Origin of the sequence: Paenibacillus curdlanolyticus YK9, from assembly GCF_000179615.1 — a bacterium.
Lineage (GTDB): Bacteria > Bacillota > Bacilli > Paenibacillales > Paenibacillaceae > Paenibacillus_T > Paenibacillus_T curdlanolyticus.
The window spans coordinates 1-57671 of sequence record NZ_AEDD01000016.1; the positions used below are offsets into that span (position 1 = coordinate 1).

Genomic DNA, 57671 nt, shown 5'->3' on the forward strand with positions numbered 1-57671 from the left:
CGTTCAATGCGTTGATTTGCAGCATCGTTTCGAGTAAACTTCATGTTAAGCGCCTCCTGATGGGTTTCTGGGTATCCGACCCCGTAACACCCCCATCATACGAGGCGCTCCTTTGTTTTGTCCAAGCTCAAATCTTAGACTCTACAGGAATGTTTACATTTGCAATCGACGCATTTAGAACGATTTAACGGCTCTGGAGTCCGTTAAAACGCACGAGTGTTTTTTGCCAACGGACGGGACGCTAGCCATTCGGTTGTGAGCATAGATGGTTAGTGCATATGCCGAGGGCCGGAGCGCGAATAGGGCAGGAAAACCTGCCCTAAACGGCCGGAAGAGGGGCCGGAGCGCGAATAGGGCAGAAAAATCTGCCCTAAACGGCCGGAAGAGGGGCCGGAGCGCGAATAGGGCAGGAAAACCTGCCTTAAACGGCCGGAAGAGGGGCCGGAGCGCGAATAGGGCAGGAAAACCTGCCCTAAACGACCGGCAGAGGGGCCGGAGCGCGAATAGGGCAGAAAAATCTGCCCTGAAGCCTAAAGCTGCGAGCTGTCCCGGTAGTCCTGCGGCGTAGCCTCATAGTACTTCTTGAATACGCGAATAAAGTAGGCGGTATTGTTATAGCCGACGGCCTCGGCGATTTCAAGCACTTTGGCAGCGGTCGTGCGAAGCAGGAAAGCCGCCTTCTCCATGCGCAGCCGATATACATATTCGGTCAACGCCTCGCCGGTCTCGACTTTGTATATTTTGGACAGATAAACCGGATGAAGATGGACATGATCCGCAATAGCGGGCAATGAGACATCCTTCGCCAGATTGAGGTCAACGAAGCTGCGCACTAAGCGAACGATGGAGCTATGATTGTCGCTCTGCTCTTGGGCAGCGTCGCTGCGAATGCTGCTTAAGATGCGGATGGACCAATCAAGCAGCTGTGCTGCAGTGGAGTAGGCTGGCGACCGGAAATATTTGAGATCCTCAGCTGACAACACGACCGACAATTGTTTGCCATTCTTATGAATGATATAGGCGAACGCTCCGGCAAGTACATGGTAAGCTTCGATTAGCTGCTCGGATAAGTCAAAGTCCTGCTCATCGCCTGCCTGCAGCATCCCTTGGAAAATTTGCCGGATCTTCTTCTCCACATCCTCGAATCGTCCCGCATCCAACAAGCTGAGCAGGGTAGGGGGCTCATACAGCGGCCAAACGGTGTTGATCGAACCCGTCTCCGCTTGTTCGGGCAGCGTAAGGAACAAGCCTTGCCCGTGCCCCATTCTTCTTCGCATGGACGTGACCGCATGGTCATAGATCTCTTTGGCCTGAGCGGGGAATTGCCCCCAGCCTCCTACTAGAATCGAGACTTCGCCCTTCAGGTAATTGTGAACGTTCGTTTGGATTTGCGCCGCATAACGCGCGAGCAGCGCTTTGGGATCGTCCTTGTCCGGCGTCGAGGCTGAACTGCCTGTAGTCCGAGGTTTGACGACCAGCACGATATAATCATGCGAATCCCTTGCGTGCCAAACGACATAGTCGCTGTCCATCAGCTCGCCGACGATGTTGCATATGGCATACTCCATAAGCGCCCAATCCTGCCCAGGCAGCTCGGTGAACCGCGCTTCCATTCGAATGAGCAGCATGCACATCTGATCCCCCGCAACGAAAGGGAGATTCAGCTGCTTCATTTTGTCCGCCAAATCCGATTCCGTATAGCGTTTGCCACGCAGCAGCTCATTCAACGTGTTCGAGCGGAGCAAAGGCAAGTGCTCGTTGAAGGCATAGAGCGCCTTGCGGAATGAAGCGACCTCCTCCCACTTCTCGCGGATTTGATTGCCGACGCGGGTAACGGAATCGATCAGATCTTCATCGCTTACAGGCTTCAGCAAATAATCGAAGGATTGCTGCGCGATTGCCTGCTTAGCATATGCGAAGTCGGCATAGCCGGATAGCAGGATTGATTTGATGTGAGGCCATCGGCTATGGATGATTGTGATCAGCTCAATGCCCGACATGCCGGGCATCCGGATATCGGTGATGACGATATCAATCGGGTTGGTTTCAAGAATGTCGAGCGCCTGTGCACCGGATAATGCCTCATGTACGACGCCGACTCCACACGATTCCCATGGAATCGTTTCGGCTAGCGTTTCGACAACGGATCGTTCATCATCTACCAGTAAGAGCTGTAGCATCGTGTCCACCTGCGCTTTCATTGTTGGGTTGCCATGCAATCGTAATTCGAACGCCGCCGAGCTCGGAACGGGCATAGGTTAGCCCAGCCTGCTCACCGAACAGATAAGTCAACCGCTGATGCACGTTCCACGTGCCGCAGCCCATATTCCCGTCGAGCGGCTTGGCGAGATTTTGCTGAAGCTGGCTTAATCCCTCATCTGCCATGCCTACGCCGCTGTCCTCCACAGTAATCGTGCAGCATCCATCCTCATACGAACCGCGAATTCGAATTTCGCCATCCTCAGCCTGAGGCTCCAGACCATGAATAATCGCGTTCTCAATGATGGGCTGCAGCGTCAAGCGCGATACCGGCTGGTTCAGCAGCTCATCTGGCATTTCAATCGTATAGGTCATCCGCTCAAGCCGCAGGGATTGGATTTTCAAATAATTGCTCACCATATTTATTTCTTCTCTGACGGTTGCTAGGTCGTTCTCCGACCTCGTGATGTAACGGAAGTATTCGCCTAGATTTAAGGACATGGCAACGACGGCCTCTTCGTTTTTCATGCGAGCCATATTTTTAATGTAAAACAGGCAGTTATATAGAAAATGCGGGTCAATCTGCGATTGGAGCTGCTTTAAGGTCGCTTCGCGCCGGCGCAGCTTCTCTTCGTACACGTTCTCGATAAGCTCTTGAATGCGCTGGGCCATAATGTTGAATCGGCCGAGCACAAGGCTGAACTCATTATTTCCAGACGGCTGCAGTCGAACCGAGAAGTCGCCAGACGATAATCGCCTTGTGCCCCGTACGAGCTGCAAGAGCGGAAGCTGCACGCTGCGATAAATAATGAAGACAACCGCGAGGCTCATCACGAGCAAAACGGCGATTGACGTATAGAACAGGTTGCGGCTGTTCGTGATCGGGCTGAGAATTCGCTGCATCGGCACGTAGTCAACGTAATACCAGCCCAAGCTTTTGGAATGGATATAAGAAACGTAATATTCGGTGCCGTCAAGCTCTGTCCGAAACCCGCCGCTGCTGTTCAGCGTGGAAGCCTTGAGTTGCTGCCCAAGCTGCGCGATGAGCTTTTCATTCGCGCTGCCATTGCGGATCGTGCCCATGTCGGCGTTGAACAAGAACGGGTCGCCGCTATTATTGGCTTTGTTCTGATCGAGAAGCCCAGTCAGATGGGTGGCGGGAAAGCTGATCTTCGTAATTAAACGAGACTTGCGAGGATCAGACATCGCCGTGAGCGGCTCGGTCGTATACCACGTGAAGCTGCCGTCGGCATAATGCCAGGTTCGCGGGAGCGGGTTGGCAAAATCATTCGCTTCATAGGTATAGGTAGCGTAGTAGTCGGTAGAAAGCGCATCTTGCGTACGAGGAAAATAGAGCGTGACGATGGAGTGCCACTTGCTCGCCGCATTATAGAGATTCATTTTCTCAAGTATGGCCACGCTCAGCTTCACGCGTTCATATGGATTTTTGATGTAATCGGGACGCTGAAAATCTTGAATGCTGGAGTCTTGCCCAATTGATACCCCATAGAGGGAAAGCTGATAAATATTAGACTCTACCTGCGACGCGAAGGTCGACAGTCGATTCGTCGTATTGTTCTGAATCTCGTTTTCGATAACGCTTACACTTTCCCTGTTGGAGTAGGTATATAGCGAGATGACCGGGATCAGGAGCAATAGCACGAGGAGTGAGATTTTGGTGAAAACATTAAAGCGTAGTCGCATGGGAGAGTGCCTCCATATAGTTAAAATATCAATACTGTTGTTGCAATATTAGGATATAGATTAACTTTTTGCGTTGCTATAATTATATTACAAGGTTTGGAGAGCTATGAAAAGCAAAAATTAATGTAAGAACATGGAGGAAAGTGAATGAAAGAAGTTGCTTATTCGCATTCGGATACGCCTGTTTCGTTGCGTCTGAATAGGAAAAAATGGAATATGAAAAGAAATTGGCCGTTGCACATGATGCTTGTTCCAGCAATATTGCTTACTATTGTTTTCCAATACGTTCCGATGGCCGGCATCGTCATCGCATTCCAGGACTTTAAGCCATGGCTCGGCTTTACCGGATCCAAATGGGTGGGGTTGGACAATTTTCGATTTCTGTTTCGTTATCCGGACATCAATCAGGTGATCTGGAACACGCTAGTCATTGCATTCTTCAAAATCATTGCTGGATTGATCGCGCCATTCCTATTCGCAGTGCTGCTGAATGAATTGCGGTCGATGGCTTTCAAACGGGTGACGCAGACGCTGGTCTATTTGCCTCACTTCCTCTCCTGGGTCATCCTCGGCGGCATATTGCTAGATATTTTGGCGCCGGAAGGCGGAATGGTGAACAGGCTCGTCGTCGCGTTTGGCGGCCAGCCGATCTTCTTTCTCGGCGACGGCGATTGGTTCAGGGTAACCTTGATCGTCAGCGATGTATGGAAGGAATTCGGGTTTGGCACGATCGTATTCCTAGCTTCGCTTGCGGGCATAAACCCGGCGCTCTACGAGGCGGCGGAAGTGGACGGGGCAAGCCGACTCAAACAAACGATTCATATCACGTTCCCGGCAATCGTACCGATGGCGGTCGTGCTCATGACGTTATCGATCGGCAATATTTTGAATGCGGGATTTGATCAAGTGTTCAACCTGTACAACCCGCTCGTTTATGAGAAAGGCGACATTATTGATACGTTCGTATACCGGCTAGGCATTTTGAATGGCAAAATGAGCTTCGCTACTACAGTCGGCTTGTTCAAATCCGTTGTCGGCACGGTATTAATCGTTATTTCGTATCGGCTGGCTTACAAGCTGGCGAATTATCGGGTGTTCTAGGCATAGGCTTGCGTTCACATCGAAGGAGGGCTTTACTTGTATCACAAAACATTAGGCTACAAGCTTTTCAGCGTCTTTAATTATTTGTTTCTGGGCATGATCTCGCTGCTGTGCGTGCTCCCGATCGTTCATATTCTCGCCGTCTCGTTCAGCAGCATGGCGCCGGCATCGGCCAATCTGGTCGGCTTATGGCCGATGGGCTTTACGACGGATGCGTACGAGAAAACGTTCGGCAACTCGAATTTCTTGCAATCGCTGTGGATATCCGCCCAGCGAACCGTGCTGGCAACCGTCATAGGGATGGCGCTTGTTTTGCTAACAGCGTTTCCGCTGGCTAAGGAGGATCAAAGCTTCAGAGGCAGAACGATGTACATTTGGTTTTTCGTCTTCACGATTTTGTTCAGCGGGGGCTTGATTCCAAGCTATATTCTGATTCAAAAAATCGGCCTGATGAATTCGATCTGGGCATTGATTTTGCCGGGAGCCGTTTCTGTCTGGAACATTATCTTAATGTTGAATTTCTTCCGAGGGCTGCCCAAGGAGCTCGAAGAGGCTGCTTTTCTGGATGGAGCCGGCCAATTTAAAACGCTTGTGCTCGTTTATGTGCCATTATCGATGCCAGCGATCGCCACGCTTTCGTTGTTCACGATGGTTTTCCAGTGGAACTCTTGGTTCGACGGGATGATCTATATGTCGGATGTTAAGCATTATCCGCTCGCTTCGCTGCTTCAGACGATTATCGTGCAGCAGGATTTTTCCAAAATAAACGTCGATCCGAAGCTGCTGGAAAACATCTCGCAGCGTACAGTGCGGGCTGCGCAAATTTTTATCGGAGCTTTGCCGATTCTGCTCGTTTATCCGTTTCTTCAACGGTTTTTCGTCAAAGGGATGGTCATTGGGGCAGTGAAAGAATAGGCATGCTGGAAAGTCATCGGCCGGGAGCTGTACGAGCGGCGCTCGGTCGGATGGCGCCTTAGAATGAATGCTCAAGGTTATGAAAATTAGGAGGGTACAAGGATGAACAAATGGATTTCTATACTCATCACTTGCTGTTTGCTGCTTACATTAATAAGCCCAGTCGCTTACGGCAGCGAAGCGCCTAAGCAGTCGGCGACATTATTTCCAGACCTGAAGGGGCATTGGGCACAACAGGCTGCGCAGCGCTTGGAAGCGTTCGGCTTGCTGGGCGGATATGAGGACGGCTTGTTTAAGCCTGGCCAAACGATGAGCAGGGCTGAGCTGATCACGGTATTGGATCGTGTTTTTGGATTTAGCGGACAATCTAGTAAGCGTTTTCAAGATGTATTGCCTGCGGGGTGGTATTACGATTCGATCATGAGCGCATACGGCTCAGGCATCACGGATGGCATGGATGCGGAGCATTTTGCCCCAAACGCTAGCGTCACAAGACAAGATGCGGCAGTTATGCTCGACCGTGCATTTCGGTTATCGACGGGGCAAGAGCCGACTTCCCAGTTAAATGGGTTTCAAGATCAGGCGGATATTGCTGGCTATTCCGAGAAAGCGCTTACTTATCTGGTGGGCGAGAAAAAAGTAAAGGGCTATAATGATTTGCTGCTCCCAAGGGCGCCGATTACGCGTGCGGAATTAGCCGTCTTATTATCCAGCATGGTAGAGGACATCGTTACGGAATCCTCTGTTTATAGCAAGTCAACGATAGAAGGCAATGTGGTCATTCGAGCAGGCGGCGTTACGATAGCCAATACAGTCATTCATGGCAATCTAATTTTGGCAGAAGGTGTCGGAGAAGGCAGCATCACACTTGAAGGCGTTACCGTAACGGGAAAAATCATCGTGCAAGGCGGCGGGCGGGTTGCTTTCACGGATGGGACGCATGCGGGGACGGTCATTCTGCTGCAGCCATCACGAATGGAAGTGTCGAGCGATAGCGTAATTAGCATGCTAGCCGTTGATGCTAAAGCAGCGGCAGCGCAGATTACTAGTAAGGGGACGATAGCCGAGCTGACCGTTGCGGCAAGCGGCGTCAAGGTCAATGGGGAGGAAGTGAAGGCTGGATCGCAAATCTCCTTAAAGCCGGAAGGGGCGGCGCCAACGCCTTCGATTCCAACCAATCCGACCAACCCAACCAACCCGACTGGCCCAGCAGCCGATAAGCCTGTGTCCCCAACAACGATTCCAGACAACCAATGGCAGCTGGTTTGGAACGATGAATTTAACGAGCCGACGATTGATGCTTCCAAATGGACGCCCATTGATACGGGAGTTGTCTATAATAACGAGCTTGAAGCTTACAACCGGAACAATGCGACAATTGCCAAGGACGGCGATCGAAGCGTCCTATCCATTGAGGCGAAGAAGGAAAGCTATAGCGGCAAAAACTATACGTCGGCGAAGCTGATCTCGCAAAACAAGGGAGACTGGACGTATGGCAAAATGGTCGTACGCGCCAAGCTTCCTGTAGAGCAAGGCATGTGGCCTGCGATCTGGCTGATGCCAACGGACGAGTCTCACTATGGCGGGTGGCCTGCTTCAGGCGAGATCGACATGATGGAGCTTATCGGCGGAGCGGCGAATAAAAACCGCGTATACGGAACGCTGCATTTTGACAGCATTCAGCCCGATGGATCGCATGGCTCGGATCAAAATACGTTCGAACTGCCGAGCGGGCAATCGTTCAATGACGATTATCATGATTTTCAACTAGAATGGCTGCCGGGCGTCATTCGCATGTATGTAGATGGTCAATTGTATCACGAGGTGACGGATTGGAAGACAAGAGGGCCAGGGCAGCCGGAGGATTATACGTATCCTGCGCCATTCGATCGACCCTTCTATATGATTTTGAATTTGGCCGTAGGCGGCGACTGGCCGGGCGCGCCGAACGCAGATTTTGAATCGGGCCAAATGAAAGTCGATTTCGTCCGCGTGTATGCATATAAAGACCTAAGCAGCTGGCCGGATGTAACGGGACAGCCTCCCGTGCCAACGCCGCAGCGAGCGCCGCAAGCCGATGGCAATCAATTGTACAATGCGCAGTTTACAGAGGGTGCAGATCAGAATGGGGTGCCCCAAAGCTGGCAGTTTCTATTGAATGCGAATGGCGCTGGGAGCGTCGCAGTCGTAGACGACGCTTTGAAAGGGAAGGCGGCGAAAGTGTCGATCGCGCAGCCGGGCGATGAGTTGTATTCGATCCAGCTTACCCAAATGCCGATGTACGTGCAGAAAGGCAAAAAGTATAAAGTAACGTTCGATGCGAGGGCGGATGCGAGCCGTTCGATTATGACGAAGGTTAACCAGTTCCAGAAGAGCTGGAAAAACTATTCAGGCGAGCAGAGCTTCGCGCTTTCTACGAGCTGGCATTCGTATGACTATACGTTTGATATGCAAGAAAGCACAGATAACAATGCGAGATTTGAGTTTAACCTTGGGCGAAATGCGGAAACGGTATATGTGGCCAATGTGAAGCTCGTAGAAATTGGCGATGCGACGCCGGCGCCGACTGTGCCGGGCAGCCGTGTGGCGCTCCCTGACGGAAATCTCGTGTATAACGGGACGTTCGACCAAGGGAAGGATCGACTTGCTTTCTGGTCTTCCGCTATAAAGCCTGATGCGCAAGCGCAGATCGGCGTGAACAATTTCTTGGCATTTCCGATCATGGAGCGGCAATTGAGTGTCGACGTGGCTAACGGCGGGTTGGCAGCTGAATCCGTCGCTCTCCGTCAGTCGGGCATTCCGCTTGAGAAGAATACGACGTATGGCATCTCCTTCGAAGCAAGGGCAGAAACGCCGAGAAGCGTTGATATTAACCTCGCCAGCGCCAGCAGCAACAGCATTCAGATCGTAGGCGGACCTTCCGTGCAGCTGGGCACAGAGCTCAAATCGTATTCGAAGGATGTCAACATCGGCGACGGCGCAGCTGAATTAGAAGCCGAGCTTTCCTTATTGTTCGGCGGTTTCGCGGGCAAGGTGTACGTCGATAATGTTCGAATGGTCAAGCGCGGCAAGCCAGCTCATGTGAATGGCTACGCGCATATCGCGGCTTCAGACGCTTGGGAGATGCACGGCTTGCAGCTGGAGAATGCGAGCGAAGGCGGCAAAAACGTCGGCTACATGGACGAAGGAGACTTGCTGCAATACAAGATCAGCGTGGAGCAGGATGCCGATTATCGCATATCGGCAAGGGTTGCGAGCGGCCAGGCTTCTTCGCAAATCCGGCTGAGCGTGAAGGATGAAGCGGGCAGCGTGATTTCACAATCGGTTTATCCGCTTGGCGACACAGGCGGTTGGCAAACCTATAAGACGATTTATTTCAACCCGGTGTCGCTGAGGTCGGGACAAGGCTACTACGTGACGTTCGAAGGGGCAGATTTTAATACGGTATGGGTCGATCTGGCAGCGAATCAAGTTCAAAATGGCAAGCTGGATGCCGATTTGCAAGGCTGGAATCTTGCAACGGCAACGCAATCGTCTGCCAGCCGCTCCAATGATGGCGAGCTTGTCGTTCAAGTATCGGACACGGGGACGAATTGGTGGGATGATCAGATCCAGCAGTACGGCTTGAACATCGAGAAGGGCAAAGCCTATCGCCTTGAATTCGATGCTTACGCTTCGATTCCTCGAACGATGCACGTATTCGTGGCGGAGAGCGGCGGCGCGTATGCGAAATATATGGAGCAGCAGGCTGCTCTAAGCGCAACCTCTACGCATTACAGCTATACGTTTACGATGGCTCATGATACAGACGCTGCTGCTTCGCTGGTGCTCGGACTTGGAGAGCCAGTCAACGGCGGTACGGCGCACACGGTTTCTATCGATAATATAGTGCTGCATGAAGTAAATCCGTCAGCGGACAGCGGCGGCCAGCCGATGCACGTCAATTTGCTGAAAAATGGCAGCTTCGCGAATGGAACCGACGGATGGTTCTCTTATGCAGCAGTTGATTCGAACCAACTCACGATAGCGGCGCTGAACGGGAAGCTGCAAGCATCGATTGGTACCGTCGGGGACAACCCTTGGGATCGCCAAGTGATTCAAGAAGGCTTCAACATTCAGCAAGGCTCCAAGTACACCCTCTCCTTCCGAGCAAAAGCGGATACGCCAAGAAAGCTGGGTCTTGGCATTGGATGGGTCGATGTTCCAGCCAATTATGCGTGGCATGGCTATTTTGGGGATCAAATCGATTTGACGACTACCGAGCAGACCTTTACGTTCACCTTCAATGCAACTACGGAGAGTTATCCGAATTCGCGGATATCGTTCGATATGGGCAATATCCCCGGCGGCAACGCCGGCCAGACCGCGATTACGATCTCGGATGTCAGTCTCGTGAACGTTGGTCCTGCTAGTTAGAGCTTGCACGAATTGCATAGCTGAAGTTGCAAAAGCCGCGGAGCTCCGCGGCTTTTGCTGTTTAGACGCAGGGAGATGTCGCGCTGCTGTCCCGCAAGCTCCCCCAACTCTCCTAACGGACCGAGCGGGCGCTATTGCGCTCAAAAAGCAGAGTTTCAGAATCTAACGGACACAGGGGGCGTTATTTGGCCGACAACAGCTAGATTGCAGCGGGAACAAAAGGAATAACGGCGCTGGAGTCCGTTATACTTGCAGCTTGCCGTTTTTTTGCCAATTAGCGTCATTGCGGTCCGTTAGGATCTGGAAGCGATTTGAACCCGATTGCTGCTCGCGAAGTGCAGATGCCTATCCCCCTTCGATTATGCTAAACTCGCAATAGAATTAGCGAATTCATCCATATGAGGATAGGAGAGTTAAAGATGAGAACCATCATGGTTGTGGAGGATGAGCCGGCCATTTCGCGGGTTCTGGCAGCCTATATCAAGAAAGCGGGATATGAATGCGCCGTGTTTACGCAAGGCGAGCTGGCGGTCGAGCAATTAACGACGGTACAGCCTGCACTCATTTTGCTAGATGTGATGCTTCCAGGACTGGATGGGTGGGAGGTGCTTCGCGAGGTGCGAAACAGGAGCACGTGTCCGGTTATCATGCTAACGGCAAAGGGGGAAATTGGCGATCGGTTATTAGGCCTGAACAGCGGCGCGGATGATTATATCATCAAGCCATTCGAGCCGGTTGAGGTCATTGCCCGCATACAAGCGATCCTGCGAAGGCCTTCCCATGCTTTAATTACTGATCATCAGAAGCAATATGGCAGCCTTAGGATTGATTTCAAATCGAGATCCGTCAGCTTGAACGGGGAAACCCTCTCCTTGACGCCCAAAGATTTAGCGCTGCTGCTGTTTCTAGCCGAGCATCCGAACCAGATTTTCCATCGCGAGCAATTAATCGAACGCGTATGGGGAATCGACTATGATGGAAGCGATCGCGCGGTGGATCACGCCATTAAGCGGCTGCGCCAATCGCTGCATCCGATGCCGCCGGAGGACGGAGGCATTCGAACCTTGCGAGGAACGGGGTATCAGTTTTATGCGAATGGCGCCGACTGATCGAACCCGAAAGACGCTGCTACGCTATTGGACGCTGCGGTATGTCATTACGCTGACGCTCGGCTTAGTCGTCATCGGCATAGCCTCCGTGCTGTGGCTGCAGTATCAAGCATTGCATAATCGTTTGCAGCAAATTCGGAACTTCTCCGCGGAGGTTGCCGATTATGTCGTATCCGAGCGTGGAACGATCATCATACCGGATGAGTTCTATATTTGGATCGATAATCACCAGCGAAAATATCGGCTTCCTGCGCAATTCGGGCTGACGGTATTTGATGCGAATGGCCGACAGCTATATTTTAAAGGGGCGCCGAAGCGTCCGGGAGATCCGAAGCCTCATGCAGATGCTGCATTTCCTGCTCCGCCGCCTCTCGAAGACCGCGTTGTCGTAAATCAAATGGACAAGCAGTATACGACGACCACACCGATTATCGATCGCAATACCGTCATTGGGACGATCGCGATTTCGTATGTGAAGAAAGAATTAACGAACATCAATCAGCAGTACGGGCTAATCGTTTCCCTGCTGCTGTTATCCGGCTTGCTCGGGTGGCTTATCCTCTATTGGCTGCTTCGCAAGCTGTCAAAGCCGCTGCAACGTGTCGTCCAAGCGTTCAAGCAGATCGAGGCGGGCGACTATAAGCTAGCGCTGGAGGAAAATGCGAGGGAGCTGGAGCTCCACGAGCTGCTTGTCTATTTTAATACGATGGCCGTACGGCTTGAGCAGCTGGAGCAATTGCGCACCGAGCTGCTGGCAGGGGTAACCCATGAATTGCGCACGCCGATTACTTCGATTCGGGGCCTAACGCGCGCGGTTCGGGATCGGGTGGTCGAATCGGATGAAGCGGAGGAGTTTTTGGAGCTGTCATTAAAGGAAACGAAGCGGCTCGAACATATGGTGTCGGATCTGCTGGATTTTAACGCTTATGCGTCCGGGAGCATTCGTCTGCAAATGGAAGCTCTAGATCTAGGCAAGCAATTGAACAGGATGATCGACCAGTGGCGCTTAGTGCACCAGAAGGAAAGGATCGTCATTCAGGTTATCTTGCCGGATTCCTCAATAAAGGTGCGAGGCGATGCCGACCGGCTGCAGCAAATCATCGTGAACCTGCTGAACAACAGCAGGCAGGCGATGCGTGACGGAGGCAGCATCACAGTCATCGCCCAGCATTATTCGAACGCGCACTATGCCGTGCTGGTGAAGGACAACGGCTCGGGCATTCCGGCAGACGAGCAGGTCAATATATTCGAGCGCTATTACCGAGGCGCGAATAAGCGGCAGCAAGTGCGCGGGCTAGGCCTTGGCTTGACCCTGTGCCGGATGATGGCAAGCGCGATGAACGGAGAGCTGAGTTTGAAGGAAAGCTCGCCTGAAGGGACGACATTCCAGCTCCTGCTTTCTATCGCTTCTGAATAATGGAAATATCCGTATTTTTGCCATATGGCTGCCACATTCCCATCTTAATCTATTGCCAACGGAATAGTTCGCGCCACCCTTCGCCGCGATTATTCTAGTAGGTCCTATATGAAAGGTGGAACATAACAATGGCAAATGCAGCTGTGTATCATGTTATCATTTCTAAAGGGAAGCTGGGCAACAAATCGTTAGCGATTACCGCGTCAGACAAGGATGATTCCGTATTTATTTCATCGCATGAGTATGGCAACGAATATCAATTGTGGGAAAAACGATCGGTTCGCAGCGGTGATAGCAGCGCTTATGCGCTAGTGAACAAGAAGACGGGCAAGTGCATCGGCAGAAGGTCAGTAGCGAACGGCTCGGAGCTTTATCTGGAAGCTGCCTCCCAAGCAGATACAAGCGACATTATGGTGTGGAAAGATGATAGCGTGGCGGGTACCTATAACGCGATCAAAAACTATGCCGATTGGGAGCAAAAAATCAATGTCCCGCACAGTAGATTTCATGAGGGCCAGAAGCTTGTTACCTGGGAGTGGTCGAATGCGGCGGACAACGAGCTCTGGTTATTTTTGGCCGAGAAGAAAAACATCAAGATCAAGCATATGGACTTCCAGCTGGAGGGTGTCTCCCCTCAGGTGGATCAACCGCTTGTAACCGATAAACAAATCGTCAAAAATACGACGGGGATCGATCAGACCCAAGTTTTGACGCTTTCTTATTCCAAAGGAGTGTCGTATAGCTTCAATACGGAACGCTCGTTGAAGATTTCCGAAACGCTCGAGTTCAAAGCAGGCCTGCCATTACTGGGAGAGACCAAGGTGAAAATCGGCGTAGAAGGCACGCGCAAATATTCGGAGACGAATGCGACGGATGACACCGAAGAGCTTACGCTGGAGGTTCCCGTTACCGTGCCTTCCGGCAAAACGATCGAAGTATCCGCAATCGTGATGCAAGGGAAGCTCGATGTGCCTTATACCGCGGTATTCGAGATTTCATACCCGGATGTTACGGTGGAAGAAACGGTTTCAGGCATTTTCTCCAGCGTGAACTCGTATTCGGTGTATACGGAGTTTAAGCTGCTGTAAGCTGGAATATGAGCTCGTTCGCCATCCGTTTGTTTAGTCGATAGGTCTGGAATTTGCCCGCCTTGGCGGATAACGTTTTGATCAACCGAATTTGGCTTTCCGTCGGAGGCTGCTGCTCAATTAACCGTTCATAGTTCTGATGAGCGACCTTGAGTGCAGTCTCTGGCGTTAGCAAGTCGATAATTTCGTAGAGCGCATTCGCCGCTTCCTCTGCCGTGATCCCATAGCCTGAATCGGTTGAGAGCATGAATTTGTCCGGATACTTCTCAATGAGCGGCGCGTAGTCTGCTAATGCGTAGGTGCTCTCGCTGTTGTAGGCGGTAAATCCGGCGAAGAAATCGATATAAAGATTCGCGTGTTTGGTTAGAAGCGATTCGATATTGGCTGGAGCATTGTAAGCATTGGCGTGTCCCAAAATGATAGCGGTGTTCGGATGTTGATCCAGTGCTTCCTCCAGATGCATAATCGGTTCTCCGCTAAGCGGATCGATATGGAGGAGGATCGGCACCTGATATTGGGCTGCCAGGTCATAAATTTTCGGCAAATTACCATCGTTCGGATGCTCGGCTTTCCAAGCCACCTTGGATACGACCGGGGAATTGGTCGATGCAGCGACAACCTCTCCGATGTTCAAATACCCCTGCTCCAGGTTTTCCTTCACAATGGTTAAGCCCTCCTTCTCATACATCGGAAATCCGGCAAAGGAAGGATAGATGCGAGCAGGCGAACGGCGATATTGCTCCCAAGCTAATTGGTCTGTCGTCTGGGCGCTAGGCTCCGAAATGTCGCCAAACAGTACGGTACGATCAATCCCGAATTGTCCCCACTTGTCGATAGCGTTAGGATCGGCTGCATCATGATTATGAATATCGATGACCGTAAGGTCGCGATATACCTCGTAAAGCGCTTCGCCCGAATCCGCATTCTGTCTCATGTGCTCGATAGCTGCAGCATCCTGCCTAGGGGCATAGCTTGTCCATGGCTCAACTGTAACCTTGTCTGCTGATGAAGCGATCGCAGCGGCGGGAGCATGAGCGGGGGCTTTTTTTGCATGCTCAGAGAGCGACTCAGATGATGAGCAGCCGGAAATTGCAGCGATGCCAAGCAATATTGAAATTTTCAATAGTTTCAATCGTATCCCTCCATTAGTGGGAGTATTCCAATCCATTATATCGCGATTTGCTGCTTGTTAATTAAAAGTTCCAAAATAGATATTCGATAACCAGAAAAATCGCCTTTTTTAACTTATTTCGTTTTCCTGCGCCTTCATCTATTCTAGATGTAAATTAGCAGAAGAGGTGAGATTTGGTTGTCGACGCAAACGGTTAATCGAACAAGGCCGAAAGCAATATCGCGGTCGAGGGTGGTAGCGATATTTCTGTTAGGCATATTCATGGGGGCGCTGGATCATGGCATCGTTGGACCAGCCTTGTCTTCTATCTTAAACAGCTTTGAGGTGGGCGCCTCGTGGGGGGTATGGAGCTTCACGATCTACACGCTCCTCTTCGCGGTAAGCATTCCTGTCATGGGGAAGCTGTCTGATCGATTCGGTCGTAAGCGAACGTTTATGTCAGGCATTACGCTGTTTGCCGTTGGGTCCGTTATTGCAGCGCTGGCGCCCAACTTCGGGATGTTCCTGCTTGGTCGTGCCATTCAGGCGATTGGCTCCGGCGGTATTTTTCCGATTACGGCTGCCCAGATTGCGGCCTCCTACCCGCCTGAAAAACGAGGGAAGGCACTCGGCTGGATAGGCGTATGCTTCGGCATCGGGACGATTATGGGACCGTTAGTCGGTGGATTGATCATTTCGTTCGCAGAGTGGCAATGGATATTTTTAATCAATGTTCCGATCGCGCTCGTGATCTTGTTGTTCATTTCGCGTTATCGTTCGGAACAGGAGACAAGCAAGAAAACGATTGACGGGTTTGGCATCGCGGCGCTGAGCTTGCTTATTGCGAGTATGATGCTGGCGATTACCGAGAAAAGCCTATGGCTTGCGCTCATCGCGATCGTGCTGCTGCCGATTCTGATTATGGTGGAGCGAAAGCAAGCCGACCCGATTGTGAAGCTTTCGTATTTTACAAAAAGCAGCACCCTTTTATTGCTGATCGCCTCTCTTGCATCTGGTTTTGTTATGGCGACGGCCATTAACATGCTTCCTTATTATGCAGAGACCTTGCTTGACATTCATAAGGGCAATAGCGGATTGACCGTCATGCCGATGGCAGTCGCATCAATGGTGGCCTCGCTGCTTGCTGGCTACATGTCTGACCGAATTGGAGCGAAACGAGTGCTGCTCGTCGGGTTTGTCATTACGCTGATCGGCGCTGCTGCTCTCGCATTAGGCACGGAGTCGTTGCCCCTATTCGTGCTAACGATTCTCATAATGGGGTTTGGAGTCGGCATCGTCATCGGGGCTCCGCTGAACGTGATGGTTTTGCAAGCGGTTGGCATGCAGGAGATGGGGGCGGCTGTCGGATATTTGAGCTTGCTGCGTTCGATTGGCTCTACGCTCGGGCCAACATTAGCAGGGCAGCTGCTGCTGTCTACCGATGATGGATTTGCGTATTTGTATGTCATTAGTGCGGCGGTATCTGTTGCGAGTCTTGTACTCGTCAGTATGTGGAGCAGCCGTGCCAAGACAGCGAGCGTTGGAGCACTACAAAAATCAACATAGGGGGAATATGAAAATGAAACAGGTAACGTTGAACGTAGAAGGCATGTCTTGCGGCCACTGCATCAACTCAATTGAAGGTGCACTGCAAGAAGCGGGGGCTGTAGGTAAGGTTGATTTAACGGAAGGTCAGGTTCATGTGTCGTTCGACGAAACAAAGCTTGAACTGCAGTCGCTTATCGCTGTCATCGAAGAGGAAGGCTACAACGTACGATAGGAAGCGGGGTGAGCGTTATATGGAAGTAAAGCATCAACAGGTTGACGTTCAAGACCAGACACAGCTGCATATTACGGGCATGACCTGCGCGACCTGCGCATTTCGTATCGAGAAAGGGCTTAAGAAGATGCCTGGCGTAGTCGATGCGAATGTCAATTTCGCGCTAGAGCGAGCATCCGTGGTCTATGATCCGTCGCGCGTCGACTCTGTTGCGCTGGAGCTTAAAGTAGAATCACTCGGCTATGGGCTGATTCGTAAGCCCATAGCGAATGCCGAGACGGAATCGGAGCCGGTGAATCCGCGCCAGCACGAAATCCGTAAGCAACGGATACGAACGGCTGCTGCTGCAGTTCTATCCTTCCCATTGCTGTGGGCGATGGTGAGCCATTTCTCATTCACTTCGTTCATATGGCTTCCGGAGCTGTTTATGAATCAGTGGTTTCAACTAGCGCTTGCTGCGCCAGTGCAATTCGTCATTGGTGCACCTTTTTATATGGGCGCGTATAAGTCGCTTCGCAATGGCAGCGCCAATATGGATGTGCTCGTGTCATTAGGCACGTCTGCTGCCTTCTTTTACAGTCTCTATGAATCGATCCGAACTTTAGGCATGAGCGGTCATATGCATTCGCCGCAGCTGTATTATGAGACGAGCAGCGTGCTTATTACGCTTATTCTGTTAGGCAAGCTGTTCGAGGCGTTGGCCAAAGGCAAATCGTCCGAAGCGATCAAGACATTAATGGGCCTTGGGGCGAAAATGGCGACCGTCATACGCGGGGAGCTGGAGTATCCCATCCGAATAGAGGAAGTTGTAACAGGCGACATCATTGTAGTGAAGCCGGGCGAAAAGATACCCGTTGACGGTGTAGTTATTGAAGGCCGCTCGTCGGTCGACGAGTCCATGCTTACTGGCGAGAGCATGCCGGTGCAGAAGCGTTCTGGCAGCGAGCTGTTCGGAGCGACGATTAACCGCAACGGCATCATGAAAATGAGAGCGACGAAGGTAGGCGCAGATACAGCATTGGCCCAGATTATTCGAGTGGTGGAAGAAGCGCAGGGATTCAAAGCGCCGATCCAGCGGGTGGCAGATCGAATCTCCGGCATTTTCGTTCCTATCGTGATTGGTATCGCACTAGCTACCTTCGCGATCTGGTTGTTCATTGACGGCACTGCTCATTTCGCTAACGCATTGGAAAAGGCGATTGCGGTGCTTGTGATTGCTTGTCCTTGTGCGCTCGGTTTGGCGACACCGACATCGATAATGGCTGGTTCGGGGCGAGCAGCCGAACTTGGCATCCTGTTCAAAGGAGGCGAGCATCTGGAAGCGACGCACCGCGTCGACACCGTTCTGCTTGATAAGACGGGCACGATAACGAATGGCAAACCGGAACTTACGGACGTGGTGCCTGATGAATATCACGCTGAGCAAGAGCTGCTGCGCTGGGTCGGAGCGGCAGAACGGAGCTCAGAGCATCCGTTGGCGGAAGCGCTTGTTCTCGGCATACGAGGAATGGGGATTGAACTGCCAGCAGCCGAACGATTCGAGGCGATTCCCGGTTACGGTATTCGTGCAAGCGTGGAAGGTCACGAGCTCCTGATTGGGACACGCAGATTGATGAAGCAGCACGAGATTGCTGCCGAACACGCATATGAGTTGATGTCCCGCTTAGAGAGTCAAGGAAAGACAGCCATGCTTATTGCAGTGGATGGGCGGTACGCTGGAATCATTGCTGTTGCAGATACGCTCAAATCGACGTCAAAGGCGGCTGTGAGCCGACTGCAAGACATGGGCATTGATGTCGTTATGATTACCGGAGACAATGCAACGACTGCAAGTGCGGTTGCGGCTGCTGCTGGCATTGAGCGTGTATTGGCCGAGGTGCTGCCGGAGGGAAAGGCATCCGAAGTAAAACGGTTGCAGGATGCTGGTCGCAAGGTAGCGATGGTAGGTGACGGCATTAATGATGCGCCGGCGCTAGCGCTGGCAGACATTGGGATGGCGATAGGGACCGGAACGGATGTCGCAATGGAAACGGCAGACGTGACGCTTATGCGGGGTGATCTGAATAGCATTCCAGATGCGATTCGGATGAGCCGCAAAACGATGGCGAACATCAAGCAGAATCTGTTCTGGGCGCTAGCCTATAATGTCATCGGCATTCCGATTGCCGCTTTTGGTTTTCTTGCGCCATGGCTAGCTGGTGCGGCGATGGCACTCAGTTCCGTATCAGTTGTATTGAATGCGTTGCGATTGCAGCGGATCCGACTATAAAAGAGAACCCCCAGAGTCGAGGGAGTCGATCTCTGGGGGCATGCAATTATTCGAATTTCGTTTCCTGTATGAGACCATGTTTTTTTGCTTCTGTGATCGCTTCGGAGCGTGAGCTGACGTTCAGCTTCTCAAAAATCTTAGAAAGATTGTATTCAATCATCCTTTGACTCATAAACATCATGGCGGCGATTTCTTTGTTGCTCTTGCCCTGTGCGATCTCTTGCAGAATCGCTTGTTCACGCTGATTGATCGAGATGTGCTCTAAAGAGTCGTTAGACCCGACTGGCACTTTAATATCGGTCCGGCGAAGTTCTTTAACGAGCATCGTAGGCAGTACGGTCTCGCCCTGAAGTGCGCAGCGGAGAATGTTAATTAATCTAGCCCAAGAGGTTGCTTTATTCACGAAACCGCTCACGCCAGCTTCAATTAAGATATTGAAGTTTGGGGCAATATCGAAGCCTGTATAGATTAGAATAATGGAATCTGGATGCGTCTCCATGATTCGTCTCGTAAGCTCAAGACCATTGATGACAGGCATATTCAAATCAAATAACATAAGATCGAAGAATTGGCCCTGTGCCAACAACTGCAGTGCCTCGGTACCGGACTCTACGACAGTGACTTGAAAATCGGACTCGCGTTCGACGCGTTGTTTCGTTCCTTCTCCTACGGAAGGGTGGTCATCGACCAGTAAAATCGTAGCGATTGGGATCACCTCTTTAGAATGGGATTAGTTTGCTGTGCGTGCATCGAATGCACGAATATGCGATGAAGACAAAGTAGGGATCGTAATGTCGACTTGAAAGCCTTGTCCAGGCTCCGAGCGGAAAATGATGGTGCCTTCCAGACTAGCGACTCGCTCCTGAATGCTCCAAAGTCCCATGTGCGAGAAAGAAGAACGAAGTTGAGTCAGATTCATCCCAATGCCATTGTCGGAATAGTGGATGCTGAAAACTTCGTCAGATCCAGAAAGCGTAAGATCGATATGCGTTGCCTTGGAATGTTTGCCTGCATTATGCAGCAGCTCCTGCACAATTCGATAGAGTGTCAGCGCCTGATGATCGTCCAATCGAATATCGGTATGAAACTCGTCAGTATTTAATTTAATGGAATAATCCGCTCGCAGCCTAACTTTGGAGAGAAGGTTGCGGATCGCTTCGACGATTCCCATTTCTTTGAGAAAAGGTGGCCGCAGCTCGTTGCAGGTTTCTCGGATCTGGTCGATAACGTCAAGCAAACCGTTACAAATTCGTTCAACGTCTTGCTTGGCTCCATGAGAGAGCACGTGTCGAGAGCTCAAGTCTTCTAAATGTTGATACCATAAGATTTGATCTTGCAGCGCTGCATCATGTAAATCTGTGCTAAGCCGCCGACGTTCGTTTTCGGAGATAGAGAAGAGCAAGCGAAGCAGCCAAGTCGGCGTTCGTTTGTCTTTGGCGATGCTCTGTTCCAGCTCTCCGATGAAGTCATCCACCAGCAGCAAGTTTTCATACACAAGCGTTCCGTAATTGAGCAGTGTTCTTAACCATGCAAGCTCGTCTTGATTAAATCGTGTACGATTATACTTATTATGAATCCAAAGCAATTGGCATGTTTCATAGCTGCTCGTAAACCAGTAGCATAAACCTTGTTCAATTGGGAGAAAGCTGCCTGCAGCTCCGCGTGCTGCTGCTAGTTTGATCTCATTGATCGTCGCTTCATCCGCTGGAGTGCCGAATGCGGATTTGATTTTGTGCGAGCTCGATTGTAAGTTTAGCTCCAGCAAAGTGATGGATTTCACGCGCAGCACGGTCTGGATTTCCTTAACGAGCAGATGTTCGAGATCAGCAGGCTTCATGATCCGGGATATTTGGTTCGCAAACCGGTCCAAGCTGGATTGGAATTGCCCGAAGCCGTCGATCCACTCGGATCGCATTCGTGCGTCAACTCGTTCCTTAAGAAATAGGAAAGAAATGATAACGGTATAAATCACGATGAACGCTTGAAACCATTTCACGCCCCAGTTAGAATCATCCTGCACGATGATGTACAAAAGTCCGGCGATGATCAAAGTCGGCAAGATCGCTAGCAACGCAAAATATCTAAACCGTTTCAGCGCATAATCGATATCGAGCAGTTGTTTTGTCGTTAGCAGGTTCAAATACATGATCGGCACAATGCTGACGCAAGCCGAAGCGAGCTCCGACGATACTAGCTGCACATTCGCGATTAAGCTGGGCAGCGCTACAAAGCCTACAAAAGGCAGGAAGGCGAATAATTGACCGAGAAGCAATATGGTATATACCGGGCGTTCGCCTGTGCTGCTGGTCTTATATTGACGAAGCGTAACGGAAAGCAGTGCGACGATCATGATAGTGAAAATGACGAGAATGATCGTTTTAAATTCATCATGAGATACCTTGATAGGCAGATCGAAATACAAACATATTGCGTCGTATGCGGTAGTTAAGCCGATGATCGAATAACCGGCATTGATGAGCCATTTCGTCTTTTTGAGTTTATGACCGTTTTTCTTGGCATGCAAATAGATAAAATGGAGCAAAAGCGTCGGGACGGACGGGAACGTAATGCCTAAAAACAACAGACCAAAATGGTCATATCGCGCTGAAGCTCCAGCGACGATATAGCTGAATGCGACAAATAGCGAGAAAGTAATCAACACGATGGTATCGCGTTCCAATACGCCTTCCGAATTGCGGTAGACGATTGCGCTGATGACAAGCGTAGCCAGCAGGACAACAATCGGCAAAATGCTGTGCATGAACCACGTATTGGATATTTGATAGGTGGAGATTTCAAATGAGAGAGTCTGATGACCATGCTGCATCTTCAGTTGGTGAATTCTTTCGACCCTCATGTCATCTCTTAAGGTATGGTTTTCCGATGGAGGACGATGATCGATCTCGATAATTTCGTCCCCAGGGGAGAGATTATGGTGGCTGGCCCAAGAGTTTTTCATGATGTCGGTAACGATCCATTGATCTTGATTTCCTTTATTATCCGCATCGATACCAATATAGGTATATTTCATACTGATCAGTACGAAATATACCATTAGGGCGATAATGATAAGTAGGCCATACATTTCTTTCTTTCGCAACAATCCTTGCAGCATGACAAGCCCCCTAGTTAGCTTACAATCTCGCATAAATTGCGATTGACCCGCAGCGCAGCAACTTTAGAAGCTTGTCTGCACAGCGGGTTCCGGCAAAGCATTATATTTGATGGGCAACTGGTTATTACCAGTAGTTTTTATTGCTAGTGGAAGCAGCTCGGCGGGAAGACATGATGTCCATCGCTGCCTTCCGCACATTATCTCTTAAGCCATCCATGCGCTGCAGCTTTTCTTCATTGCTCATTGCAGGATTACATACGATCGATTCCAAAATAGGTTGAAGCATCATTATCAATCGGCTCCTTTAAAAGGGGTTATTTGTATTTGATTCCAATGTATCATTGGAGTCGCGGCCGCGAAACGAAAACTGGATTTCGTAGGTGCCGAAATTATATTGCGGTAGTTATTTCGGTCGAATAATGAATAAAGGCATCGTTATACGTCGAATAAAATATATTCACGCGCAGCGTGCCGCCATTCCTCGCGAATCGGCAATTGTTCAAGCAGATCAAGCGCATCGAACTGATGGATCCGCATATGGATGGCTGCATAATCAAGAACGCCCGAGCTGCGAATAAGCTGTTCATATTCCTCTTTGTTCTCCAAGACTTCCTCTCTCGAAGAATGCCCCAATAAATAATTGCGAAGCGGGAAATACGCTTCTTCCTTCCGCTCAATTAAATACAGCATTAGTAAAGTGCGTTTGCGGCGAAGAAAGTCGCTTTTTTCATCCCAACGCAGAATGTCGTTGTGATCGTTTTTAATCTGGGCCGCGATACCGATATGCTGGCCGTACTGCAATACAAGGTCGGCGTGCTGATCCGTTGCGGCCAAAGTCCCGACCAGACAGGCGCATGCGACTAGAGCGCCTGACTTTTGCCGGGTCATTTCCTTATATTCCTCCTCGCTGTAGATTGCATTATTCAGATCGCTGAATTGGCCATTAACGGCTTTGAGCACTTGTGTATTGAAGCACGCGATCATTCGGTCTCGATTGCCGGCAGGGAGATCGATCTGCTCAATTAGCTTGGCGCTAAGCATTAAGAAGCCAATGGCCACGTTCATTGCTACCGCTGGCTCGCACTGGCTCCATATCGATTGGGGCTGATCCTGATCTTGCAAGTCGTCAAATATGTCTAAAGATAGGATCATAAGCTCGACTGCGGCAGCGGCTTTGTAGATTTCCGGAGAGGTTCCATTAAACATCATATAGTGAAGAAGGGTGAGCTTGCCGAACAGAAAGGAAGAATGAATCCTCTTGTATTCGATGCATGCGGCAGCAAGCTTGTTGAATTCGTGATAGCTGAAATGCTGTGCGGCCACGCTTTTCATGACATCGACCATCAAGTTCGTCTTGTCTGGTTCCATGAAACTACCTCCATAATTGTAAAATTATTATCGAATCACGACTATGATACCATGTCTCGGACTGACCGCAATACAATTTCGAAGAAGCGAAGTATAGATTTCGGTGAAAGTTAGGAGGAACTGTATTACGATTTCAGTAGGGAATAGGGGCTGGGACCACAACAAGGACCAGGCCGATCATTCACGGGTTGAGGTGGCAATAATGAAAATCAGTGAACGGATCAGACAACTGAGAGTTCATAAAAAAATGACGCAAGGCGAGCTGGTGGACGGGATATCGTCGGTCGCTTATTTAAGCAGAATCGAGAATAACCAAATTCGGCCGTCTTCGAATTTTCTGAAACAAATATCCAATAAGCTAGGGGTTGAGCTTGAATACCTCGTCACGTTAGACAGTTTCAAGTACAGAGACAAGATCAATGACATTGTTTGGCGTTACAGGAAGACGGGGGAGCTGCCTGAAGAGGATGCGATGTTTCTCAATATGCACTCGGTAGAGCTGCATGATGATGACATTCATCTGCGGATCTATGCCACATTGGTTTCCTATTGTGTCGATCGCGGAGATTCCAAGGAAGCGCGTAAGTTGTATGATATGTCGAGAACGTTCATTCCTGAAGTTTCAGGTGCGGAGCATGGCGAGGATTATTTTTTCTATTATGTGGCAAGCGGCAATTTATTTTTTTATTTGCAGGATTTTTTTCAATCTAACCATTACTATGCCAAGGCGGAAAAATATTTGTCTTGCATCGGCCATTTTGACGCGGCACGGCTCTATTACAATATAAGTCTAGTCAAGCAGCGGATTGTGGAGGATAAGAGTGTCTGTCTGCATTATTCGCAGAAAGCGCATGACTACTTCAAGACGATGAATGACAGGGACCGACTGGCGAAGGTGTTGATCACGCAGGGCATTCAGTCGCATTTGCTGCACCGTTTTGACAATTCCATGAACTACTTGAATGAAGCGCTCGCGATTGTGAATGAAACGGGTGATTTGCAGCTGCTGGCGATGATCGAATATAATTTTGGGCGCATTCATCAATGCATGCAGGAATATGGCACGGCGATCCAGCATTTTGAGAAGGCAGTGGCGCTGAACAAGAGTATTTCATTCGTTACAGAGAACGTCTATGCTTACAAGCGTCTGGTTGAAATCTATATGGAGCTTAAAGTCTGGAGCACGGCTGACAGCTATCTCGATCAAGCGCTTCATATCGCCGAAGAGCATGAGCTTCACTATGATTTCATTGATCTTTGCGCCATTAAAGCAGGGGCTTACAAGCTTCGAGCAGATGAAGCAAAGTATGAGAAGGAGATGCAGAAGGTAGTGGCGTTATGCATTGTGAATAATCAGTTTAGCCATGTCAAGCCATTGGCGAGCGAGCTGGGCGCTCACTTCTATGACAAGAGGGCCTATAAGAAAGCAGCTGATTATTACACGGTCGCTCTTGAATATGATCAAAAGGTTGCGCAATTAACCAAATCCTCCACACCGATCAATGAACGAGTCCTCCAGCGGCAGCAGGCCGTTAAGGGAGTGACCATTCCGTATCTTTAAGAGAAATCACTTCATTTTCCTAGGCAAAACCGACTTTTCGCATATAGCGAGAGTCGGTTTTTTTCTGTAATCGGTAAAGTGGGCGTGACAAAACACGGTGGAGAATAAAGGAAATAATAGTTCGTTTTTACTTCTTATTTTTGCGTTCGCGTATGCGTTATTCTAGGCGTGTAAAGAACAATATTCGAGTTTATGAAGGAGGGACTTTCTTGGTTACGCTGGGTTTATCGGTGAACGTGTCGAACGATTGCGATAACTTGTCGTTGGACCATTTCGGCAACGAGATATGCATCCATCAGGATAACGGTCTGATCTGCGTCAATACGTGCAGCACCTCAAACCCGTCATTGCCTTTTACACTTCAATCCGTTGGCATACAAATGGATGATGTTAACGTCATTGCGTTGTCGTACACGGGGCAAGCATGGATGATTACCGAATCTTTGGTGAAGAAAGTGCGCAAACGGCTCGGCTTAAAGGACAGCCAGCAGGTCGTAGTCGTGCCGTCGCAAGAGCTCAGTTACGCATATACCTCGCATTTTACGAGCGGACTCGATTCGTCGCTATTGATCGTGACAGGCAAATCAGATGAGGACAGTGCGCATCCTAAAATTTCTTATTATGCTGCTGATCGGAATGACGTTCGCCTAATCGACCAAGATTTTACGGACGCTGATTGTATCTCGTTCAATGATGTCTATCGCCAACTTGCACAGTATTTGCATCTGAAGGATGAGCTTGAAATCCAAAAGCTCGCGTTATATGGCAAAGACAAGCATAAAGCAGCCGGCAATCTATGGGCGCTTGACAACGAGTGCCGTATTATCAGCGGAAGTGGGCCAAGCAATCCGCAATCTGGATCGTTTGATCTCATGCAATTGTTAGCGAGCGCGGGAGTTGATGTTCCGAATGAACGGCAGCCTGAAGAGCCTTTGTCGGAGGAACATGCCGAGTTAGCGCAATATGTGCAAAATCAAGTCGAAACGATCTTCATGCGCAAGGTAAATTGCTTGCTAGAGAAACAAAGCGTCAGCAATGTCTGCATCACGGGCGATCTGACAGAAAACCACTTGTTGCTGAACCAGATGGGTGCAACCTTGTCGCAGAAACTATACGTGCCTCCTGTAGATTATTGTCAGAACTTGAGCATCGGCAATACGATATATGCTCTTTTGCATAATGGTGAAGAAAAAGTGCTCCTCAATGAACTGAAGCTCAACTTCCAAATGGAAAATATTTATCGAACCTACCTCTGCTGCTGCAGTTGACGGCGATGATGAGCAAATGAAATGAAGACAGGGTGGTGAGATCGGTGTCGGAGGTTGCGTATAGAAGTGGCGGTCCACAGGATCGGCCGGACGGCCAGAGCGAGGAACGCAATAGCCAAGACCAAGGAGCGTCCTATTCGAATGTCATGGCTTATACCTCGCAAGTGCTGGGGCTGATTGAGAAGGAGGAGCTGTCGAAGGAAGACTCCGAATGGATCAAGTTCGAGACCGTAAACGGCTATAAGGAGCATGTGAACCCGGGCTATCTATTCAGCCGCAAGACGGTTGATATGAATAAAGAGCTTGCCTTCGTGGAATGGAAGGATGCAAGGAACAGCTTTATTGACATTGATGGCAACGAGTATATCGATTGCATCGGTGGAAGGGGCATCTATAATGTTGGCCACCGACATCCGAAGGTGCTTCAGACGGTCATGAACCAACTGCAGAAGCAGGCTATGCATACCCATGACCTGCTGGATCCGTACCGCGCGATACTCGCAAAGACGTTAGCTGAGATTACGCCAGGCGATCTGAAGTATGTATTCTTCACGAATAGCGGCGGCGAGGCAGTCGAGTCGGCGATCAAGCTGGCGAGAAAAGCGACGAATCGTCATACGTTCATATCGACGACAGCGGGATATCATGGGGTGAGCCTGGGCTCGCTAGCTGCGACAGGCAAAGCGTTTTACCGTAAACCGTTTCTGCCTTTCGCGCAAAACTTTCGCCATGCGCTTTTCGGCGATGTCGATATGCTGTACAAGCTGCTTAAGTCGCTTGAAATCGTAGGCGAAGAAGCGGCAGGCGTAATCATTGAGCCTATCCAAGGCAATGCGGGAGTCCGAATGCCTCCTGACAATTACTTGCAGGAAGTCAGGCAGTTATGTGATGAGTTCGGTGCCTTATTGATATTGGATGAAGTGCAAACGGGTATGGGGCGGACGGGCAAAATGTTTTACGCGGAGCACGAGAACGTTACGCCTGATATTCTGTGCCTTGCCAAAGCGCTGGGAGGCGGCATTATGCCGATGGGCGCAATCGTCGCTTCCGAGAAGGTTTACGAGAGCTTTATGGAGGAGCCTTATCGCCATGAGCATACGTTCGGGGGCAATACGCTTGCTTGCGTAGCGGCGATTGCAACGATACATGTGCTGATCGAGGAGCGGCTGCCAGAAAGAGCGGCTGTTATTGGCGAGTACATGCTGAAGGAGCTGCGGGCAATTGCGGCCCGTTATCCGAAACTCGTACAGGAGATCAGAGGGAAGGGCTTATTCATCGGAGTGGAGTTCTTTGACAGCGTTGTCGGCTTTGAAGTGTCCAAGGGCTTGTTCGATAACAAAATATTAGTCGAGGGCACGGTAGGGGATGTCAAGACGTTCCGAATTGAACCTCCGCTTACGATTGAGCAAGAGCAGGTCGATCGCGTCATACAGACATTTGATCTGGTGCTGTCGCAAGTGCAGCGCAAATATAATTTTATTAAATAGCCCAAAGGAGAGTTGAACCATGTTAGCTGTAGATGCACTATCCCATTTCGCAGGCAACCAGACTCAGACGTTCTGGTCCGCGTATATGCAAGATTTTGATGTAAAATCGATTCTTCCGCTTGATCATCCCTCCAATACGGGAAGAGGAACGGCGAGCGCTGTGCATATTTTTGGACTGGGCGAGGAATTAGAGGCGGCGTATCGTCGTTTCATGTCCGAATCGTCCCCTTCGTTGGAAGCATTCCATTATGCGGTTTGGGCCATTGTGCTTCAAAAATACAATAACAGCGACGCCGCTGTTTTTGGTACGCCGAGCACCGAAGGTGCGCTGCTTCCATTCCGAACGCGGTCGGACGCAGCGCAGTCCTTCTCATCATTCCTGGCAGGTATCTCTAACAACGTAAACGAGCGTCGCCATTTCGAGGATATGACGCTTGGAGATATCGCCCGTTCCAGTGAGCTCGATCATACGCAGCCATTGTTCGATTCCGCGGTGTACGTGCAGCGTCAGCATAATCGGACAGGAACAACTGAACCTGCGCTTTTGCTTGAGGTAGTGAGCGAAGCGCCGCTAGAGCTGTCGATCCGATATCAAGCCTCCCAATTCGAGCAAGCGACGATTCTGCGCATTGCCAGCCATATTACGCGTACGATCGAGCAAGTGGTCAGCTGTTCGGAAATATCGCTGAAGAATATCGACATTTTGTCCGCTGAGGAGCGGCATCAGGTAATCAATGGGTTCAACGAATTGACTGTCGAATACGACAGATCAATGACGATCGATCAACTGTTTGAAGCGACGGTTGAGCGAATGCAAGATCAAGTTGCAGTAATATGCGGCGACCGTGAACTCACTTATCGGGAATTGAATGCAAAGGCGAATCGCCTTGCTAGAGTATTGCAGCGTCAAGGGGTGGGACCAGAGAAACTGGTAGGCCTTATCGTCGAGCGGGACATCGAGCTGATCGTCGGAATGCTAGGCGTAATGAAGGCAGGCGGCGCTTATTTGCCGGTCGATCCCGCATTCCCGCTGGAGCGTATCAACTATATGTTCCGCAACGGCAACGTGAACCTGCTGCTAACGAGCAGCGAGCTATCGATCCGTCTGGATTATGAGTGCGATTACTTGAATTTGGACGAGCTTGATCTTAGCGGCGAGGATGATTCGAATCTGCAGAAGGAGCATGATCCGAAAAATCTGATGTACGTGCTGTACACGTCAGGTTCAACCGGGCAACCGAAGGGCGTTGCTGTAGAGCATCGGAATGTAGCGGGCTATGTACACGCTTTCTGCAATGAGTTCCAGATGACAACCAGCGATCGGATGGTCCAGCAATCGACGGTTTCGTTCGATATTTCGGTCGAAGAGATTTATCCAATCCTGCTAACCGGCGGAACGCTCTTAATTGCCAAACGGCACGAGGTGGCCAACATTCCGCTGCTGGTGGATATGATGTTTGATCGCGGCGCAACAATGATTAGCGGCTTCCCGCTGCTGCTGAATGATTTGAACAAGTATCCGGTTCCGCCTTCCCTTCATACGCTGATCAGCGGCGGGGATGTCCTGCGCGAAGAGTATGTCACCAATCTGATCCAGAAAGCCAATGTTTACAATACGTATGGACCTTCTGAAACGACAGTATGTATCAATTACTTCAAGTATAAGGGCGAATGCAGCACGAGCATTCCGACAGGGCGCACGATCGCGAACTACAAGGTGTACATTCTAGATCGCCATCGCAATCCGATGCCAATCGGTCTTCCAGGCGAAGTTTGCATCGGCGGAGTAGGTGTTTCCCGTGAATATTTGAATCGTCCTGATATTACGAATGAACGCTACATTCCGGATCCATATAACAAGGAAGAGAAGATGTTCACCTGCGGCGATCTTGCTCGCTGGATGCCGGATGGCAACGTCGAGTTCCTCGGCAGGATGGACGACCAGATCAAAATCCGCGGCCGCCGGACGGAGCCAGGCGAGGTTCAGCGCATTCTTATGAAGCATGCAACCGTTAATGAAGCCCATGTCATCGCAAATACCGACAAGTACAAGCACAAGTATTTGACTGCATATGTAACGGGATCTGAGCTGCTTTCGGCTGCAGACCTCAAGGCGCATTTGGCTCAATATTTGCCGGAATTCATGGTTCCGCCTTACTTCGTTCAACTGGACAAGCTCCCTTTGACTCCGAGCGGCAAAGTCGACAAGAAGGCGCTTCCTCATGTTATCGATTAGTCATTCTAATAGAATCGGGACGGTGGATAATGACATGTTTACGGTAGAACGTCAAACGTTGTTTATGTACCAGGTGCAATTCGAAACAAGGGGCAGAGGAAAAGTAAGCCTGATGATCGTCGCTTCGGATGAAACGGAGGCGATAGCGCTTGCCCAGCAAGAGATGGAGAAGCATCCGTTCTACTCGTTCTATGACCGCCTATCGTGTAATTGCGAGAAAAGAGCGGTTCAAACGGGCGACTGCTGGATCGTTGAATCCACGAAATATGCCGGTCATCCGGATCATGCCTACGTTGACTTCGGTGCGTTTATCTAAGAAACGGTTAATAGACCGGTTCAATTTCCTACACATTGATGCATGAAATGAGGTCCGTTTTACATCTATTATTCAACCTGAAATATTCGGTATTGTTACCAATAAGCGATGGAAGGGGCAGCTTGACGTGAACGTAAGCAAAGATGCTGTAAGGCGAGGGAGAGCAGCTCTGCTGGCGTCCCATTCAGGGCCGGGACCCATGACGCTATTCCAATGACAAGTTAGGGGAGTATTCATGACGAGTGAACAAGCTGTTGTACGCATGGAGAAACGAGAGGAAATGGCGGCGAAAGGAATCGACGTTCATCCAGACCGCTGCGAAATCACGCATGAGCTTCACGAGGCAGCCATGCTCGAAGATGGGGTTAGCGACATTGCAGTAGCGGGTCGCGTGCGTTCCATCCGACATATGGGGCAAATCGTGTTTGTGACGATACAGAGCGTTCGCGGACGGCTGCAATTATTCGTGCGCAAGGACGAGCTAGGGGAAGGGAGCTTTGACGCTTTCATCCAATATGTCGATACAGGGGACTGGATCGGTGCAAGCGGAACAATGTTCACGACGAAAGCTGGCGAAAAAACGCTTAGAGTCGTCGGCTACCAGTTTTTGGGCAAGAGCTTGCATCCAATGCCGGACAAATGGAGCGGGATGACGAATACGGAGCTTCGGTACCGCTATCGTTATCTGGATATGTGGCTCTCGGATGAGACGAGCAGCCGACTGCTGCGAAGAACGTCGATGCTTCGATCGTTGCGCGCCTTTCTGGACAACAAAGGGTTCCTCGAGGTGGATACTCCGATATTGCAGCATTCCGCATCAGGAGCGCTGGCCAAACCATTCGTCACGCATCATCATGCGCTTGGACAAGATATGTATTTGCGAATTGCGCCGGAAACGTATTTAAAGAGACTCGTAGCGGGTGGATTCACCAAATTGTATGAGGTAGCAAAATGCTTCCGCAATGAGGGAATCAGTCCACAGCATTTGCAAGAGTTTACGATGGTTGAGGGCTATTCGGCATTTGAAAATTACGAGGATGCAATGGCACTTATACAGGAAATGCTGCAGTATCTATTATCTGAGACATTCGGTACGCTTTCTTTCTCGATCGGCGGCGAATGGATCGACTTCTCCGAGCCATGGCTGACCGTTACGTTTCGCGAGCTGATCCTTGAGAAAACGGGAATCGACATTGACTGTTATCCGACTGTCGAGGAGCTTCACGCAGAGACGCTTCGCAAGCATATTCGGCTGGAGCATGAAGCGATCGAAACGCTGGGAAGAGGCAATTATATCGATTTATTATATAAAAAAGCATGCAGGCCTTACCTCATGCGCCCGACGTTCCTGATCGAACATCCTATCGATTTATCGCCGCTCGCCAGGGCCAATGACGAACGGCCTGCCGTTACGGACCGGTTCCAATTGGTGCTTTGCGGGGCAGAGATTGTGAACGCATATTCCGAGCTTGTCGATCCCCTCGAACAGCGCGCAAGGCTTGAGCAGCAGGCATTATTGAAGAGCGGCGGTGATGTGGAAGCGATGGGGATGGATGAGGACTACTTGCGCGCCATGGAATACGGCATGCCGCCGATTGCAGGCTGGGGATTCGGCATTGAGCGGCTGCTGATGATTGTCACGGACAGTCCGAATATTAAAGAATGTGTTTATTTCCCGCTTGTCAGAAGCATGGAGGGAGAAGACGATGAAAGTCGTTAAATTCGGCGGCACCTCGCTTGCAGATGCGCAGCAACTGCATAAAGCGGCCTCCATTATCGCATCGGATGCGGATCGCCGCATCGTCGTCGTCTCGGCTCCTGGCAAGCGGCATCGAGCAGATGCTAAAATGACGGATTTGCTCATTGCGGGGTGGAAGCAAGTCGCGGAGGGCAAGAGCCCCGAGCGAGAGCGGGAGGCGGTCATTCAACGCTTCGCTGAGATTGGCTCCTCGCTTAAGCTGGCGGCCTCTGACATCGAGGAGGCCGTAACGCCGCTGCGTTCACTGCCACAAGCGGTGGATAGCCTTGAGGAGCCATTCCTCCTGGACCTGTGGAAAGCAGCAGGCGAGGACACATGCGCCAGGATGATGGCTTGTTACTTGCGCAGCATCGGCATAGATGCGGAATACGTAAATCCAGGAGCGGCCGGTTTATTGGTGGAGGGAGACAGCGGGAACGCTGTCGTCCTGCCGGAGTCGATGGTCTCATTGCGCAGCCTTCGAGATCGAAAGCGTGTCGTCGTGTTCCCGGGCTTTTTCGGTTACACGCCTGAAGGAAGGTTAGTCACCTTCTCGCGCGGCGGGTCCGACGTGACGGGATCGATTCTAGCGGCTGCTGTCGGTGCGGAGCTTTATGAGAATTTCACAGATGTCGATTCCGTCTTTGCTGTTAATCCGGCGCTGATTCCTAACCCCAAGCAGATTGCGGAACTCACGTATCGAGAGATGCGAGAGCTGTCATATGCAGGATTCACCGTGCTGCATGAGGAAGCGCTTCTTCCCGCGTTCCGCGCTAATGTTCCGGTTTGCATTAAGAATACGAACAATCCGGCGGCGCCGGGCACGAGAATCGTGTCAAGGCGAGCGGTGGAATTGTCGCCTGTCGTTGGCATTGCGAACGACGATGGCTTTTGCAGCATCAACTTGACCAAATATCTGATGAACCGCGAAATCGGCTTTGGACGCAAGCTGCTGCAGCTTCTTGAAGAGGAGAACGTTCCTTATGAGCATACGCCGACCGGTATAGATAACTTCTCGATCATTATTCGTGAATCGCTGGCAGGAGATGAAGTATTGAACCGGATTGTTTACCGGATCAGGGAAGAGCTGCAGGTGGATGACGTCGAGATCGTGCGAGAGCTTGCGCTGGTCATGATCGTCGGAGAGGGCATGCTGGATTCAGTTGGGGTTGTGGCTCGTGCAGCGAACGCACTTGCCAAGGCTGGCGTAAACATCGCTATGATTAATCAAGGGGGCTCGGAGGTCAGTCTCATGTTCGGCGTTCGAAGCGAAGATGCGGCAAGAGCGGTTGCATCGTTGTATCATGAATTTTTCTATGATGAGGTTCTTCATTGGTCGCTGCTGCGCCACAAGGCGGCGCTCTAGGCTATTTGTTCGCAGCGGGCGATGAGGATGAGAGGGGGAAGCAGCGTGATCATTGGAATTCCGAAGGAAATTAAAAATAATGAAAACCGAGTCGGACTTACGCCAGCAGCTGTCTCGGAATTCGTTCGTACGGGGCACGAGGTGCTGGTTGAAACGGAAGCAGGCGTTGGAAGCGGATTTTCCGATTTCGATTACAAGGAAGCAGGGGCCGTAATCGTGCCTGATGCGGCAGTCGCATGGTCAGCCGAGATGGTGATCAAGGTAAAGGAGCCGCTGCCTTCCGAATATGCCTATTTTCGTCCAGATCTGATCTTGTATGCGTATCTTCATCTCGCGTCTGAGCCAGAATTAACAAGGCATCTGCTCGAGCGCAAAGTAGTCGGAATCGGCTATGAGACGATTCAATCGGAAGATGGCGGGCTGCCGCTCCTGCTGCCGATGAGCGAGGTAGCGGGACGGATGGCGGTTCAGATCGGAGCGGGCTTGCTAGAGAAATCGCGTGGAGGCAAAGGTGTGCTGCTGGGCGGCGTACCGGGCGTTCAGCCAGCCGAGGTCGTCATCCTTGGAGGTGGCGTTGTCGGGACCAATGCAGCCAAAATGGCGGTTGGATTAGGTGCGAATGTGACGATTTTCGATGTCAATCCGGACCGCCTAAGATGGCTGGATAATCGTTTTGATGGGCGCGTCCATACGCGAGTATCGCATAGCAGCTACATTGCCGAAGCAGTCCGAAGGGCGGACTTGCTCATTGGAGCCGTTCTTATTCCAGGCGCCAGAGCGCCGCGTCTCGTAACGCAAGAGATGGTGATGTCTATGTCGGCAGGCTCCGTTGTCGTCGATGTCGCGATCGATCAAGGAGGGTCCATCGAGACGATTGACCATATCACGAGTCACAGCGATCCGACCTACATCCGGCACGGCGTCATCCATTATGCCGTTCCTAATATGCCAGGCGCCGTACCGCGCACCTCGACGATCGCGCTAACGAATGCGACGTTGACTTACGGCTTGCAAATTGCAGCCAAAGGATATAAACAAGCTGCGAAGGAAAGCAGGCCGTTGTCCAAAGGCATTAATACAGCAGAAGGAAGAGTGACGTACAAGGCGGTTGCAGAAGCCCACTCGCTTGAATTTACGCCAGTTTACGAAATATTAGATGACAGCCTCATAAGGGTCAAATTCATGTAGGCTGTTTTGAGGAGACGGGAGCCCCCATAAGTGCTTTCGTCTCATATTTCTCCCAACGCACGACGTTTTCTAAGACGATAACCATCATTACCCCAATGACCAGCCCGTTCGAAAGAATCGGCATCAGCAATGGCGGGAATTCAGTAAACGCCGAGCTTGGGATGTTCATGATGCTAATTCCCGTCAGCACGGGGAGTGCAATGCGATAGATCGTTTTGGCATTGAATGCAGTGCCTTGAATCGTGCGGAAGGCTGTTCCGAACATTTGAAGGTAAGCGACGAACAAGACGGCGCTTCCTACAGACATGGGGAGTTGGACCAACCAACCGCTTAAGACAGGGAATGCCCCGATCACAATGAATAAGGCTGCGCCTACGAATAATGCCGCGCGACGCAGCACTTTCGTATTTTCAAGAAAGCCGATAGAGGAAGCAAACGTCCCGAAAGGAATAAGGCCAAAGCATGCGCCAATAATCGAGAAGCCATTCGTAAACAGCACAGAACGAATGTATTGATGCTTGGCTGCTTCGCGCTGGAAAAGCTTGCTTGCCGCCGTCAAACTTGTAATCGTATTCGTCATGTTCACGAGCCCAGCAAGTAATCCGACAAGTAGAATGCCAGGCTCCCAACCGGGCGTTCCCCAAGGCATCCATTCCCAAATCCGCGCAGTTCCAGCTCCTGTTGTTTCTATTCTGCTGTCAGTCCCGAATATCGCAGCGAAAGCAGCCCATCCTGCACCGATCCCAATTAATAATGAAAATTGCCCCAACTTCCCTTTTCCTCGCAAATGCACGATTGCAACGACTGCCATGATGCATAATGACAGACCGGCAATCTGCAGATCCCATTTGCCCTGCTGATCATATCCGATCATGCCCTTGAAAAAGGTGTTCGCAAGCTGGAAGGTGAGCAGCAGCAGGAATACCCCCATGACAATCGGCGAAAATATACGTTTTAATACGGTAATGAATCCGCATAACGCCAAGACGATGACGAGCATGCTGGACAAGAGAAAGCCGCCCATTAGGCTGGCTGCAACTGTGCCCGCATCCATGCCCATCGCGGGAGCGGAGGCGGTGATGCTAAGCACAAGCCCCCACCAAACGCCAGCCGGTCCGTCCATTAGCGCATACCGATGCCCCCACACAATCTGAACGATACATAGCAGTCCGGTCAAAATAAACGAGCGCTGCATCGAGGCTGCGATGTCACCGGGTTCCAGCCCGAGTGCATGGCCGATCGAGAGCGGTACCATGACTGTATTTGTAAATAAAAAGAAAAGCCACTGCACGCCTGCCAGCAGCATGTTTAACGCATTTTTCGTTTGAAGCGACGTAGTCATTCTTACTCCCAGCTTTCCACATGAAGTCTGCATTCCGTATACGAATGCCAGCGGAATGCTTCAACTATGGTATCATGGGGATAAACTATATGGATAATATCAATTAAATTGCTTTCCTATATGAAAATCGAATACCAAGTTGGAGCGATATCGATATGGATTTGAAACAGCTGCGTTATTTCATCGCGTTGGCAGAGGAGCTGCAAGTCACGGCCGCTGCGCAAAAGCTGCATATGTCACAGCCCCCGCTTAGTCAGCAGCTTAAATTAATGGAAGCCGAGCTTGGCGTCCCGTTATTTAATCGGAATGGCCGCAGTCTCGAATTAACGGCATCGGGCAAGACGCTGTATGAGCATGCGCTGACGATCACGCGGTTAATGGAGGAAGCGAAAGCTGAAATTCAGGAATCGGGACAAGGCCTGAGAGGGAAGCTATCCATTGGCATTAATACGTTGTCGGATGAGCGGCTGCCGGAAGCGTTAAGCGCTTTTCGTCGATTGTATCCGAACGTCACGTTCAAAATTCAACAGAATGAAACGAACCTGCTGACCAAAATGATTAAGGAACATACATTAGACCTTGCCATCGTGAGGCTTCCCATCGCGCTGGACGAGTTTGTTTATGTTAATTTGGGAGCGGAGCCATTGTACTTCGTAACCTGCGAAGAGCGAATAGGCGGTGACGGAGAGAAGGAACAGATCACCTATGATCAAATTGCTCAGTATCCATTAGTGCTGCCAAGCACGGAAGGTCTTGGCTTGTACCATTTATTGTTGGATCAGTTCCATGCCAGAGGGTTGTCGCCTGCAATAGTCGGAGAGTGCTCGGATATCGGCATGCTGATGGAGCTAGTTTCCTCCGGATTCGGATCGACCATTCTCCCGAGAACTTCACTGCAGCGGAACCGTGGCCATCAGCTTCAGGCTTATCGAATCGAAGGACCGCATGCATCCTCAAGCTCCGCGATGATCTGGCTGAAGCAACATTACTTAAGCAAAGCGGCGCAGAAGCTGATCGAATTAGTTGAACAGCATACAAAATCTGCCGATCCGTAGTTTCAAATGGGAGACGGAGTCCAATGCCATCTAGGGGGATTTTTCTCTTCTAACCAAATGTAAATAATAGAAAATTACCCATTGATATTCAGTGAAATGGAATTTATATTATTCATTAAAGAGAGTTGAAATCGATTTCAACTACAATTGTGTAAGCGGTTTCGTTCTCTGCATTTCTAGTGAACTAGCTTCAAGGCAGCTGGAGGTGATGCAAACATTGGCATAATGGCATGCTAAATCTAGTAATGCTTTTTAAACCAAAGGAGGAGAATGAATGAAACAATCAAAACTGCTGGCGATGGTGTTAATGGCGAGCATGGTGTTTGGCTTGCTCGGCGCCGTAGGCGTAGGCAAGGCGAGCGCAGCGCCAATTGGTCCAAGCGATTTTCTGAAAACAAGCGGAAAGCAGATCAAAAATAATTACGGGTCCGGCAGCACGGTAAGCCTGCATGGCACGAACCTGGGCGGCTGGCTCATGGAGGAGAACTGGATGTCCCCGCTTGGGGGCAAGGACGAATGGACCGTTCGCGGCACGCTGCTTAGCCGGTTCGGTGCTGGGACGACGGACAGCATCAAGTCCGCCTACCAAGATGTGTGGATTCAAGCAAGCGATCTGGATACGATCAAAAACATGGGTCTGAACTTCATTCGCGTTCCGATCTACTGGGAAAATATGATGAACCGCGACGGCACGATGAAATCCGACGCTTATTCCTTTGCGAAGCTGGACTGGCTCGTGGCGAGTGCCCAATCGCGTGGACTCTATGTGCTGCTTGATCTGCACGGCACGCCTGGCAATCTGAATGGCTGGCAGAGCAGCGGACGCGAGGGCGTCAACGAGCTTTGGTCTAATACGACGTATCAGAACTGGACCGTACAGATTTGGCAGCGTCTCGCCACCCATTTCAAGGATAATCCGACCATCGCGGGCTACGACCTGTTGAACGAGCCTGTCAGCAACAACAGCAGCCTTTCCATTAGCCAAATGTACGATCGCCTGTACAAAGCAGTGCGCGCTATCGATCCGGATCATATGATCTATGTGGAAGCATTCGGCTACTGGAACAACATCGTATCGCCTTCCACCTATGGCTGGACGAACGTCGTCTATGAAGTGCATAGCTATGATTGGAACGATACGAACTACACGAGCCAGTCGAACAGCATCAATCAATGGTTCACGGATATGATTTGGCATCAAAACAATTGGAACGTGCCTGTGTACACGGGTGAATTTACACTGTTTACGCATAATGATTTGTGGGAGAAGTGGCTTTCCGGCTTGGATGCGCTCGATGTGTCTTGGACCAACTGGAGCTACAAGGTAACGAGCGGCGGCAACTGGGGATTGTACCAGAACAATACGAATCCATACCCGGATGTAAACAACGACAGCGTCGCGACGATCCAATCGAAGCTGACGAAGTTCTCGACGAACTACTTCCAGCCGAACACGGCACTCATTAATATTGTTAAAGCTTACGCGAAGCTGAATGCGCCATCCAGCCTGCAAGCGAAAGCGAACAACCAGTACGTTACGGCAGAAAATAACGGCGCTGCGCCGCTTGTTGCGAACCGTACGGCTGTTGGCACTTGGGAGAAATTCATCATGGTGACGAATGCCGACGGCACAGTATCGTTCCTTTCGCTCGCAAACAACAAATATGTAAGCGCTGATTTGAACAACAACGGTCGTTTGATCGCGCAGGCGCAGGGCATTGCAGCGTGGGAGAAATTCAGAAAGTTTACGAATGCAGATGGTACGCTGTCGTTCCAATCGGTGGCGAACAACCTGTACGTAAGTGCCGATCTGAACGTTAATATGCTTATCGCCAACCGGACGAGCATCAGCGGCTGGGAAGCATTCGTTGTCAGCTCTGCTCCGTAAGGTGATCCTTGTTAGATCATGCGAAGAAAAGGCTGCTTGTTCATCGGCAGCCTTTCTTTTGTTTGTAAGATAATGGATCGGGTTAAGTCAGATACATAGCAGCTGCTAGATTTTACATAAAGGGGGTCATCATCATACATGTCCTATAAAATCATCTTTTTCGACGTTGATGGTACGCTCACGCATGCCATCGACGGCACCATCGCACAAAGCACCAAAGAGGCTATACATAAGTTGATTCGTTCTGGTATGAGAGTCGTCGCCGCAACGGGTCGACCTTTATCGATGTGCGAAGAGCTGAAGGAGCTAGGGATCGAGACGTTCATTACAGCCAATGGCGGCTACGTCAAGCATCGCGATAAAGCCATTCATAAAGTAACGATAGAATCACAGATTGTTCGAGAGGTCGCAGCATTTGCCCAAACGAATAATCACGGGCTTTCCTTCTATACTGAGAGCTATTGGATGAACGGTGTGCAAGATGGCAGCATCAGAAGAGCGCTGCAGGAAACCTTAGCACTTCGTGAATATCCTGCTGTACACGAAAATATTTGCTCACAAGAAATTTATTTAATGTGCTTGTTTGCTGCAGATGAGAGGGTGGAATCGTATATGCGAAAGTTTCCAAACCTCATTTTCCATCCATGGCATCCTTACGTATGCAGCATCTTACAGGAGGAGGTTTCGAAATCGGCAGCGATTTATCAAGTGCTCCAGTACTTTGGGTTGGATCGTTCCGAAGCGGTTGCGTTTGGCGACGGCGACAATGATATCGATATGCTGGAATACGTCGGCCTTGGCATTGCGATGGGAAATGGCAGCGAGAAGGCCAAGCGGGCAGCCAATTTTATAACATATAAGTCTAATGAAGACGGAATCGCATTCGCTCTGCACAAGTATGGAATTATCTAAATGCTCTGCGAATCCGCCAGCCCTGCAAAATATGTGATTACGAAAAATTAATGTTTTATTAAATTTTAATTAATTGCAATTTAACAAAAATAAACAGAATTTTATAAAGGTCTTTACGAACGGAAGGAGCGGATCCAGGATGAATTTGTAGATTAATTGGGTTGAACAAACGTTTTCATCTAGTTAATTCTTCGAGATAAGATCGAAGGGGAGCGTTGTTGCAATCGCTTAGCAGTATGAATTTTTTGTTAATGCTAATTCGTATATTTACTAAATCTAAATGAAAAATATGGAAATGTGAGTGTAGACCCAACTTGAGGTTGACGATGGATGCGCATGCCTGGAACATGTTTGCGTGTGCTGTTTTGAGGAGGAGGTTTTAGGGAGACGACCAGAGCCAAGCTCTGGTCGTTTTTCTTCGTACAAGCTTATTTCCAGAGGGAAATAGCGAATACATGCAAGTTCGGTATCGTTGGCAGCACGAGCTGAATAGCGGTTGAGCCTGAACGGGATAATGGCGCTTCGTTTGCAAACAGGTAGACGGTGTTCTCGGTTTTACCTTCGGAATTTCGGATCAGGTCGGCTGTCCAAGCGACCTTTTCCCCTGCAATCGGATAATGACTCCACCAATCCGCGAATCCAAGTTGGAGCTGCTCGCTTGTTCCGTCCGCATATTCGATCGTGAATGCATCGGCACTGCCTCCGAATTGACTGCTGGCAAGCACGGTAAGTCCTTGATATTGGTCCGGTGGAATCGGGATAGCTTGTCCATAGCAGACGGCGTTGTCGTAATCGTCAGCGTTACCGGTAGCTGGGAAGACGAAAGATAAATCTCCTACTCGCAGGATACCATCTTCGGGCAAATGTTCCCGGCTATAGCTGTGACCGTCTCCATCGACATCGGCTGTTCCGAGGCCGTTATCGATGCCGCGAACGGTACATAAGCGACTGATGTCGATGGGAACGACAAGCCGCGTTGAATCGCTGATTGACGACCCGGCAGCAACTAGTGCTTCGCAGGACTGCCCGTCTCCATCGAGAATGGCCAGCACGCGCTGAAGAACTTGCACCTCTGTGTCTGTAGCATTCCGGATTTTGGTACCGAGGCTCGCCATTAGCTTTGCATCTCTACGTTCCGGAGGCATGAAGCTTATTTTGGCAAGCATGCCCCGTACTGTGCTCCATGGGTTGCTCAGGCGGCGAACATCTTCAATGCAAGCGTTAAGCTCTGAAACGCCGAACGTATTTGCGACGTATTCCAGCATGTGGGTGTAGTTGATCCGATTCGTATGGAGGACGTTAAGCAAGATGAACATGGTACTGGCAATGAATCGGGAATCGCCTTCGGCTGCCTCATCCTCGAAGCAGATGTCGCCAATCTCATCTGCGAAGCGTTGAAAGTGATCCGGGGATGTGTTCAGATGCTCTCGAAGCAGCTGCCTAAGACGATCTAACGTCACTTCGCGGTCGAGCGCCCCGCCTGGCGAGGGTTCGATGGTCATGACGCCTAGCAGCCCGTTGCTGAACAGCTCCTTCGAAAGACGTAAATCTTTTTTCGAGAAATAAGGATCGACAATTAAATACTCTCCCGTAATGGAATCGATGCCAACGACGATCATGACATGAGATAAATAGTGGAATTTACCAAAATTGCCATCCCAAGGAGAGTAGTAGGTGTCAAAGTTCAAGCAAACAGGATTTCCTTTACCGAGCTGCTCCTGAATAAGCGCAATGCTGTCGTCAGTCGATATATTCCGTGTTACATGAATTTCATAGCCATGGAATTGTCCAAGCAGCGTGAGCGAGTTGGAGACTCCGGTCTGCATTCGACTGCCAAAGGTGGCTCCCGGCTTGGGAGGTGCAAACTCGAATTTCAGAGCGTTCGCGTACATCAGCTTATAGCCTCTGTTGTACCAGCCCTCCATGGTCACGATTACATCGTCAAAGCAGTCTCCGCCAGCGCTCTTGACGGGTTCGACGTCAAGTACTTTCATCGTTCTTCATGACCTCCTCAGTAGTGCGAAGCTCGTCAAATGAGCTCCGTTATTCATGGATATCTTAACGGAGAATCACATGGCTGTAAATGACTGCCTTGGATGAACTATACTAGAAAATTACTTGACGGGTTCCAGAATCGGCAAGTATGATAAAAGTCACATTCGGATAAACATGTGTGTTAATTCGGCATGAACCCCCATTATTACCTCAAGCTAGTGCAAGCGAAGACTTCTGTAAAAACCGTATTTTCGACGAAAAATGCAATCTACTGCATCACGTGCGAACCTCATGAGACTTAATTCCCAACCACCACGAGCATCTTACCGACCTTTTGTTACAATCGATTTCAAAAACCACATGAACGGATAACTATTACACGCTGGAGGGTTGCCAAATGGGTGCAAAGCGATATCCTCTAACGCATCCGCAGAAGCGCATATGGTATACGGAGCAGATCAATCAGTGCTCCGCGCTTCATAACATTACCGGATCTATTCGCATTCGAGGCCCGCTTGATTACGGGATTCTTGAACAGGCAATTGACGAGCAGAAGCGCAAGCATGACGCGCTTAGACTACGGATTGAAGAAGTTGACGGCACTCCCGCGCAATATGCCATTCCCTTTAGCGAATTGGAAAAGGACGAGCCGTTTGTCGATTTTTCCTCCTTGCCAAACCCGGAAACGGAGTGGCAGCGCTGGGTAGAGGAGACGGCAGCTGAACCATTCTCGCTGGATGGCGGGCCGCTCTGCTCGTTCCCGACGTTCCGCATTGCGGAAGATGACGGCGGATTCCTAATTAAAATTCACCACATTGCGTCGGACGGCTGGTCCAGCACCATGTTGATCGATCAGATCCGAGACGCTTACGAACGTATAGCGCGCGGCGAACAATTGACAGGCGATTCCGCGCCTTCCTATCTTGACCATATTCAACGCGAAGCGGGATATCTGGAGTCAGCGAGATTCAACCGCGACAGAGCGTTCTGGGGCGCCAAGTTTGCTGGATGGCCTGAGGAGGAGCCGCCTCCGGCGTCTTCTGAATCGCTCGCCGGCAAACGGAAAATTTACATGCTGGATGCGGACCGTTCTAATGCTGTCAAGCATTTTCTCGATGAAACGGGCTGCAGCCTTTCGGCATGGTTCCATTTTCTAATCGCGCTGTACAATCGCAAGACAGCCGGACAGGCTGAGACGGTTATTGGCATGCCTGTATTTAACCGTACAGGGCAGAAGGAGAAGGCGACAGCCGGCATGTTTACGAGCACGATGCCGCTGCGCATCGCAATCGACAGCGAGGCCTCCATCACGGATGAATTGATACGGACTCAAAAGGAACTAACAGCGAGCTATTATCATCAGAAGTACCCTTACGATCTGCTTATTTCAGACCTGCAGCTTAAGAAGCGAGGCATAGACGGGCTCTTCGATATTAGCGTGAACGTTTATAACACGAAGGTGATCACCGAGTGGGCTGGCGCATCAGCGGAAGTGTTAGAGCATCATTGCGGAAGCCAGAGTCATTCCCTGCAGCTTGTCGTTAAGGATTGGCTGGCATCTGGCGAGCTGAAAGTGGAAATCGATTTCAAACTAGCGGAGTTTTCCGAAGCGCAAATCGATCGGCTATTCGACCGGCTGACATCAATGATTGATGGCATATTGGCCTCACCTGATTTGCCTGTTGGGCAAATGTCCATCCTGCTTGAACCGGAGAAGGAACGGCTTGCTGCATACTTGTCGACACAAAAGGAATATCCTCGCGACAAGACGGTCATGGCCTTGTTCAAGGAACAGGCACAGCGGACGCCGGATCGGGTTGCTGCTGTATACGGAACGGAGCAGTTGACCTATCGCCAATTGGACGAGCGATCAGATCGACTATCGGCATGGCTTTCATCCCGCGGTATCGGTAGAGAGTGTGCAGTCGGTTTGTTTGTCCGGCATTCACTGGATACGGTCGTTGCCATCCTTGCTGTTCTGAAGGCCGGCGCTGCATATGTACCAATTGATCCGGACTACCCGGTTGAACGCATAGGTTATATGTTGGGGGATGCAGACTGCGGATTGTTGCTCGCGAATGTGGCGGTTCCGGAAGGCACTGGATATGTCGGGCCGATCGGATTCCTTGACGATCCGAGCATGTATACGGAAAAGCCTGACCCGTCCTCAGTCCAAGCTGGACCTGACGATTTGGCATATATCATCTATACGTCGGGCTCGACCGGCAAGCCTAAGGGAGTAATGATCGAGCACCGTGGGCTCGTTAATTACATTTGGTGGGCCAAGAACCAATACACGCAAGGGGAAGACGACGTGTTCCCGCTTTACTCGTCGCTTGCTTTTGACTTGACTGTCACTTCTGTCTTCACGCCTCTAATCGCGGGCGGACGAATCGACATTTACCGCGACGACCAAGAGGAATATGTGTTGGAGCGAATGATGAAGGATAACCGGGCGACCGTTGTCAAGCTGACGCCGTCGCATCTAAGCTTACTGCTAGACCGAGATAATCGGGGAAGTTCCATCAGGCAATTCATCGTAGGGGGGGAAGATTTACGAACGGATCTGGCTAAGCGGATATATGACAGCTTCGGCGGACGAATTGAAATATGTAACGAATATGGTCCGACCGAGACGGTCGTTGGCTGCATGATCCATCGGTACGACCCGGCGGAAGACACAAGAGCGTCGGTACCGATAGGCATTCCAGCGGCGAACGTAGGGCTTCACCTGTTAGATCGCGATGGGAATCCCGTGCCTGAGGATGTGCTGGGCGAGATCTATATTACAGGAGATGGCTTGGCACGCGGTTATCGGAACTTGCCGCAGGTGACGGAGGAGCGTTTCGTCTCTTGCCCGTTCCTGCCAGGCGAACGTATGTACCGGACAGGAGACTTGGCGCGCCGGCTTGAGTCAGGCGTAGTCGAATACGCTGGTCGCGCGGATTTACAGGTCAAAATTCGCGGTCACCGAATCGAACTGGGCGAGATCGAACGGATGCTGGCAGAGCACCCGTCCGTTCGGGAAGCGGTCGTGATCGACCGGCAGACGAATGACGGAAGCAAGTTTTTATGCGGCTATGTCGTCCGAGAGCAGAGCGAGGAAGCGGTGAACCTGACAGCCTATTTAAGCGGCTGCTTGCCTTCCTATATGGTTCCAGCACATATTGTGGAGCTGCCATCTATTCCGCTGAATGTGAATGGCAAAGTAGACCGCGGCAGCCTGCCAGCGCCTGAGTTGAAGCGCGATGCGGCACAAGGTGAACGAAGGGGAGCCGGACATGCAAGTCCTGCTTTGAGCATCCTGCTTGCAGTCGCTAGGGATGTCCTTCAGGATGCCGGGATTGCTGAGGAAGACCATTTTTATTCGTGCGGCGGAGATTCGATCAAAGCGATTCAACTCGCTTCCAGACTTCGTGGACGCGGATTTGCGATCAAGGTTTCAGATGTGTTGGCCAATCCCGTATTCGCTGACATGGCGGATTGCCTCCGGTCGATTGGCTTGGATGCAGCCAATGAAAGTAAGCGAAGTGAAGGCGGACTGCGTTCTACGCCGATTTTGGACTGGTTCCTGACGCGGCCTTTTACAGAACGACATCATTATGTCCAGTCGGTATTGCTGCGGATGAATGACGAACTCACAGCAGGCCAATTGGAAAAGATCATTCGCGATCTCGTTAATCGCCATGACTCGCTTCGATTGAAGCTTGATCCATCGACCGGCGCGATCGTTTTCAATGACGATGCCGCAATCGATGCTGTTAGCGTCTACGATTTGAGTGATGGCTCAGCACAGGAGCAGCTTGATCGAGTGAAGGCGATCGGCGAACAGCTGAAGTCGAGCTTCAAGCTAGATCGCGATGCTTTGCTGAAAGCGTGCATATTCGAATTGGGACAGGATAGCCGCATGGTGCTGTTAACTGCCCATCATCTTGCCGTCGATGCGGTATCCTGGTCGGTGCTGATGGAAGAGTTCGGGTTACTGTATCGGAATATTCAATTAGCGGAGACGTCATCGCTTCCGTCCACTACGACCTCTTATCAGCGTTGGGCAGAGCATCTATGGGGCCGCCTGGAAGATTCAGAGCATGAAAGCGCCTACTGGAAAGCTGTCTTGGCGGACGAGCTATATATTCGGCATGATGCAGACGGACAAGAGGCGGAACCATTTGCAGGGACCGTGAAGGAATGGATGACACAAGAAGAAACGGAGCAGCTGTTGAAGCAAGCCTCCGCTGCATACGGAACGAACACGCAAGAGTTGCTCGCAGCTGCATTGGCGGCGGCAGTGCAAGATGTCTTCGCAATCGAACGCCCCGTAGTCGAGCTGGAGGGACATGGACGCGAGCCTTCCGATCCGTCAATCGATCTGTCGCGAACAGTCGGCTGGTTTACAACCTTGTATCCAGTCCGTCTGCAAGCTGTGGAAGGCGAAGCGTGGGAGACGAGCATCAAGTCGATCAAGGAAACGCTGCGAAGCCTTCCTTCCCGTGGACTTGGCTTCGGACTTTTGACCAGACTGTCTCGAACGCTTCATGATCCCGGCGAAGGCCGTCGAATCCGATTTAACTATGTCGGAGAGCTAGATTCCTCCCTGAATGGAGGAGAGCATTTTACGTTGTCTGAGGAGTCGTCCGGCTCCGATAGCGGTCAAGGCAATCGGCCAACGGCGCCGCTTGACATTGTGGCGATGGTGATAGGCGGCCGGCTGCAATTATCCATTGGCTATGATCGCGGCGCGGTCCGGTCCGAAACGGCGACCGATTTTGCGGGATGTTTCGCAAAGCGCACGAAAGAACTAATCCGCCACTGCTGCAGCGTTCGGGAAAGGAACTATACACCGTCTGACTTTGCTACGATCTCCTTGTCCCAGGAAGCGCTCGATAGCTTGTACCTGTAACGATGTCGTTGAGCGCGAACCAAATAAACCGAAAGCGTGGGATCGAAGATGAGTAAATCGATGACGACGACGGTGGAACATCTTTCCATCTTTCAATATACAAGGGGTCGGGAATATGAGGGCAATCGGTTCGAGATAAGCCCCCGCCCCGAGCGCTTCAAAACCTATAACGGTCCATGCGTCCGATTGAAGACGTCGATTCGCAAAGGGGGAGAGGGTTCCCCGACGTCAGGCAGCCTCAATGGCGTTGAATGGTTGAAACGAGTGATGCTGCCGGCTTTCGGCGTTACCTCCGTCAAGTTTCATGGTCACGAGTCAGAGCTGCTATGGTCGTTTCCGTCGGCAGGGGGTTGCTATCCTGTAGAAGTATACGTGGCTGTCCGTCGGTTAGATGGCGTGCAGCCCGGCCTGTATCATTACAACGCGCTGCATGCCTCGCTCTACTGGATTGAGGATGAGCATGCGGCAGAACGTGTTCGCGATGCACAGCCAGCAGCGACCCGAGACGCGGACGTGTGTTTCATTTTATCCATTGTCCCGTGGAGGACTTGCTGGAAATATGCGCACAAGGGCTACCGGTTCGGGATGATCGACGCGGGTCACGTTGCAGCTAATTTGCAGCTTGTACTGCGGTCATTAGGCTGGCAGTTTGCTGCATACACGAACCTGCGATCGGAGGAACTCTCCGCGTTGTTGAAGTTGGACGCGCTCGAGGTGCCGATCGCGATGATCGCAGCGAGTGCGGGTTCTCCTATGCATGGCGACCATGAGACAAGGTCGGCTGTTCCTCCTCAGCGATTGCAGATCGCTGAACGAGGCGAATCGCTGGATGATGCAGAAGCGCAATTGTTCAACTGGGCGCCGATCTTTGAGTTTCAAGAGAGGGTAAACCGAACGGTACCAGCGCCTTCTGACGATTGGCTGACGCGATTGTCGCTGCCGGAGGAGTGGACGGATTACGACCAACTGCTCCCGCTTCTGATTGACCGGCGCTCGAGCGCTGCGTTTGAGCGCTGCGAGCTACCTATTGAGGATTTAAACACGATGCTGATGTTCATCGAAAAGCTTGAGCTTCTTCCGGTATTTTATTTAATTGTCCACGATGTTAAAGGACTGCCTTCTGGCGTCTATCAATACGCAAAAGGCGATCTTCGCTGCATGAGGGAGGGAGATTTCCGCGACTTGTCTGCTGGAATCTGCCTGGGCCAAACTTTCCTCAAAGATTGCTCTGTTCTGTTCGTTTTCACGGTTGATATTGCGCAAATTTCGAAGGAAGAATTTTCCCAATACCAGCAGAGCTCGATCGACGGGGGCGGACTCGGACAACTCATTCATTTGAAAACCGAAGAGATGGGGCTTGGTTTCTCGGTTATCGGCGGCTTTTACGACGATGAGTTCCGAGAGCTGCTGCAGCTGTCTTCCTCTCATCAAATCGTCTATGCCGGCGCTTGGGGACGCAATGCTCCGAACGCAAGCGAAGCTCGCAAGCACGACCGTTATGTGATGAATAGACCACAATCGTAGGAGGAAGTCATGACGAGAGGCATATATTTCGGCGTTGACCTACATGGTCACGTCAATCCGACACTGGGACTCATACGAGAGCTGACCAGTCGGGGCGAAGAAATTTTGTATTATTCAGGCGAACCGTTTCGGGAACGAATTGAAGCTGCGGGCGCTGCCTTCACTACGTATAAGGAGCCGCTGGGCTTCGGTACGCACGATGCCGGGGGTATTGAGACGTTCCTCGTGACAGCAGATTTCATTCTTAGCCGCAGTCAGAAGATTGTTAGCAGTTTGCTAGAGGAAGTACAGGCATGGGCACCCGATTATATCGTGCATGACGCCTTCTGTTATTGGGGCAAAGAGCTGGCTCTCCAGTTGGGCGTACCGGGCATCTCGGTATTTGCGAACTTCGCTTACATTGATGAGATGGCAGATGTCGACCCTGAATTTTTTATGGAGTATGTGTTGCGGGCGGGGAACGACCCTGTCTATGCGAAGAACAAAGGAAAAACAGACGTCTATCGCAAGCTGGAAGCCAAGCTTTCGAAGATCATCGCTATGAAGTATGGGGTTCATACCACAAGCATAATCAACGATATTTTCTGCGGCAAAGAAAAGCTGAATCTCGCGCCGACATCGCGCGAATTCCAGCTTTACGGGCAAGCGTTCGATGACAGCTACGTGTTTACGGGTTACGCCATCGAGCCGCGTACAGAGCCTGACGATTTTCCGTTTGAATGGCTGGACGGCCGTCCGTTAATTTATATCGCTTTAGGCACCATTTTTAATGATGCCGAGCATATCTACACGAAGTGTATAGAAGCGTTCGGTGACCAAGAAGTACAGGTTGCTATGTCGATAGGCCATCAAGTACCGGTAGAGCGACTTGGACAATTGCCAGATAACGTGATCGTTCGTCCCCATATGCCGCAATTGGCGCTGCTCAGTCGAGCAGCCGCGTTCGTCACCCACGGCGGATCGAACAGCATTCACGAAAGCCTTTGTTCGGAAGTGCCAATGGTTGTCGTACCTCAGAGCTTCGACCAATTCATGGGTGCAATCGCGGTAGAAAAGGCAGGGACTGGCATTTTCCTTCAAGGTGAAGATTGGCAACCAGCCGAGGTGGCGGATGCGGTCCGTCGCGTCCGTACAGAGCCAGCCTATCAAGAAGCCTGTGGACGCATTCACCGGTCGCTCGATGAGGCAGGCGGGCCGGCTCGGGCAGTGGATGCGATTTTCGCTCATGTTGCAGCAGAGCGCGGAAAGGCGTTGCAGCCATGATGAACAAGTGGAGAAAACCAATAGCGTTCTTGCTGGCGCTATTTGCAGTCGTCGTGATGCTGTCTGATCAAGTGAAAGCCGATTCCTATGCGCCCATAAGCGGGCGGTTGGACGAGATCGAAGATTATATTCGCAGCGAGAAGGAGAAGATGGGCGTTCCCGGCCTCGCAGTCGTCATTGTAGAAGGGAACAAAACGGTACTTAGCAAAGGGTACGGGTGGGCGGACCGAGAAGAGAAGCGTCCTGTAACGCCACAGACACTGTTCGAGATCGGTTCGACAAGTAAGGCGTACACGGCACTCGCGGTACTCCGTCTCGAAAAGGAAGGCCGGTTGGATCTGGATGCGTATCTCAGCCGTTACGTGCCGGGGCTTCACTTTACGTATAAAGGGAAGGAAGCGGAAGTTACACTTCGCCAGCTGCTTCATCATACGAGCGGCGTACCGTTCCGAACGATCGGTACCATTCCGCAGGCGGATGACGAAGGTGCATTGGAGCGTACCGTCCGTATGTTGAACGGGCTTAAGCTGGATCGCAAACCCGGAGAGAAATACGATTACGCTACGATCAATTACGATATACTCGCGTTTGTCGTCCAGCAAATTACTGGCTTACCGTTTGAAAAGTACATGCGTGAACAGATTTTGGACCCGCTTGGTTTGACCGGCACGTATATGTACCAGGCGCCGGAAGGAGCGGAGATGGCACAAGGGTATAGGCCGGGCTTGCTCCGCACGTGGGCTTATGACGCTCCTGCATTTCGCGGTAATACGGCGGCAGGTTACGTGATATCGAGTGCATCTGAGATGGAGAAGTGGCTGAAAATTCAACTCGGTGTCGTCCCAGGCCTCGGACTTGATCCGGAGATCGTCAGAAAGTCTCACGAACCGGATCAGACAGTGCCACCGAATCCGGATGGATCATCCTATGCCGCTGGATGGGGCTTGTACTATAAAGGCACTGGCGAGCTGGCGCATGAAGGAAGTAATCCGAATTTCTCCTCATTCCTCATCCTTCGCCCGCAAGACGGCATTGGCGTTGCAATATTAGCCAATGAAAGCGACATGAGAACAATGACATTGGGTCAAGGCATCATGAGCATGATCATGGACAAGAAGATGCCGGATCCACTGAAAGATATGTGGAAAGGGCTGGACGCTACCGCATCAGCAGGTTTGTTTATCTCCGCACCGGTCGTCATCCTTACAATGTGGCAGCTTATAACCGCTATCGTGCAACTGGCGAGGCGGCAGCGCAAGTTTAGAGCAGGAGCTGCTCAGGTATTGGGTGTCTCTGCGTCGCTGGTGATAGGCGTCGCTGTATTAGGATATTGTTTGTACCAAATTCCGGATGCTTTGTTTGGCGGATTGAATTGGCAGTTCGCTGCCGTTTGGGCGCCATTCACAGTACCGGCTGCTGCCTGGGCGATCTTTATAGCGGCAACGTTATTCGGCATCTATTATGCTCTGACGGCGCTTGCTCCGAAGCCTGGAGATAAGTCAATGCTTCCTTTGGTCGTATTGAGCTTAGCCAGCGGCTTCGGCAATGCTCTCATTATCTTTATTGTTAACGCTGCACTTGGTCACATCGATGACGAGAAGTTTCCAAGCGGTCTGCTGCTTTACCTCTTCGCTGGCATATTCTTGTACGTCGTCGGCCAGAAGCTGGTGCGCACACGGTTAATCCGGATCGCTAATGACATGGTTTATGGCAAAAGGGTCGAATTGACACAACTGGTGCTTAAAGCGCCATTCCGTCGGCTTGAGCGGCTGGAGCAAGGGAAAATCCAGGCGGCGCTCAATAACGATACGGAGGTCATTAGCGAATTTTCCAATATCGTTGTGACAGGAGCGACTAGCCTCGTTACGTTAATCTGTTGCTTTGTTTATATGGGAACGATCAGCGGCTATGGCCTGCTCGTCTCTTTGTTCGTCATCGTCACCGCAGCAGGTCTTCATTTCCTGTTTGGCCGTCAGGCACAACGGATTTGGGAGCAGACGCGAGACATCCAGAATGTATTCTTTGGTTTCATTCATCACATGACTTCCGGATTTAAAGAGCTTGCGCTTCACGAAGGCAGACGGGAAGGTTTCCAGTCAGACATGATCGCAAGCTCGCAAACTTACCGCGACAAGCGCATTCGGGGCGACATGAAGTTTGCGAATGTGAATGTGATCGGCGAGCTGCTCTTTTCGGTTGTCGTTGGCGTAGTCGCGTTTCTATTCCCTGTTTTATTCCCTGCAATGAAGGCATCGTCAATCCAAACCTATGTATTCGTATTGCTGTATATGACGGGGCCAATCCATGGCATTCTCGGCTCGATTCCGAATATGATCAGAGTCCGAATTAGCTGGGGCCGAATCAATGCGCTGGCAGCGGAATTGTCGGAAGAGCAAGCAGGCTCGGAGTCGCTTGCTGCCGCTGTACCGTTACCTGCAGGCGTTCCATTCCGCTCCTTAGAGCTGGATCATGTCGTGTACAGACATCCGTCTCGTGAGGATGGGGCGACGTTCGAGGTCGGGCCGATCAACCTTGCATTCCGTGCGGGTGAAGTAACGTTCATTACCGGGGGCAACGGCAGCGGTAAATCTACTCTTGCTCGACTGACAACGGGATTGTATGCGGCGGACGACGGAGAGATCAGAGTGAATGGAATGGCTCAGGAGCCAGAATGGCTCGGACAGCAGTTTTCAGCGATATTCAGCGATTATCATCTGTTTGAGAAGCTGTACGGCGTTGATGTGGCAGCTAAGGGTGACGAGATTGAACGGCACATGTCGCAGCTCCGTTTGCATGGCAAGGTGCGGATTGGCGACAGTCGAATGGATACGCTCGCTTTGTCAACCGGCCAGCGCAAACGGCTTGCGTTACTAATAAGCTACCTGGAAGATCGTCCGATCTATCTGTTCGATGAATGGGCAGCGGATCAAGACCCTGAGTTCAGGCAGTTCTTCTACGAGGCGCTGTTGCCGGAGCTGAAGGAACGTGGAAAATGTATTATCGCAATCACGCATGACGACCGTTATTTCGGTCTGGCAGATAAGATCGTTAAGCTAGAGCTCGGTCAGGTCGTCGGTATCGAGGATGGAAACCGCCTAGCGCAAACGGCGAACGCAGCAGGGTAGTTGCAATCAAGAGGAGGAATTTGGATGAGTGACGCGGCGAAGCTTGACCGTGCAAGCATCGAAGATATTATGGCATTGACGCCCACTCAGGAGGGGCTGTTGTACCATTACCGCAGCGGAATGGACGAGGACAGCTACGTGCAGCAGCTTAGCATCCGGTTTGCAGGTGAGCTGCAAATGGACGTTTTGCGCGCTGCTTGGCGGCATGTGGCGCAAGCTAACGAAATGTTGCGAACGGTGTTTCGGTGGGAGAAACTGGAACACCCCGTTCAGATCGTACTTCGCGAGCCGAACATTCAGGTAGAAGAACGGGATTGTTCTGCGCATACCGCTGAGGAGAGGGAGAAGCTTGTTGCGGATGCAGTCGAAGAGGAGCGGAACAGGCCGGCTGACCTAACGGCAGCGCCGCTGCGCGTACTGGTATGCGTGCTGGACAATCATCAATTCGAGATGATTGTCAGTTGGCATCACATCTTGTTCGATGGCTGGAGCAACGGGATTCTGTTGAAGGAATTCATGCAAGCTTATGATGCCTGCTTGTCAGGTAAGGAACCTAATGCCCCTCGCAAGACGCGGTTCAAGGAGTTTGTGTCGTGGCTGCAGAAGGGAGACCGCGAAGCTAGCCAGCTGTATTGGAAGGAAGAACTGGCTGGATTCGCGGATCGGGCTGTACTTCCGCTTAGCACGGGAGCCGGTGCGGAAGCAGCTCGACGCAAAGTGCCAGGCACATTCTCGGCTCCGATTCCTCCGGAGATGATTGCGCAATTGACCGATTATGCTAGAGGGAAGGGCGTAACTGCTGCTACGGTGCTGTACGGCGTTTGGGCACTCCTTCTCCATAAGTACAGCGGCGCGGGCAATGTTATTTTCGGTACGACTGTCTCGGGGCGAACGCCAGAGCTTGACAATGTGGAAGAAATGATTGGCTTGTTCATTAATACGGTGCCCCTTCGCGTCACCATCGACGAGAATGTGTCGGCAGAGCAAGTTATTCTTGCGGTAGATGCAGCCATTCGTCGAAGAGAGGCATATGAAAGCACGCCAATAACGGATATTGCGGCTTGGAGCGGCGCGGGCGGAGCAGATGGATTGTTTGAAACGATCGTCGTTCTTGACAACTATCCGCTCGACGCATCGGCACTGCGATGCGGCAGTTTGACGGCAACCGACTATCAAATGCGAGAATCAACCCACTACAAGCTGACGCTCGGCATTCACACCTTCGGGGAGTGGATGGTTGATTTCGATTACGATGCAGCAACCTTGTCTGCAAGCGATATCGAACGCATGGCAGGACATTATTTGCACCTGCTGGATCAAATTGTTCATCAGCCTTTGCGGCAGGTAGGCGATCTTGATCTCGTTACTCCTTCTGAGCGGGAGATCATCTTAACCCGTTTTAACCGCTCAATTGAAAAGTCTAGCCAGAAGCTGGCGCATCACGTATTTGAAGAACAAGCGAGTGCTAACCCGACGCTTATTGCCGTTATTAGTGGCGGTCAAAGTTTCACGTACGGTGATATCAACGCTCGTGCTGAGCGTCTTGCACGCAGGCTTCGGCGCGAAACGTTCAAAAGCGGCGAACGATTAGTCGCCTTGTTTGCGGAGCGTTCTGACGAATGGATCGTCGCCATGCTTGCTGTATTGAAGGCTGGCTGCGGCTATATTCCGATTGATAACGCCTATGCGCCAGCTAGAATTGCCTACATGTTGGAAGACAGCGCTGCGGAAGTGCTGTTGATTGGCGACGGCTTGGAGGCTCCGCTTACGTTTACAGGCCGTGTGGTTCAACTGAGCGGTGCTGCTTCTTATGAAGGCGATAGTTCTGACACTCCGCTGCTCAACACCACGGAAGAGCAGATCGCATACGTTACCTACACTTCCGGTTCGACTGGCGCGCCTAAAGGAGTAATGACAGAGCACCGCCAATTGCTGGCCTATGTGCATGCCTTCCAGCAAGAATTCAATCTCGGTCCGGGGGATGTCGTACTCCAACAAGCGTCATGCTCGTTTGACCATTTCGTTGAAGAGGTGTATCCGACGCTGCTTAGCGGCGCTACCATCGTGATTGCTAAGCGCGAAGACGTGCTCGATCCTGACAGGCTGGTCCAGCTGCTGCAAACTAGCGGCGTAACCGTCGTTACCATTCAGCCATTGCTGCTCAGCGAGCTGAATAAGCGAGGAGGCGTCCCTGGCGTGCATACCTACCTCAGCGGCGGAGACGTGCTGAAGGCGGCGCATTATGACCAATTGGTTGACAAGGCTCGCGTATACAATACGTACGGACCGACGGAAGCAACCGTATGTGCCACTTATTGGCGATGCGATCCCGAGGTTGAGAAGAACATTCCGATTGGATCGCCGATTGCCGGCTATAACGTCTACATCGCTGACCGCCGCGGGAAATTACAGCCGATCGGCATACCAGGCGAGATTTGCATCTCAGGTAACGGAGTGGCGAGAGGTTATCTTCGCAACCCGGAGCTGACGAAGAGCAAATTCGTACCAGATCCTTATCGGCCGGGTGAGACGATGTACCGGACAGGGGATGTTGGCGTTTGGCAGGAGGATGGCACCATCCGCTTCGAGGGACGCAACGACGAGCAAGTGAAAATTCGCGGTTACCGGATCGATCTTCGCGAGATCGAGCTAGCGCTGCAAGGGCATGAGGCAATCACTGAGGCATTCGTAATGGCAACGGACGATGCGGCTGGTGAGAAGCAAATCGCAGCATATGTCGCAATTGGAAGAGAGATGACGGCTTATGAACTTAGAGAGCATCTCAGTGACAAGCTTCCGGCTCATATGTTTCCTTCTGTATACTATCGAATCGCCGCTATTCCACGGACCGGCAACGAAAAGGCTGATAAACAGGCGCTGCTTCGCTGCACGGACAGGCTGCCTTCCGGTCGTGTTGGCGTCGAGTCGCAAAGCGAGACAGAGAACGCCGTCATCGCGGTTTGGCGCGACGTGCTGAAGCTTGCTGAAATCGGGCCAGACGATCACTTCTTTGATATTGGAGGCAATTCCCTGCTGCTTATGACGCTGCAAGCTAAGCTGGAAAGAGCATTCTCCGCAGGGATTACCGTCACGGACCTTTTCTCGCTCCCGACCGTCAGTAAACAGGCGGAGTGGCTGGATAACCGGTTGTCACGCCGTGAAGCGTATCCGATCGACGGTTATCAGCCGCTTCCCGAGGATTGCTTCGAGCCGCGTTGGTCGAAAGGTGAAGCAATTGCTGGTCAAATCCAGCTGCAGGTTCCCCTTGAAGTGGTAGCCGCGCTGGATCGTTTGGCAGCTGAGTGCTCGGTGGAACGGTACGACATTCTCGCATCGATGTGGGGATATTTGTTCGCAGAGGCAGCCGGACAGCGATCTGCGGTCTTCCATGCTGCTGTGCAGCACGGGGCGTTGGCGATCCGGCTGGATCTTGATACGCTGCATGATTTTACGGGCTTGTTTGCGAGTGTTAGCGCAAAACTGCGGAACGCTGGAGCTTCGGGCGTCATTCCACTTGAGCGTGTGGATCGCTTCATCCCGGAGCGTGCTCCATCGGATACGCTGCCTTTCCTATGCCGGTCAAGCGCAGTGGCTGAGAGCGAGCGCATCAGACTGCTTAGCTTATATGATTTGATGCTTATCGTTGAGGATACGAGCACAGGTAAAGGCTTGGGCCTGACATTGCAATATCAGAAAGGTCGCTTCCAGCAGGGAACGCCAGAGTGGCTGACTGAATCATATCTTGACCTCCTTCGGCAATTATCCGGAACAGGGGTGGTGTCTTGAGTTTAAGTTTTAGTTTGTTCTTCTTCTCTTCCGACGGCGAGGGGGAGGAGCGCGGAAAATATGACGCCCTTCTTGATCTCGCGGTCGAAGCAGACGAGCGCGGGTTCGAGGCGGTATGGACGCCAGAGCGGCATTTTCATCGATTCGGCGGCCTGTTCCCGAATCCATCGGTCTTAGGGGCCGCTCTGGCAGCCAGAACCCGCAGAATCGCTATTCGGGCGGGCAGCATCTCGCTTCCGTTCCATCATCCGATCCGCGTGGCAGAAGACTGGTCGATCGTAGACAATTTGTCTGGCGGTCGTGCAGGCTTGTCCGTAACGTATGGCTGGCATCCTAAGGAATACGTGTTTGCTCCTGAGTTATATGAGATTCGCAGGGAAGCGATGTTTGAGCGATTGGCCATTCTAAAGCAGCTATGGCGCGGTGAACCTGTTGCGTTCGCTTCGCCCGAAGGCGAGCAGGTGATCGAACGTTTTTATCCTTCGCCAGTGCAGCGTGAGCTGCCTATCTGGATAACGACGGCTAGGACGAGAGACACGTGGCGACGAGCAGGTGAGGTTGGCGCTAATGTGTTGACTGCGCTATATGCGATCGACAAGTCCGAGCTTAAGGATCACATTGCGGTATATCGGGAGGCGCGTCGGATGAATGGACATTCCACGGATGGCCGCGTAACCGTCATGCTGCACACGTTTCTAGGCGATGACTTGAATAAGGTGCGCGAGACGGTGCGCGAACCGATGATACGCTATCTGGCCTCCCACACTGAAATGTATGATGATGCCATGGTTGCTCGAGAGCTGCGTGTTGATCCATCCCGAATCAACGATCGGCACCGTAGAATGGTCGTTTCGGCGGCATTCGAACGATACTGGAATGAAAGTGCTTTGTTCGGGACAACGGAGACTTGCGTGTCCATGACGGATGAGCTTCAGGCGATGGGCGTGGACGAGATTGCTTGTTTGCTTGATTTCGGCGTCTCCGAGCGCGAAATGGCTGAAAGTTTAGCACATATTGATCAGCTTCGGCTGCATTACGCAGACTTGGCCTCGAAGGAAAGGAGCGGAATTAATGGTTAAATGGGCGATGCTTTTTCCCGGCCAGGGATCGCAGTATGCGGGAATGGGCA

The 57671-nt window shown here is 51.1% G+C and carries 36 protein-coding genes (1 of these 36 running past the window's edge); 27 read left to right on the plus strand and 9 right to left on the minus strand.

Features of this window, described 5'->3' with window-relative positions; translation table 11 throughout:
* Positions 1–530 precede the first annotated feature (530 nt).
* Both PAECUDRAFT_RS23320 and PAECUDRAFT_RS23325 read right to left on the minus strand, forming a co-directional pair.
* Positions 531–2180: a response regulator gene (locus tag PAECUDRAFT_RS23320; RefSeq protein WP_006040638.1), complete on the minus strand. Its 1650-nt coding sequence runs from the start codon at positions 2178–2180 to the stop codon at positions 531–533.
* A complete protein-coding gene (locus PAECUDRAFT_RS23325) occupies positions 2155–3903 on the minus strand; it encodes a sensor histidine kinase (protein WP_006040639.1) in 1749 nt (582 codons plus the stop codon). The genes PAECUDRAFT_RS23320 and PAECUDRAFT_RS23325 overlap by 26 nt, the downstream gene beginning before the upstream one ends.
* A gap of 147 nt (positions 3904–4050) precedes the next feature.
* On the opposite strand from PAECUDRAFT_RS23325, the gene PAECUDRAFT_RS23330 reads away from it, so the two are divergent.
* The 6 genes from PAECUDRAFT_RS23330 to PAECUDRAFT_RS23355 all read left to right on the plus strand — a co-directional run bounded on the left by PAECUDRAFT_RS23330 (position 4051) and on the right by PAECUDRAFT_RS23355 (position 13949).
* Positions 4051–5004, plus strand: coding sequence for an ABC transporter permease (locus tag PAECUDRAFT_RS23330; RefSeq protein ID WP_006040640.1), 954 nt, complete (start codon positions 4051–4053; stop codon positions 5002–5004).
* A gap of 36 nt (positions 5005–5040) precedes the next feature.
* Positions 5041–5919, plus strand: coding sequence for a carbohydrate ABC transporter permease (locus tag PAECUDRAFT_RS23335; protein WP_006040641.1), 879 nt, complete (start codon positions 5041–5043; stop codon positions 5917–5919).
* Positions 5920–6021: 102 nt separating this feature from the next.
* Positions 6022–10335, plus strand: coding sequence for a carbohydrate binding domain-containing protein (locus tag PAECUDRAFT_RS23340; protein ID WP_006040642.1), 4314 nt, complete (start codon positions 6022–6024; stop codon positions 10333–10335).
* Between the two features lie 419 nt (positions 10336–10754).
* A complete protein-coding gene (locus PAECUDRAFT_RS23345) occupies positions 10755–11444 on the plus strand; it encodes a response regulator transcription factor (RefSeq protein ID WP_006040643.1) in 690 nt (229 codons plus the stop codon).
* On the plus strand, positions 11425–12861 hold the full coding sequence (locus tag PAECUDRAFT_RS23350) for a HAMP domain-containing sensor histidine kinase (RefSeq protein WP_050794421.1): 1437 nt from the start codon (positions 11425–11427) through the stop codon (positions 12859–12861). The genes PAECUDRAFT_RS23345 and PAECUDRAFT_RS23350 overlap by 20 nt, the downstream gene beginning before the upstream one ends.
* A 128-nt stretch (positions 12862–12989) precedes the next feature.
* Positions 12990–13949: an ETX/MTX2 family pore-forming toxin gene (locus PAECUDRAFT_RS23355; protein WP_006040645.1), complete on the plus strand. Its 960-nt coding sequence runs from the start codon at positions 12990–12992 to the stop codon at positions 13947–13949.
* On the opposite strand, the gene PAECUDRAFT_RS23360 is transcribed toward PAECUDRAFT_RS23355, so the two are convergent.
* On the minus strand, positions 13936–15081 hold the full coding sequence (locus PAECUDRAFT_RS23360) for an amidohydrolase family protein (RefSeq protein ID WP_006040646.1): 1146 nt from the start codon (positions 15079–15081) through the stop codon (positions 13936–13938). The genes PAECUDRAFT_RS23355 and PAECUDRAFT_RS23360 overlap by 14 nt on opposite strands.
* Positions 15082–15258: 177 nt before the next feature.
* Between PAECUDRAFT_RS23360 and PAECUDRAFT_RS23365 the strand changes: the two genes are divergently transcribed.
* From PAECUDRAFT_RS23365 to PAECUDRAFT_RS23375, 3 genes are read left to right on the plus strand one after another with little or no spacing between them, the layout of a single operon-like run.
* Complete coding sequence (locus PAECUDRAFT_RS23365; protein WP_006040647.1) at positions 15259–16626, plus strand: MFS transporter; 1368 nt, start codon at positions 15259–15261, stop codon at positions 16624–16626.
* A 13-nt stretch (positions 16627–16639) separates the two neighbouring features.
* On the plus strand, positions 16640–16840 hold the full coding sequence (locus PAECUDRAFT_RS23370) for a cation transporter (protein WP_006040648.1): 201 nt from the start codon (positions 16640–16642) through the stop codon (positions 16838–16840).
* Positions 16841–16859: 19 nt separating this feature from the next.
* Entirely contained in the window at positions 16860–19109 is a 2250-nt protein-coding gene (locus PAECUDRAFT_RS23375) for a heavy metal translocating P-type ATPase (protein ID WP_006040649.1), read from the plus strand.
* A gap of 46 nt (positions 19110–19155) precedes the next feature.
* Here the strand turns inward: PAECUDRAFT_RS23375 and PAECUDRAFT_RS23380 are convergent, their stop codons facing one another.
* The 4 genes from PAECUDRAFT_RS23380 to PAECUDRAFT_RS23390 all read right to left on the minus strand — a co-directional run bounded on the left by PAECUDRAFT_RS23380 (position 19156) and on the right by PAECUDRAFT_RS23390 (position 23592).
* Complete coding sequence (locus tag PAECUDRAFT_RS23380) at positions 19156–19824, minus strand: response regulator transcription factor (protein WP_006040650.1); 669 nt, start codon at positions 19822–19824, stop codon at positions 19156–19158.
* Positions 19825–19839: 15 nt separating this feature from the next.
* Positions 19840–22224 carry an ATP-binding protein gene (locus tag PAECUDRAFT_RS23385; protein WP_006040651.1) on the minus strand — a complete coding sequence of 795 codons (2385 nt, stop codon included), beginning with the start codon at positions 22222–22224 and terminating at the stop codon, positions 19840–19842.
* A gap of 124 nt (positions 22225–22348) precedes the next feature.
* Complete coding sequence (locus tag PAECUDRAFT_RS26010; protein ID WP_006040652.1) at positions 22349–22513, minus strand: hypothetical protein; 165 nt, start codon at positions 22511–22513, stop codon at positions 22349–22351.
* Positions 22514–22659: 146 nt separating this feature from the next.
* A complete protein-coding gene (locus PAECUDRAFT_RS23390) occupies positions 22660–23592 on the minus strand; it encodes a polyprenyl synthetase family protein (RefSeq protein WP_006040653.1) in 933 nt (310 codons plus the stop codon).
* A 202-nt stretch (positions 23593–23794) separates the two neighbouring features.
* Between PAECUDRAFT_RS23390 and PAECUDRAFT_RS23395 the strand changes: the two genes are divergently transcribed.
* The 8 genes from PAECUDRAFT_RS23395 (at position 23795) to ald (ending at position 34752) form a co-directional block, all read left to right on the plus strand.
* Positions 23795–25153 (plus strand): helix-turn-helix domain-containing protein, encoded by a 1359-nt coding sequence (locus tag PAECUDRAFT_RS23395; protein WP_006040654.1) that lies wholly within the window; start codon positions 23795–23797, stop codon positions 25151–25153.
* Between the two features lie 209 nt (positions 25154–25362).
* Positions 25363–26421 (plus strand): hypothetical protein, encoded by a 1059-nt coding sequence (locus PAECUDRAFT_RS23400; protein WP_006040655.1) that lies wholly within the window; start codon positions 25363–25365, stop codon positions 26419–26421.
* A gap of 44 nt (positions 26422–26465) precedes the next feature.
* Positions 26466–27908 carry a putrescine aminotransferase gene (locus PAECUDRAFT_RS23405; protein ID WP_006040656.1) on the plus strand — a complete coding sequence of 481 codons (1443 nt, stop codon included), beginning with the start codon at positions 26466–26468 and terminating at the stop codon, positions 27906–27908.
* Between the two features lie 19 nt (positions 27909–27927).
* Entirely contained in the window at positions 27928–30144 is a 2217-nt protein-coding gene (locus PAECUDRAFT_RS23410) for a non-ribosomal peptide synthetase (protein ID WP_006040657.1), read from the plus strand.
* Entirely contained in the window at positions 30131–30460 is a 330-nt protein-coding gene (locus PAECUDRAFT_RS23415) for a hypothetical protein (protein ID WP_006040658.1), read from the plus strand. The genes PAECUDRAFT_RS23410 and PAECUDRAFT_RS23415 overlap by 14 nt, the downstream gene beginning before the upstream one ends.
* Positions 30461–30695: 235 nt before the next feature.
* Positions 30696–32180 (plus strand): lysine--tRNA ligase, encoded by a 1485-nt coding sequence (lysS, locus tag PAECUDRAFT_RS23420; protein ID WP_006040659.1) that lies wholly within the window; start codon positions 30696–30698, stop codon positions 32178–32180.
* On the plus strand, positions 32167–33564 hold the full coding sequence (locus PAECUDRAFT_RS23425) for an aspartate kinase (protein WP_006040660.1): 1398 nt from the start codon (positions 32167–32169) through the stop codon (positions 33562–33564). Before lysS ends, PAECUDRAFT_RS23425 begins: the two co-directional genes overlap by 14 nt.
* 45 nt (positions 33565–33609) lie before the next feature.
* A complete protein-coding gene (gene ald, locus PAECUDRAFT_RS23430; protein ID WP_006040661.1) occupies positions 33610–34752 on the plus strand; it encodes an alanine dehydrogenase in 1143 nt (380 codons plus the stop codon).
* On the opposite strand, the gene PAECUDRAFT_RS23435 is transcribed toward ald, so the two are convergent.
* A complete protein-coding gene (locus PAECUDRAFT_RS23435) occupies positions 34745–36094 on the minus strand; it encodes a uracil/xanthine transporter (protein ID WP_006040662.1) in 1350 nt (449 codons plus the stop codon). The genes ald and PAECUDRAFT_RS23435 overlap by 8 nt on opposite strands.
* Positions 36095–36249: 155 nt before the next feature.
* Between PAECUDRAFT_RS23435 and PAECUDRAFT_RS23440 the strand changes: the two genes are divergently transcribed.
* The 3 genes from PAECUDRAFT_RS23440 to PAECUDRAFT_RS23450 all read left to right on the plus strand — a co-directional run bounded on the left by PAECUDRAFT_RS23440 (position 36250) and on the right by PAECUDRAFT_RS23450 (position 39949).
* A complete protein-coding gene (locus tag PAECUDRAFT_RS23440; RefSeq protein WP_006040663.1) occupies positions 36250–37149 on the plus strand; it encodes a LysR family transcriptional regulator in 900 nt (299 codons plus the stop codon).
* A gap of 274 nt (positions 37150–37423) precedes the next feature.
* Positions 37424–39037, plus strand: a complete 1614-nt coding sequence (locus PAECUDRAFT_RS23445; RefSeq protein ID WP_006040664.1) for a glycoside hydrolase family 5 protein — start codon at positions 37424–37426, stop codon at positions 39035–39037.
* A 138-nt stretch (positions 39038–39175) separates the two neighbouring features.
* Complete coding sequence (locus tag PAECUDRAFT_RS23450) at positions 39176–39949, plus strand: Cof-type HAD-IIB family hydrolase (protein WP_006040665.1); 774 nt, start codon at positions 39176–39178, stop codon at positions 39947–39949.
* 428 nt (positions 39950–40377) lie between these two features.
* Here PAECUDRAFT_RS23450 and PAECUDRAFT_RS23455 read toward each other — a convergent pair whose 3' ends face one another.
* Positions 40378–41943 carry a BtrH N-terminal domain-containing protein gene (locus PAECUDRAFT_RS23455; protein WP_006040666.1) on the minus strand — a complete coding sequence of 522 codons (1566 nt, stop codon included), beginning with the start codon at positions 41941–41943 and terminating at the stop codon, positions 40378–40380.
* 398 nt (positions 41944–42341) lie between these two features.
* On the opposite strand from PAECUDRAFT_RS23455, the gene PAECUDRAFT_RS23460 reads away from it, so the two are divergent.
* The 7 genes in view from PAECUDRAFT_RS23460 to fabD are tightly spaced (at most 48 nt apart) and all read left to right on the plus strand, a layout consistent with a single transcriptional unit that may run on beyond the window.
* Entirely contained in the window at positions 42342–46844 is a 4503-nt protein-coding gene (locus PAECUDRAFT_RS23460) for a non-ribosomal peptide synthetase (protein ID WP_006040667.1), read from the plus strand.
* 48 nt (positions 46845–46892) lie between these two features.
* On the plus strand, positions 46893–48368 hold the full coding sequence (locus PAECUDRAFT_RS23465; protein WP_006040668.1) for a SagB family peptide dehydrogenase: 1476 nt from the start codon (positions 46893–46895) through the stop codon (positions 48366–48368).
* A 9-nt stretch (positions 48369–48377) separates the two neighbouring features.
* Positions 48378–49631 (plus strand): macrolide family glycosyltransferase, encoded by a 1254-nt coding sequence (locus PAECUDRAFT_RS23470; RefSeq protein WP_006040669.1) that lies wholly within the window; start codon positions 48378–48380, stop codon positions 49629–49631.
* On the plus strand, positions 49628–52756 hold the full coding sequence (locus PAECUDRAFT_RS23475; RefSeq protein WP_006040670.1) for a cyclic peptide export ABC transporter: 3129 nt from the start codon (positions 49628–49630) through the stop codon (positions 52754–52756). Before PAECUDRAFT_RS23470 ends, PAECUDRAFT_RS23475 begins: the two co-directional genes overlap by 4 nt.
* 24 nt (positions 52757–52780) lie before the next feature.
* Entirely contained in the window at positions 52781–56542 is a 3762-nt protein-coding gene (locus tag PAECUDRAFT_RS23480; protein WP_006040671.1) for a non-ribosomal peptide synthetase, read from the plus strand.
* Positions 56539–57621: a MupA/Atu3671 family FMN-dependent luciferase-like monooxygenase gene (locus PAECUDRAFT_RS23485; protein ID WP_006040672.1), complete on the plus strand. Its 1083-nt coding sequence runs from the start codon at positions 56539–56541 to the stop codon at positions 57619–57621. Before PAECUDRAFT_RS23480 ends, PAECUDRAFT_RS23485 begins: the two co-directional genes overlap by 4 nt.
* On the plus strand, positions 57614–57671 hold the beginning of the coding sequence (gene fabD, locus PAECUDRAFT_RS23490) for an ACP S-malonyltransferase (protein WP_006040673.1). It continues 1241 nt past the right edge of the window; 58 of the gene's 1299 nt are visible here — the first part of the coding sequence; it begins with the start codon at positions 57614–57616; its stop codon lies off the right edge, out of view. The genes PAECUDRAFT_RS23485 and fabD overlap by 8 nt, the downstream gene beginning before the upstream one ends.

Coding starts and splice junctions, on each gene's coding strand:
- PAECUDRAFT_RS23345 (WP_006040643.1), top strand. CDS start 10,755: ATGAGAACCATCATGGTTGTGGAGGATGAGCCGGCCATTTCGCGGGTT.
- PAECUDRAFT_RS23395 (WP_006040654.1), top strand. CDS start 23,795: ATGAAAATCAGTGAACGGATCAGACAACTGAGAGTTCATAAAAAAATG.
- PAECUDRAFT_RS23390 (WP_006040653.1), bottom strand. CDS start 23,592: ATGGAACCAGACAAGACGAACTTGATGGTCGATGTCATGAAAAGCGTG.
- lysS (WP_006040659.1), top strand. CDS start 30,696: ATGACGAGTGAACAAGCTGTTGTACGCATGGAGAAACGAGAGGAAATG.
- PAECUDRAFT_RS23415 (WP_006040658.1), top strand. CDS start 30,131: ATGTTATCGATTAGTCATTCTAATAGAATCGGGACGGTGGATAATGAC.
- PAECUDRAFT_RS23480 (WP_006040671.1), top strand. CDS start 52,781: ATGAGTGACGCGGCGAAGCTTGACCGTGCAAGCATCGAAGATATTATG.
- PAECUDRAFT_RS23320 (WP_006040638.1), bottom strand. CDS start 2,180: ATGCTACAGCTCTTACTGGTAGATGATGAACGATCCGTTGTCGAAACG.
- PAECUDRAFT_RS23330 (WP_006040640.1), top strand. CDS start 4,051: ATGAAAGAAGTTGCTTATTCGCATTCGGATACGCCTGTTTCGTTGCGT.
- PAECUDRAFT_RS23370 (WP_006040648.1), top strand. CDS start 16,640: ATGAAACAGGTAACGTTGAACGTAGAAGGCATGTCTTGCGGCCACTGC.
- PAECUDRAFT_RS23440 (WP_006040663.1), top strand. CDS start 36,250: ATGGATTTGAAACAGCTGCGTTATTTCATCGCGTTGGCAGAGGAGCTG.
- PAECUDRAFT_RS23435 (WP_006040662.1), bottom strand. CDS start 36,094: ATGACTACGTCGCTTCAAACGAAAAATGCGTTAAACATGCTGCTGGCA.
- PAECUDRAFT_RS23350 (WP_050794421.1), top strand. CDS start 11,425: ATGCGAATGGCGCCGACTGATCGAACCCGAAAGACGCTGCTACGCTAT.
- PAECUDRAFT_RS23340 (WP_006040642.1), top strand. CDS start 6,022: ATGAACAAATGGATTTCTATACTCATCACTTGCTGTTTGCTGCTTACA.
- PAECUDRAFT_RS23375 (WP_006040649.1), top strand. CDS start 16,860: ATGGAAGTAAAGCATCAACAGGTTGACGTTCAAGACCAGACACAGCTG.
- PAECUDRAFT_RS26010 (WP_006040652.1), bottom strand. CDS start 22,513: ATGATGCTTCAACCTATTTTGGAATCGATCGTATGTAATCCTGCAATG.
- PAECUDRAFT_RS23325 (WP_006040639.1), bottom strand. CDS start 3,903: ATGCGACTACGCTTTAATGTTTTCACCAAAATCTCACTCCTCGTGCTA.
- PAECUDRAFT_RS23460 (WP_006040667.1), top strand. CDS start 42,342: ATGGGTGCAAAGCGATATCCTCTAACGCATCCGCAGAAGCGCATATGG.
- PAECUDRAFT_RS23450 (WP_006040665.1), top strand. CDS start 39,176: ATGTCCTATAAAATCATCTTTTTCGACGTTGATGGTACGCTCACGCAT.
- PAECUDRAFT_RS23445 (WP_006040664.1), top strand. CDS start 37,424: ATGAAACAATCAAAACTGCTGGCGATGGTGTTAATGGCGAGCATGGTG.
- PAECUDRAFT_RS23385 (WP_006040651.1), bottom strand. CDS start 22,224: ATGCTGCAAGGATTGTTGCGAAAGAAAGAAATGTATGGCCTACTTATC.
- PAECUDRAFT_RS23465 (WP_006040668.1), top strand. CDS start 46,893: ATGAGTAAATCGATGACGACGACGGTGGAACATCTTTCCATCTTTCAA.
- PAECUDRAFT_RS23425 (WP_006040660.1), top strand. CDS start 32,167: ATGAAAGTCGTTAAATTCGGCGGCACCTCGCTTGCAGATGCGCAGCAA.
- PAECUDRAFT_RS23410 (WP_006040657.1), top strand. CDS start 27,928: ATGTTAGCTGTAGATGCACTATCCCATTTCGCAGGCAACCAGACTCAG.
- PAECUDRAFT_RS23475 (WP_006040670.1), top strand. CDS start 49,628: ATGATGAACAAGTGGAGAAAACCAATAGCGTTCTTGCTGGCGCTATTT.
- PAECUDRAFT_RS23355 (WP_006040645.1), top strand. CDS start 12,990: ATGGCAAATGCAGCTGTGTATCATGTTATCATTTCTAAAGGGAAGCTG.
- PAECUDRAFT_RS23455 (WP_006040666.1), bottom strand. CDS start 41,943: ATGAAAGTACTTGACGTCGAACCCGTCAAGAGCGCTGGCGGAGACTGC.
- PAECUDRAFT_RS23470 (WP_006040669.1), top strand. CDS start 48,378: ATGACGAGAGGCATATATTTCGGCGTTGACCTACATGGTCACGTCAAT.